Raw genomic sequence first — 49,586 nt, forward strand, 5'->3', positions numbered from 1 at the left:
ACTTTAAAATCATAAATAAAAAATTATTTGGAGGAAATTACAATGAAAAAAATTATTTTATCAAGCTTGTTTAGTGCAGTACTAGTATTCGGTGGCGGAAGTATAACAGCATTCGCTGACGATTTAGGACCAACAGATCCAGCAACTCCACCAATTACTGAACCAACTGATTCTAGTGAACCTACGAATCCTACTGAGCCGGTGGATCCTGCAGAACCGCCAGTAATACCAACTGATCCAACAGAACCTAGCAAGCCAACCGAGCCTACAACACCGAGTGAGCCAGAAAAGCCAACAGAACCAACAACGCCAATTGATCCTGGAACGCCGGTTGAACCGACTGAACCAAGCGAGCCAACAGAACCTAGTCAACCAACCGAGCCTACAACACCAAGCGAACCAGAAAAACCTGTTACTCCAGAACAACCGAAAGAACCAACTCAACCAGTGATTCCAGAAAAACCAGCAGAACCAGAAACACCAAAAACTCCTGAACAGCCCACTAAACCAATAGACGTAGTCGTTACACCTAGTGGAGAAATTGATAAAACGAATCAATCGGCAGGAACACAACCAAGTATTCCTATTGAAACAAGCAACTTAGCGGAGGTAACACATGTACCAAGTGAAACTACTCCAATTACAACAGAAGCTGGGGAAGAAATTGTAGCAGTAGATAAAGGTGTTCCGTTAACCAAAACACCAGAAGGATTAAAACCAATTAGCAGCTCGTATAAGGTTTTACCTAGCGGAAACGTTGAGGTAAAAGCAAGTGATGGAAAAATGAAAGTATTGCCACATACAGGAGAGAAATTCACACTCCTTTTCTCTGTATTGGGAAGCTTTTTTGTATTAATTTCAGGATTCTTTTTCTTTAAAAAGAATAAGAAAAAAGCTTAATCAGAAAGAGTAATTTCGATAAATTTCTGTGAGGAAAGGAGGTGCTTTGCTTGTTTATTTTATTTACTACAAAGCAAAGTCATGTATTATTAAATGAATTAGGGTTTAATAGAAAAATTGACCTGGTACAAGGTATTGAACAGTTAACAAAAATCAATGCGGCTTTAAAAAAATCGACGGATCGAATTCTAATTACGTATGAGATTTATTACAACGTGACAGACGAGAAAGCTTTTGTAAGAGAAACAATGACTTTGCCGGTAGTTGAGGAAACTGTCCTCCAAAACATGGTACAGACTGTAGAAACCAATGAAGAAGTAAGACAAGAAGATTTAGAAGCGTTTCTCCACCTGTTCAAAAGAAATGTGAGTAATAAGCCGAAGAGAATAGGTCGTTCAACAGGTTCTTTAAAAAAGAAAGCAGAAAAGCAACAAAAATCAACAGTGTTTACAACAATTTCTCGCTATAGCTATTTCTCAGTGGCTTTACTTATATTTTTAGCAGTAGGTGTTTTTACAGGTGCGTCATTTGGTTCTCAAAGTAAACCAACGAGCCAAAATGATTCTAAGTTAGAGGAACGATTAACACATTTACAAGAACAAGTGCATGAGCAACCACAAGTTGATGTTGTTGCTCGGTTTTTCTTATCCAGTCTGTACTCTGGTGAAGAGAGTGACAAAGCCACGCAAAAGCAAGTTAAAAAGTATGTTTCTGAAGGAGTACTCAAAGAGATTAAGGGGTCTAAAGAACAAATAAGAACGCTATTTCTTTGGGAATCAAAAAAAGAAGGAAACCAATGGCTCCTTACGTACGTCGTTACCTTGAAAGTGGCTAAAGAAGAAACTGAAATTCGTCAAATGAAAGTAGCTATGGAAAAGAAAAACAATAATTATCAAGTAACAGAACTTCCAGAAGAAAAAGAATTTACTATTAATGAATAATAATTGAGGAGGCAATTCTATGAAATATGAACGTCCATTAAAAAGAGAGTCACAAATCAAGGAGTTTGAGTTAGGCACGCACGCGGCAGTAATTGAAAAAGTTCAAAAGAAACGGTCTCAAAAAGGGAATGATATGTTTTTACTCTCTCTTTTGGGAAAAAGTAACGAAAAAGGGGTTTATTTTCTTACCTTCGGGAATGATTATACTGAAGATAATTTACGCTATATTTTAGCCAGTATCCAAGACAACGGTGTAGAGATTCCAGATGTTGACTTTGGCTATAATCGAGAAACTTTTGAATTTCTGAAAGGTAAAGATGTCTATATTCAGGTTGAAGAACAAGAGTATAAAGGGAAAGTTAAACATGCGGTAACAAATTTTTTAACTCAGGATGAATTTGAAGAAAGCGAAGAAATGGAGTTTTCAGAAAGCAATACTGAAGAAGATTGGTAAAATAAGCCATTTCTTAGAATATAAAAACTGAAGGAGAGATAAAACTATGGATGTAGTCACAAAGATAGTTACATTAATTGGAACAGTCATTAGTGTAACGTCTGCAATAGGCATTTTATATGGTGTAAAAGAAATTCGTTCAGGTATGTCGAATGATGATCCACGAACACTTGATAAAGGAATAGAAAAAGTAGTTATTGGTGGGGCTGTTATTTTGGCAGTCGGCGGCGTGGTAGCTTATATCCTTGTTCAAATAGGTGCTATACGTTTTTAAGAGGAGGAAAAAAATGAAGCTATTAGTAGAAATGATAGTCAACGGTCAAACTGAATGGGAAGTTGTAGAAGAAGAAAATGCGCCACAGGCAATTATTCAGAGTCGAGGAGACTTTTCATTTGATGAGAATGGAGAGCTCATTGTCAATGATGATGAAATAAGTTATACAGGCGTGTTTGAGGTTTGCGAGACTAACTTATTGGATTTCACTGTTAAGGAAGCAGAAATCCATAGATTTTATCACAAAAAATTAGAAAAGCTAGGGATAAATCCTCTAACGTTTGAAAACTCGCAAGAAATACCTAACTGAGCGGAGGGGAAGCAATGAGAAATCCAAAAGGAACGACCGATCAGCTATTCAAAAGTCTAGCTGAATACAATCCAACAACGAATGAAGCCATGTCTAAAATAGCGAAAGTCCTAGTCCCTTTAGGAATCGCTATTTTAGGCATTCTTTTTATGATTGAATTGGCGAATACCCAAAAGAAATTTCAATCAGAAGACGGTGGTTTGACAATCGAGCTATTAACTAACATTGCATTGAAGTATGTGATCGCGTATGTCTGTATTATGGGCTCTGGCTACATTATTGATGGCATTGTCTGGTTTACAATTCAAGCAGCCAAATGGATTAATTCCATTGTAACAGCGACAGGAACAAGTGAAGCGATCCCACAAATGGAAAAAGTTTCTTGGTGGGCAAAACCAATTGTATTTTTCTTTCAAATATTTGCATATATTGCGTTAGTATTATCTAGTATTATTGCAAATATTCTTATTTTCTTACGAGGGGTACAATTGTATATGATTAAAGCTCTTGCACCGTTGTTTGTCGCGTTTTTTGTTCATGATGAATTACGTTCGATTGCCATGGGATACATGAAACAAATCATGGCCTATGCGCTTCAAGGCGTTCTGTTGGTTCTATTACTTGGGTTAATTCCGATATTAACAGCAAACGATTATCTATCCTTTGAATCTCTTGAAGGTGGCATTTTGGCAGGTGCTGGAGCGATCATCATTAATGTTATGACGTACTTTAATTTAATTTTAAAATATGTGGCAGTGATTATTCTTCTGGTTGGTTCACAAGGATTTGCCAAACGATTAGTAGGAGCGATGTAAAATGGCGATTAGTTCAGAATTTTATAAAGATCTATCAAAAGTAGAGAAAAAAATCTGGGGAATTACAGTCAGAGAATTTAAAGCGTATGTTTGCTTTGTTTTTATAGGGATACTTCTTCTGTTAGAAGTATTTTTTTTGCCTGATCTTTTATTTATGGTTTGTGCGCTAGTCACCTCGTTTGCGTTAGGGTGGTACCCTGTTTTATTAATGATGAATAAGTGGAAAGAAGTAAAAAGAGCTTTTTACTTACGCTTTTATTATGAGGAGCGAACCTTTCAGGCTGGGAAAATAAGGAGGTATCAAAAGGATGAATTTGTTCAAAAAGAAACAATCAAAGAAACAGACGTTATCTAGTAACGTTGAAAAAGTAGATAAAAAAGTAAAAAAACGTGTACAGCAACAAGCAAATCCTACCGTACAAGAGAGTATCTTTTATACGAGTCAGTTTGAAGAAGGGCTCATGCACATTGTAGAGGATGAGTTTTCTAAGTGCTATAAACTTGGAGAAGTGGACTACGAAATTGCTGTAGAAGAAGATCAATTAAACACGGTAATGGGGTATGCAGAAGGGTTAAATACACTAGACAAAAACTCTCGGTATCAGCTGTTGGTTGTTAATAAAAGAGAAGAAGAGTCGTTGATGGAAGACGTTTTATTGGCGTATCAGGGAGATCACTTAGATAACTACCGTCAAGAAATCAATGAAATTATAACGAAGCAGTATGAACAAGACGAGCGAAACTTTAAGATTGAAAAATATGCTATTTTCACTACAAAAAGTTCGTCCATGAAACAAGCCAACAAAGAGTTAGAAGGAATCATGCAGAACTTTGCCAATCGTTTTGAAGCCAACCAAATTAAATTAGAGGTAACCCCAATGACTGGCTTAGAGCGATTGTCTTTGTTCAGCTATTTTTTGCGCCACGGACAATATTTTGGCACAAGCTATCAAGATATTGCCGTATCAGGGTTAACGTCTAAAGCGTTTATTGTTCCAAGTAAAATCAAGTTTCCAAACAATAAAGCTTATTTTCGGTTAGGAGAAAACTACGCAGCTGTTTTAACCATTCAACAATACCCAAAATACCTAGAAGATAAGTTAATCAAAGAATTATGCGCTACAGGAAGAGAGCTAGCGATTAGCATTCATGCCAGACCTTATGACATGATGGAAGCCAGAAAGGCAATACAGGGAACCAAGACATTAAATGATGTTGCCATTCAAAAGCAACAGAAGCAAAACTTCAGAAGTGGTGTTTCAGAGGATGCGATTTCAGGAGAAGCAAAGGAAATCCAAGAAACAACGAATGCGTTAATGGATGAAATAAAAAATAATGGCCAAAAGTTATTTAATGGCCTATTTTCAGTTTTCTTAATTGCAGAAACAGAAAAGGAACTTTTAGAAGCTGTTGAATCGGTGAAAAACGTAGGAGCAACCTGGCAAGTTGTGTTTGATACGGTAGACAATTACAAAGAAGAAGCACTCAATACAATCTTACCGATTGGAAAACCTTACTTAGACGTTGAAATGAGTTATATGCGTGATCTAACAACAACAAATATTGCTACACAAGTCCCTTTTACCAATGTGGAATTACAAAGCCCAACAGGTCAGTTTTATGGCCGGAATCAGTTGACGAAGAACATGATTACTATTGACCGAAAAAAAGATTTAATTACACCAAGTGGGCTTATTTTCGGAACCTCTGGTTCTGGTAAAGGAATGGCGACCAAATGGGAAATTCTTTCAACGCGTTTAAAATTTCCGAAGGACCGCTTTTTAATTGTTGATCCAGAAAGTGAATACTTACCGATTGGGAAAGAATTGGATGCAGAAATACTCGATATCTCAATTGGTACAAAAAACCACTTGAATATTTTAGGAATGGTAGACAAGCAGTTATTGGATGAAGAGGACCAGGAACTTGATTTAGTTAAAGAAAAATCTAATTTGTTATCCACTATGTTTGAATCGCTACTAAAAAGCTATACGGACGTGGATGCGGGACTTGTTGACCGTGTGACGTTGTTGACGTATGAACGCTTTGAAAACAAAGAGACAGAGCCAACATTAGTCGATTGGTTTAGAATCTTAAAAGAACAAACGGATGAAGGTGCCAAAGAATTAGCGAATAAAGTGGAAACCTATTGTGTGGGTTCACAAGATATCTTTGCGCACCAAACGAATATCGACTTAACGGCACCCTTTATTGTCTTTAATACAAAAAAATTAGATGATCGCTTGAAAAAGTTTGCCATGAAAGTGATTTTAGATCAGTTGTGGAAACAAGTAGTATCCGGACAAGGAAAAGTAACGTTACATTTGTATTTTGATGAATTACAAGTCAATTTCACAACGGAAGAAGAAGCAGAATGGTTCTTAAATTTATGGGCGCGTATTCGTAAGTATGGCGCCGTGACAACAGGTATCACGCAAAACCCTACGACGTTATTAGACAGTAAAGCGGGGCAAAAAATGATTGCCAATAGTGAATTTTTGATTTTATTACGGCAAAAACCAATTGATTCACAACGATTAGTAGAAATTTTAAGTCTGACACCTGCATTGAAGAAGTATATCAATGATCGAGCCCCACAAGGAACGGGGCTAATTTCTGCAGGTGGGGTAGTTGTTCCGTTTGAAAATCCTATTCCAAAAGAAACACATCTATTTGAAATTATGAATACCGACGCTTAGGATGTGAGGACATGGTAGAAAATAAGCGTACTTGGAAAGAAAAAGTACATGTTGAAACTCAAGTAGAAGAGCGTCTTAGAAAAAATTTGACCTTAAAATCAAGAGAAGCGACGAAGTTGCAAAAAAAAGCATTAAAGACGACTAAAAAGGAGTTTAAACTTTCTAAGAAAAATTACAAGCAATCACTAAAAAAACATAAACTCACCTTGAAAACAGGGAAGGAACCATTAAGTATTAACCATTTACTGGATAAAAAGAAATTTGTAGAGCAAAAGAAACGCAAAAAAGCACAGAAAATTGCTTACAAACGAACGAAAAAAGTAGATGAAACGCGTGTCGTTAACCAAGTAAAAAGGGAAATCAAGGAAGGGTTGAAAAGAGAAGCGACGCAAAAAGTACGAACCACGTTAACGCAGGAAGATACACTGAATGAAGCAATGACCCTTTATGAAAAAACACAACAAGCTAAATTTAACATGCGTACAGCTTTGAAAACAGGAAAAACGGTTAAGAATCTTTCGGTGAAAACTGCAAAAGATACGTACGGATTGGGGAATCGCTTATTTAACTTTTCAAGAGGACGTGGGTTTCAGCGTACACCAAAAGACTTTACGTTAAAAAAACAACTTATGAAACAACTACGGAATCGCGCTATGCGCTTTAAAGCAGCAAAAGAAGCGAAGAAAGCCGAACAAGGTATTGGCTTGATTCGTTCTTTTTTTAATGGTCAGAAGACATTAGGGAAAGTCGCTGCATTGATTCTAAAAAATCCAATTTCTTGGGTTGTTTTATTGGTTCTTTTTCTTGTTTTTTTATTGAGTGGCGTTGCAAGTAGTACACAAAAACCAGCGATTGTTCAAGAAGAGGAAGATTTAACCGCTTCATGGACGTATTTTACTAAATTAGATGCGCAACATACAGACGATAACAACCAGTTTTATAGCAATATCGATGATGTTCTTTTCTACATGAATTATCGGTACGATGATTTTAAATTATTAGATATGGATTCCACTGGTACAAAGAATTTTGAAACGATTCTATCTGACTTATGGACGGCATTAAACGGAAAGAAACCTGATTATCAGTTGAAAACAATGCAAAGTTTAGAAACAGATAAGAAATCAAGTTATTTTATCGAAGAGGAACAAGCAAAGCATTATCAAGAGATAAAAAAAGAGTTAGGCTACCAAACATTGGATGATCTCCTTTCTTTTCCAGTAAAAACTGACGCTTTAATTGTCAATAAGCGCTATGGCTATGACAAATCAAAAGAGAAGCTCACCTTGTATCAAGGCATTGATGTATTGATTGAAGCTAATCAGCCGTTTCATTCACCAATGAACGGCCAAATCGTTTCGGTGCCTGATACAGAAACACTGGTTATCGAAAAAGAGAAAGTAGCTAGGTTAACGATTCGTGGTGTGAATACCCTTCGACTAACAAAAGGTATGGATGTTGAAGAAGGAACATTTCTTGGGAATACAAAGAATTCAACAGTTACATTCCAGTATGAAAAATATAAAAAAGAAACGAAAGACTGGTTTTTTGTAAATCCAGCCTTTTATTTTCCACGTGTAACCTACACGCAAACGACTCTTTTAGGAAGTGCAGATTTTTCTCCTGGAGCAAGTGTCGAAAAAAGAGCGCAAGCTGTTTATGATTATTTATCAAAAAAGGGATACACCAAAGAGGGAATTAGCGCGATTTTAGGCAATTTTTCGGTAGAAAGTGGCATTAATCCAAAACGAGCAGAAGGGGATTATTTGAACCCGCCTGTAGGTGCGCATGGGAATTCGTGGGACGAACCGAGTTGGCTTTCTATGGGAGGTCCGCAAATTTATGGGGGACGTTTTCCAAATATTCTCCATCGAGGACTAGGTTTAGGCCAGTGGACGGATACAGCTGATGGTGGTCGTAGGCATACGTTGTTATTAGACTATGCCAAAGGTAAAAATAAAAAATGGTACGATCTGCAATTGCAGCTGGACTTTATTTTTGACGGCGATGCACCAGGTTCACGAACAGCAGCAGACAATGTAGCAAGAAGTAAGGTGGCTGCAACTATTCCAGAACTTACTACTTATTTTCTAACTGTTTGGGAAGGAAATCCCGGAGACAAGTTAGGAGAACGAATTCAAGCTGCACAAAATTGGTTTACATTCTTTTCTCGATCGGGTACACCAATCGGTGGTTCTGGGAGTGAGGTCTTTGCGCAGTATAAAGAAAAAATGCAACCATTACCCACAGACAGAGAAACAAAAGCAGGACAAGGCTGGCTAGGCAATGCGTATGCGCCAGGGAATTGTACTTGGTATGTGTTTAATCGTTTTGCACAGTTAGGAAAAAGCATTCACCCTACTATGGGAAACGCCAATCAATGGGTGCATAACTACAGACAAACACCAGGAGCGACACTTGAATCAACTCCTAAAAAAGGGGATGCTGTTATTTTTACAAATGGTGTAGCTGGTTCTAGTACGCAATATGGACACGTGGCTTATGTGGAGCATGTAAACTCTGATGGTAGTTTTGTCATTTCTGAAATGAATGTCAGTGGTGAGTATTCTATGAATTGGCGTGTCTTAAAAAAAGAATCAGGCGAATACTTTATGCGCCTAAACTAAAAAGAAAGGAACCAATAAGAACAATGTATAATATGGAAAAATTAAGTAGATACAAGAAAATTGCCTTTATTGGTGGCAGCTTACTGCTTATTGTGCTTATTTTTTTGATTGGGCTTAGTGTTGGGCAAAGAAAACAAGTAAACACCAATGAAAAACAAGTAAAAGTTGAGAAAAAAGAGGAATTAACAACAAGTACGGTAAAAAAATTTTTGATTGCGTATTATACAAAAAAAGATCTTGGTGAAAATAGAAATCGCTATGAACCTTTGGTGACAAGCGCCATGTATAACGAATTAGTGAATGTAGAAAAACAGCCTGTTAATCAAGCGTATAAAGGCTATGTAGTCAATCAAGTACTTGATACGTATAAAATCTATATTGATACTGAAAACAACGAAGTCATTGTGGACGTCACGTATAAGAATACACAACGAACCAAACGAAATAATGATGAAGGAGCGTTGAAAAATCAGAGCAATCAAGAAGCGCTGAAATTAACCTTTGTAAAACAAGGCGCTAATTTTTTAGTGGATAAAATGGCACCAGTAACACTTACCAATGAATTACAAGAGGAGCCAAATTCATATAATACACATGTAGTAACGACAGAAGAATCAACAAAGGAGAGTGCAAACAGTGGGGAAAAGTAAAGTGAGTGAATTAGAAAAAAAGAAGGATCGAGTGGAGAAAGAGCTTAATAAAGCCAATGAACGTCTCGATACATTGAAACAGTCGATTGCTAAAAAAGAGAATGAATTGAAACAAATAGAAGCGGAAATTGTCAGTGCTCTATTAACAGAAAATAATTTATCTTTTAGTGAATTGACTGCGTTGTTGAGTGAAAAAGAATCAGGTGGTGAAGCAAGTGTTTATAGGGAATAAAACAACCTATCGCTATGAACTTCTTCATTCAAAAAATATTAAAGGCGAGGTGATCGACTCTACCGCTACACTTGTTCGTTATGTGATTGGCGTAAACAACGATCTTATTAAGAAGGAAGAAGAAGGGTGGCTTTATGTCGAAAAAATAAAAGAAGGAAAACAAGAGGACCAAATCCTTTATGGCAAGCGTATAGATTTACCAATTTTAGAAGATAATCCTTATTTTCATGATCTTTTAGATCCGTTTGATACAAAAAAAGTGATTCCTTTTGTAGAACTATTGCCTTCAGCTGTAGAAAATCAGGTAAAGCCAGAAGAAAAAAATAAAGAAACACAGGATATTGTAGAGTTAGAGAAAAACAACAAAACCACTATTACTACTGAAGAAAAGGAAACAACTGAATTAAAAGAGCAACCAGATGAAATGGCCGATAAAGAAACACAGAAGAAAATTCTGGAACAAAAGATTCAGTTTAAAAAAGACGAGTTAGCCACATTGACCGAGGAGATTGCGACTAAGCAGGAAGAAATCAATGACTTAGAACAAAAATTAAGTACATTTTCAAAGAAGCCAGAGGGACTTTATTTATAAAAAAGAGCTTTTTCTTAGCTAGTAAAAAGCCTCTTTTAGCTAAGAAATAAGGATTATCACTTTCCCTTACAATTGTTTACGGCCTATCAAAAAAGTAAAGAAACAAAAAAAGACTAGCAAAAATTGCTGGTCTTTTTTTGTAAAGGAGGAGATTTTTGGTGGAACAAAGAGAAATTGTACACCGCTATTATGTTTTAGGTACTAGTACTTTAGATAAAGTATTAAAAGTGCTGCTTAATTTATCCAGTGATGGTGTATTGGCGTTAAAAGACAAGTTTCTTCCTTTAAAAGGGGAAAATAATTTGTATAAGCTAATGAATCGTGAGGATCCACTGACTTCGGCGCAACTTCATGAAAAAGTGAATTTAAATAAGTTAAAAGAACAGTTGGAAGCCCAAGGGCTTCCTTTTGCGTTTAAAGAAACCAAAGAAGGGACTAACTTCTATTTTCGAGTAAAAGATACGGAACTTGCAAAGAAAGCCTTAGAACGCGTATTAACGGATATTAAGAAGAACCCACAAATGATTTTGCGTAAGCCAAATACCATGACTTTTGATGAACGGTTAGCCTACACTGCAGCCAATAAAAAATACGTGGGTAAAATCGATCAAACAAAAACAATCACAAAAGGAAGGAAACTGTAATGCAGACGTACAAAAAAGAACTGAAGCCGTATCTCTACCTTGGTGTTTTTCTATTTGTGATTGGCTTTGGAATAGGAAATTTCTTTTGGCTGTTACCAGGGACAGACTATTTTTCAAAAACGAATTATCTCTTTACAAAAGACATTCTGACGTATATCGAACAAACTTTTTATCGTTTTTTTATAACACCAAGTCTATTAGGATTTAGTGTAGGAGTACTTGGTTTTCTTTTAGGGCTATTAATGTATGTGCGAGATAATGATCGTGGAATCTACCGTCATGGAGAAGAATACGGTTCGGCTCGTTTTGCTACACCTGCTGAAATGAAAAAATATGAAGATCCAATTCCTGAAAACAATATTATTGTTAGTAAGCATGTAAAAATTTCTCTTTTTAATAAACGTTTACCAATCAAGCTACAAAAAAATAAGAATATCGCCATTCTAGGTGACTCTGGAGCGGCCAAAACGTTAGCTTTTATCAAAACCAATCTTATGCAACGACATGCCAGCTTTATCACAACAGACCCAGACGGTGGGATATTGCCAGAGATTGGACTTTTATTGAAAAAAGGAAAGTACAAGATTAAGGTCTTAGACTTAAACACGTTGTCAAATAGTGATACGTTCAATGTTTTTGAGTATATGCACTCCGAATTAGACGTGGACCGAGTTTTAGAAGCTGTCACCGAAGCAACAAAAGAAGGGGAAAAAACGACCGGGGAAGATTTTTGGATAAAAGCCGAAGGCTTATTGGTTCGCTCTCTTATTGCGTATTTATGGTTTGACGGTCGCAGAAATGATTATACGCCACATTTAGGAATGATTGCGGACATGTTACGCCACCTAAAACGAAAAGATAAAAATGTACCTAGCCCAGTGGAAGAATGGTTTGAGGAGTTAAACGAGGCCATTCCTGACAACTACGCTTACCGACAATGGACCTTGTTTAACAATTTGTATGAGAGTGAAACGAGAGCCAGCGTTCTAGGGATAGCTGCTGCACGTTACTCTGTTTTTGACCATGAAGAAGTGGTCAATATGATTCGTACAGACACGATGGATATTGACTCCTGGAATGAAGAAAAAACAGCGGTGTTTATTGCGATACCTGAAACTAATACGTCGTTTAATTTTATTGCAGCGTTGATGTTTGCGACAGTCGGAGAAGTGTTGCGAAATAAATCAGACCAAGTACGTTTAGGAAAACGAGTACTAGAAGAAGGAAAAGAACTCCTACATGTCCGCTTCTTAATTGACGAATTTGCCAATATTGGCCGAATTCCTCACTTTGAGAAAATGTTGACCACGTTTCGTAAGCGAGAAATGTCATTTACCATTGTTTTACAATCCTTAAATCAACTCCAAACCTTGTATCCAAAAGGGTGGCAAAACATTTTAAATGGCTGTGCGTGTTTACTATACCTTGGTGGAGACGAAGAAGAAACCACCAAGTATCTGTCTGCGCGTGCAGGGAAACAAACGTTATCTATTCGGAAACATAGCATGAACAAAGGAAATCAAGGTGGAGGATCTGAAAATCGCGATAAATACGGGCGCGATTTGATTGACAGGAGTGAAGTTGCGCTTATCGGAGGAGACGAGTGTCTGGTTTTTATATCAAAAGAGCATGTTTTTAAAGATAAAAAATTCTATGCTTTTCAGCATGACCGAGCAGATGAACTAGCAACAGGACCGACTGATGATAAGTGGTATACGTGGCGCCGATATATGACTGATGAAGAAGCTATTTTGGATAAAATCTCGGCAACAGATATTATTGACCATGGAGAAATTACAAGTGAACTGAAAGAAGAAACACACGTTTAAAAAGACGTGCGTTTTTTCTTTCAGAAAATAGAAAAAGGAGGAACAGAAAATGCCAATGACACATGCACAACGACAAAAAGTGTTAGAAGAAATTGAACGAAAAAGTATTGTGGATGTCGCAGAAAGTTTAGGAATAACACTTGTACGACAGGGACAAAGTTATACCTGGTCAGAGCACGATAGTTTTGTTTTAACCCCTAAGAAGAATGCTTTTTATTGGAACTCTCGCCAAGTTGGTGGTGGGAGTATTAAGCTTGTTCAAGTGATAAAAGAGTGTACACACGCTGAAGCATTGCAGTATTTACAGACCGTAGAAGCAGGGGCTGTTGAAACGTTGAAAGAACCTACTCCGACGAACTTTCATTATTATATGAAAGAACATACACAACAAAATGCCACCATTGATTACTTGCTTCAGGAACGTAAGTTATCAAGAGAAACGATTGATTTCTTTTTTGAACAAAACCTCATGGCACAATCCACGTATACAGATAAAGAGACCGGACAAAGTGAACCAGTAATAGTCTTCAAGCACGTTGGTCTTGAAGAAAAAATTAAAGGCGTTGCCTTACAAGGTATTTGGGAAAATAAGAAGCTACATGGCGAACGAGGACGGTTAAAGCGTGTCTGGGGAAATGGCTATTATGGGTTGACTGTTCGTGTAGGGTATCCACCAAAAATTGCAGAAGCTACGTCAGAAAAGCCAATCAAAATCATTGTTTTTGAAGCGCCTATAGATCTCATGAGTTATTACGAATTAAAAAAAGAAACGATTGGAGATGCGGTATTATTTTGTGCGAATGGACTTAAAAAGGGCGCAGTATCTACGCTTATTGCCAATGAAATTGGCTCTTATGTCAAAGAAGAAGAAAAGCCAACCGTCCTTGAACAATTAGAAAAGTCGAAACTAACAACGGAAAAAGTCCAACTCGTTTTGGCTGTAGATAATGACGAAGCAGGGAAGAAATTTATTCAACAATTTTCAAATAGCTGGTGTCCAATTACTCTTGACCAACCTAAACTAATTGAAGGAAAAAGTAAAACGGATTGGAACGATATTTTAAAGCAAACAAAGAATGAAATAAAGAAAAAAGAAGCAAAATTAAAGCGTCAAGAAGCAAAAAAACGATCCAGAGAAAGGAATAAAGAAATGTCTGAAAAAACACAAATGAAGCAAAAAAGCCAACCAGAACTAACATTGGAAGAGATAATTAAAAAGAAAGATTATCAAAAATTATCGCAACATTTGAACGACGGAATCAAAGAGTATTTAACAAGTGATACGTTTAAAAACTATTTAGATTTTGCTTCAAAATTTCATAAATATTCGTCAAAAAATATTCGTTTGTTGTTGGCACAAAATCCAAACATACGTCGTGTAGCTGGTTACAATGCGTGGAAAAAGTTAGATCGTCAAGTAAAAAAAGGCAGCAAAGCACTGTATGTGTATGCCCCTTATTTTAAAGATAAAGTCGATAAGAATGGGAAAAAAGTTACGGATGAAAATGGAGAAATTGTCAAAGAAACGCGCTATTTTTTAACGCCTGTCTTTGATGTAGAACAAACGACAGGCGCAGAGTTGCCACAGCTTGTTTATAATCTGGAAGAGAATCTTAGCGACGGTAAAACATTCACCAGAACTTACAATGCGTTAGTTGAAATTTGTCCAGTTCCAGTAACCGTCACGTCTATTGCAAGTGGTGCAAATGGGTATTATGATCCAACGAAAAAAGAAATTGTCCTCCAACAACATTTAGGAGAAGTGATGACTTTAAAAGTCTTACTTCATGAAATGACGCATGCCATGCTTCACCCAGATTCGCAAGCGATATTTGGAGATGACGTTTATTCTCGACAAGAATTTGAAGCGGAATCAGTTGCCTATATTGTCTCCCGTCACTTAGGGCTGGATACGTCCTCGTATTCTTTTGGTTATCTTTCTTCTTGGACGAAGCAAGGAGAAAAGTTAGAAGAATTTACGCAATCGTTAGAAACAATCACGAAAGAGGCGCGCACTTTAATTGAAAAAGCTGACCATGCTTTATCAATAGAAAAAGGCATTCAACTTCCCCAAAATAAATTTGAAGAACGTTTATTGAACGCGAAGAAAAAAGAAACTGAAGTGGGAAAGTCCCAAGCTAACGAGCAAAAAAGGCAACAAAATGAACCAAAAATTTCTGCTCAAATAGCAAATTCTACTCGATTTTAAAAACAAATAATAAGAGAAAAGGAGAAAACAAAATGGACCAATTAACGGACGAAAGTAAATTTATTCTGACACAATTTTTCTTGGCAGACCCGCTTAGTGACCAACCAAGAGTCCACCAGAAAAAGAAAGAAAAATCAAAAGGAACGGTGCTAAAAGAACTGGATACGTTGATTCATGATTTTAAAGAAAAAGAATTAGAAATTGATTTATTTCCTTACGAAGAAGCAGCCACTTATTTACGAAAGTTGAAAGGAAATGACTCGTATTTGGTCTTTCTGGATGAGTTATTAGCCCCTTATCAATAGGAAAGAAAAAATAAAGGTCAAAAATGGTAAGTCTAAACGTCAATAAATGTCAAAGTGTAGCGATGGGGATTGGGGGAACCCCAAAAATTTGAACGACTCCTACCAGTATTTTTGGTAGGGGTCATTCAAAATATCGCAACATGGTACCATGTTGCTCCGCTTGCAAAAAGAAAGCCTACCCTTGGGTACAGCTAATTGTCAAACTAAGGAGACTACTTATTATGTAAAAGAAAGAAGAAACAATTATGGAGAATAAACAAAAGCTAAAACGACCTATTCAAAGAAAAATACGTTTTTCAAAAGAAGAAAATGAATTAATCAATCGAAAAATTGAAGAAAGTTTCTTTCCAAACTTTCAAAATTTTGCCTTGCACCTTTTGATTCAAGGAGAGATTCGCCATGTTGACTATTCCGAACTCAACAGACTAACTACCGAAATTCATAAAATTGGCATTAATATTAATCAAATGGCCCGTCTGGCCAACCAGTTTCATGAAATTTCGTCTGAAGATATTAAAGATTTGACCGATAAAGTACAGAGTTTAAATGCGCTGGTTCAGAGCGAATTAAACAAATTAATAAAGAGAAAGGAACAATCGTAAATGGTGTATACAAAACATTTTGTTATTCATACATTTGATAAATTAAACAATGCTTGCTCATATATTGAGAATGCAGAAAAAACTGAAGTTACGAATGATAATCCGTCTGAACACTTGGAACATTTATTTCAATATATTGTGAATGACGATAAGACGTACATGAAAAAATTAGTTTCTGGGCATGGCATTGTAGATCCAACAAATCCTTATGAAGAATTTAAATTAACAAAATTACAAGCAGCAATTCAACGAAAAATCGGGTACACATTCGATCCAAAATCAGAACGATTGCTTCCGCCAACGTTAACAGAATTAGAAAAAGGCAACGCCGTTTTAGCACACCATTTAATCCAATCCTTTTCTCCAGAAGATGATTTAACGCCAGAAAAAATACATGAAATAGGGTACAACACGGTGATGGAATTGACGGGTGGAGAGTATGAATTTGTGATCGCCACACATGTCGATAAAGAACATTTACACAATCATATTATTTTTAGTTCAACCAATTTAAAAACAGGTAAAGCCTTTCGCTGGCAAAAAGGAACCAAAAAAGTCTTTGAACAAATTTCGGATAAAATTGCAGCGAAGGAAGGCGCAAAAATTATTGAAAAATCACCGAAGCAAACTCATACAAAATATACAAAATGGCAAACAGAGTCCATTTATAAACAAAAAATAAAAAGTCGGTTAGACTTTTTATTAGAACAAAGTTCTTCAATTAATGACTTCCTAGAAAAAGCAGAAGCTTTGAATTTATCGGCAGACTTTTCTAATAAGTGGACGACCTATCGATTGCTTGACGAACCACAAATAAAAAATACTCGTAGTCGAAGCTTGTCAAAAAGTGACCCCACTAGATATAATTATGAAAAGATTATTGAACGATTGAAAGAAAATAAAAACGTTCTAACAGTGGAAGAATGTGTCAAAAGATACGAAGAAAAAAATGAACAAGAAAAAAATAATTTTGACTATCAATTTACAATAGAACCATGGCAACTGTCTCACAAAACAGAAAGAGGATATTATATAAATATCGATTATGGCTATGGTAATTCTGGAAAGCTCTTTGTAGGAGGGTATAAGGTTGATCCATTAGACAACGGTAATTACAATATCTATATTAAAAGAAATGAGTATTTTTATTTTATGAGCGACAAGGATGCTACTAAAAGTAAATACTTAACAGGGGCTTCGTTGATTAAACAATTACGACTGTATAATGGACAAACACCACTGAAAAGAGAACCTGTGATGCAAACCATTGATGAATTAGTTAGTGCCATTAACTTTTTAGCGGCGAATGAAATCGAGGACACAAGACAACTAAAATTATTAGAAGAAAAATTAGAAGTTGCTTTTCTTGAAGCAGAAAAAACTTTAGAGACTCTTGACGAGAAGATGTTAGAGCTGCACCAATTAAGTAACCTCTTATTAGAAAATGAACTGCAGGGAGATCCAGAGTTAATTCAGAAAAAATTGAAAACATTGTTACCAGACGCAACGCTTGCGGAATTTTCTTATGAAGATGTTCGAGGAGAAATAGAAGCAATTAAAACCAGTCAAACTTTGTTAGAGAGTAAACTGGAACGAACTCGAAATGAAATTAATCAGCTTCATGAAATACAAGCCGTACAGGAAAAAGAGCCAGAGAAGCAAACCGACATTAAGCCCAAACTATAAACTATCTATTGGTGAACGGAGAGGAGAATTTTATGTTAGTTTTTAAACGTATTTTGTCTGTAATGCTATTTTTACCTTTTTTTATTCTGCATTTACTTTTCCGATATATTGGAATTTTAACATTGCTTACTAGTGGATTTACCACCACTTTATTATTGATTATTGCTCGAGTTTTGGCTTTTCTTTTTTTAATAATACCAATTGTGATCTTAGCAACAGAAGAACTTAGAATCGAATGGGCAAGTTGGGTTGGTTGGCTTTTATTTGGATTACTTGTTCTGCTTTTTCATTATCTAGCTGCCTTGAATGAAGAATTAGGAGGCTGGTTTTTAGATTTTTCTGATTGGTTAAGAAAGGTTCCTAGCAAACTGTGGGCTGAATAATTGATCCTATGCTAAAACGCCTTAACTTAAAAAAGCCAAGGCGTTTTATGGTATAATATACGAGATAGTAAAGGTTTATGACGGTGGCTAATCTCTGAAAAAGGGGTGATTGCCTATGTTGATTTTTGGCTATACTCCTAGAAAGGACTAGCTTTGACTATTTTTGAAGCGTTAATGTTTGCGATTACTTTTGCGACATTAATTCTAAAAATTAGTGATAAAAACAACAAAAAATAACCGTCAACTTTAGCCGAGTTTGGTTATTTTTTGTAAAAATATTTAACTATCGGTCACCGTCTTAAACGGTGCTATCATGAGGGCGTATGACTAGTACGTCCTCTTTACATGTTTATTATAACACATTCTCTACAAGAAGAAAGGCGGAAGCCTTTCTTTTTTTTCAGCGCGCCTTAACGGCGGTGGCGGTGGGAGTTTGGCGCGCTGAAAAAAACGCTCTTTTCTTGATTTCTAATCAAGAAGATACTCGCTAAAAGCGAGTATCAGGTTTGTCTTGTATTATGATGGTAAGGCGTGCTGTAAATTCTCTTGCCATTGTCTGACTGCTTGTTTTATCTTTTCTGGTACTTCCTGACGGTTACGTTTTCCTTGTATTTGTGTAACCTGTTGATTTCGGTACTCTAATGTGAAGTAAGGCAAATTTGGCTCTTCTTTTTTCCGGATAAATACAATCGTTGTTGCCCCCTGTTTATGTTGCTCTAGATAACGTTGACTTCCCACACAGTGGTGTAAAATACTTCCCTCTTGTACAATCTCTTGCAATGAGTGAGGTGTGAGAAAAAGCAAGTCGTCAATCTCTGCTTCAAACACTTTGATTTGCTTTTTCCTTTCTTCGTACTCTTTTTCCTCAATCTCGCTTTTCAGAAGATTCAACGTATTCACAGCATTATCATGGGCTACTTGTAAATTCTCTGGGTAAAGAACCGTGTCATCATTGAGTGGAGTGTCTAATTCCTCCAACATGTGTAAGTAGTCCATATAATAGTCAAAACGTTCGCCCTTTCGTATAAACCACTTTTGAAACTTTGTTAAGTTCACTTCTTTCGGTAGTTGCTTAATTTGCGAATAATGCACGTACTTTTCTATTTCGTTTATCATAGGCGCATTTCGCTCTTTTAACGTTTTTTCTAACATGAATTCATGAAAGGTTGGATTTCTTGTTTTTAATTTTTGTTTATTCGCTTTTAGCCATTTCTTAGTAATTACTCTCATATCTACTTTATGAAAATACAGTCCAAAAACGTTGCGATAGTCGTCAAAAATGATTTCATTCGCTAAGGTTGTGGCACCTATCTTTTGTAAAAACTCAATTTCGTTTCGGTATTTATAAATATGTGCCAGTTCATGGCGCTCTATTTCAGGTAACTGTAAGTACTTTAATTCCGATACAGTGGTTAGTTTTTCTTGCCAGTTATTTGGATAGAATACTGTATTTGTATAAGCACTGCTCATAAAACCATAATTTGACAACAAGCCCTCATACCAGTCGCCATAGTTGTAATGGGCTTTGAGGTGGGTATCGTTTGAAAAACGCTCAAAGTTTGACTGTTCATAAATAAGCGTTTCTTTACCGTCCTTTATCGTGTGCCAATAGCTATACGTTTGAATTTCTATTCGTTTTTTACTGATAAGGATAATACCGAATGAATAAAATTTTGTAGGATAAGAGAGCCTTGAGGCCTTTGTTAATCGCTTTTTGATAATCGGACAATTCTTGCGAGAACTCGCAAGAATTGTCTCCTTTTTGTTTTTCCATTCATAGGTGGGTATTTGTGACGTACACCAATCAAAAAATGCTTTGGGTGGGGCTAGTGGTTTTTGTATTTCCCGATTCATATTCATTACAACTCGAACAATTTAATTTGTTCGTCCACCTCTTTTCTTTGAGGTTTAGGCTCTTCTTTTTTTGCCGGTTGCTTTTTGGTAGTCGTCATTACTTTTCCGATGACTTTCATTTCGGGTAGTTTTTCAAGCATGAAATATTCCTTTATCCAACGAAATGCTACCTCGTCTGGCACCATAGCACTTGTTTGGTTTTCTGCTTGTTCTTTGGCTTTTCCCATGCAATAAGTGACAGCGCCTTTTATGGTTCTATCTTCCTTTAGAATACCTTGAAAAAGGAATTCATCATTTTGTTTGCATAGCCAATTATGGATATATTCGACTGTATTGTCATGCTCGGTTTCTAGTTCTTTTAGCATTTTTTCGAGTGCTTGTTCTTGTGCAGTCAATGTACTTGTTAGGAAAAAGCGTTCATAAGAAAGTTTGTCACTAATTACTAGCCACTTGTATTTATTCCCTTGGTCTATTGTTTCGTCAATTGTTAGATAAAGGGAAGAATAGTTGCCGTCTGGGTTTTTAATCGCAATAGTGGCTTGTTCTGGTAGCTTTTCAAGATAAGAAAGCAACGTCACGACTGGATAAAGAGCTACTTCATAATTAGGATAGAAACATAAAAACTGGAAGGTTTTTCCGTTTCTTTCAATACTTTCTTTTCTGAAAGCTACACTGATGTAGCCTTGTGTGTCGTCAAAAATAGTGGTTGCTAGATTTTGATTGTATTGTTTAAGTGCGTGTATCAATTCTTTTACGGTTTGTATATTTTGAAAGTCCATAACGTTCCCTCGTTTCTTTTAAGCTTCCCCTCTTACATATGTAAGAGGGGAGCAAATTTTCGCTTGTCAAAGGTCAGTCGGTACGTTATACTTGAACTACGGTTAGTAATTCAAGTAAAGTCCTATTAGAAATCTTTTGTCGTTAGCAAAAGGTTTCTTTTTTTGTCTTTTTTTCGTGGAAATACTTTGATAATGGTTCAAAATCTTTCATATCTCCATTGCAATTCATAGTACTTACTAGCCACTCTCCAGACTGACGTTGTGCATATAAATAGCCGTTGTTATCAGAGCCACGATAAGGTGTAAAGGTTACTTTCCCTTCAACGAGTTCCGTCCAACCGTCAATTCGGTCAAGGTCAGTTAGCGTGAGGTATTGTTGTTCTCTTATTTCTTCTAATGATTGTGCAAGATACATTTCTGTTTCTGGTCGAACATATAGACAAAACTCGTGCCAACCACAACAAGTTAGTTCCCGACAGCCGACATTGTCGTATTCGTAAAGTACGTTTTCTTTCACACCTAAACAGGACAGGCCTTTTTTCTGATTGATAACTTTTTGAATTTTTTCAAGGTCTTGGTAATGTTCATATAAAACAGCACCTACTCCCTCTATATAACCGTCCCAGTGACAATATATGCCTTGATACGTTCCGTCTGCTTGTTCTTTAAAAATTGCTGTTCGTGTTCCCATAAAAGCTCTCCTCTTTCGTTGTTTTAAATGATAAACTCTGTTGCTTCGTGATTATCTTCTGTCAAGATAATTTCTTGGTCGTAATACATGTTAGAAACCAATTCATGTGCCTGTTCTTCGCTTTCAGCAAATACAGAAACAGCTACCTCTAAGGTTTCAACAATTGTTACACAGTATTTTTTCTTTTTTTCTGCCATATTTATACGTCCTTCCATTCAATGTGATTTAAAAAGAATGCTAACTGATTCAAACGATTATTGGCATTTTTCAGACAACCATAGTTTAGTAACAATGTAGGCGTATCATTTTCAAGAATGGCTTTATTTAACTTCTGATATTCTTTACGTGCTTGCTCTAGCTGATTTTTTAGCTGTGGGTCGTTCATTTTTACTACTTCCTTTCTGGTATTCTATTATTTTTGGTAATCTCTATCAGTGTTTTTTGCGCCTCTAACGCAGTTAAAATTGGTAAGCAATCTCCTAAAGTCATACCGTTACCGACAATTACAAAAGGTTGAAGTAACTGCCCTACCGTCATTTTTTCGTCTGAATGAAAAAGAGTAAATTCTTTTTCTAAAATATTTTCGCCTTGTAACAAACATTCAATATACACTTTGCTAAAGTCGTAAAAACTTTCTATTGAAAATAATTTTTGAAGATAATATTCTACAGTTTCAAAATCAATGCAATCAAAATACAAATTATTTTCATCAATCAAAAAACATTGAGAGCGTAATGTGTTAAATAAATCTAAACATTCTTCTAAATCTAGCGATTTTAAATCGTTATTTAAATAACGATTAATGGATAAGCTATTAATGAAATTTTCTTTTTTGTTCATTGGTTCTCTCCTTTATTTTTTTGTTTTTGAGCAACCATTTTTGTCTGGCGTGAGGGAGGGAAGCTGTTCGCTTCTTTGGCTCATGCTAGGACGTGGGACACTATCCTCCTTTCGTTTTTAGATTTGATTGTTCATTTTCGCCAGTATGTTTCGGTCGGTTGCTGTGCCGAGAAAGAATCATAGACACCAAGAAAAGACAAGGGCGAACGGAGTGAGTTCATATACCCTTGTCTTTTCGACTGGCTATGATACTGTAACAAACAGCGACTGACCGGGGCATACGACAATGAGCGGTCATAAAACGATTGAGAGGACACACGTCCGTAAAAGCATGAGCCAAAGAGGCGAAATTTTAATGCACTTAAAAGAACTAGACGCAAAGCGGCTAGTTCTTTCTTTTGTTTTGCCTTGCTTTAGCAAGGCATTTCTTTCGAGCGGCGGTGGCGGTTGGAGCGAGATAGAAATAAACACTAAACAAAGTAATTAGGTATGAAAAAATGGAAAGACGATTTTTCAGTGAATAGTCATAAAATAAACTAAGAATTTTATATAAAAAAATAAACGAGAATAAAAGAAGGGAGTTCTCTTTTATCTTCGTTTATTTTTTGCGTATTCCTTTAAATCGTCTACGTGATACAAGCGTACAGTAGGTCGTTCACCGTTTACATGTTTAATTTCAAAGTAAGGCTTAATTGCATTCAATTTTACGGATTGTGTGAAGGCATTTAATGATTGGCCTGTAATTTTTGCAGCACCTTGTTTATCTACCACATTGTTTTTTAAATAAGTTAAAACTTCTTCACGAGAAAGATCTTTCATTGAATTACCCTCCTATATATACTATACAAAATATAGTATATAAAAAACCAAAATTTGTCAATATTCCTCATTATTATACTATGCATTGTATACAATGTATGGTATAATAATTATAAAGATAAACAGAAACGAGGGATTCAATTGAATTTAGAAAAAATGAAAATGGAAGCAAGAAAAAGAATGAAGATTTTAGGTATTCATGAACCAACAATTGCACAATTTATTGAGGAAGGAAAAATTAGTTTTTCGGGAAAATCATATCTAGGCGCCAACTATTGGATCAACGAAGAACGAAAAAAAGCAATCGAAATTATCGAGAAAGAAAACAATATACTTGTATACTATGCGATTGAACAAAAGTATATGGGGGATATAACAATGTTGTACTTGTTTTATATATCTCCGTATGAAGAGGACTGGGAAATGGACCATCAAAGTATTGTAGAGAATTACCAATACACTTATGGATTAAACGAAACGGATCCGTTCCTTTCAGAGTTTGGTGAAATCAAGTTTAAAAATATGTTTGGTGGTTTAGTAAAACAGTAAATATTTAGAAGTGATAGTACCAGTTGCTATCACTTCTAAAAAAATAATAGAAAGAGGTTTTTTAAATGATTAATAATGTGACTTTAGTAGGAAGACTTACAAAAGATTGTGATTTACGTTATACGTCAAGTGGTGTAGCTGTTGCGGCTTTTACACTAGCAGTTAACCGGAATTTTACGAATCAAAATGGCGAACGTGAAGCAGACTATATTCAGTGTGTGATTTGGCGTAAACCTGCAGAAACTTTAGCAAACTATACACGAAAAGGAACATTGGTTGGTCTTGTGGGTAGACTTCAAACACGTAACTATGAGAATCAACAAGGACAACGTATTTATGTGACAGAAGTGGTTGTAGAAAGCTTCCAATTGTTAGAGTCAAAAGAAGTTAGTCAACAACGTGGTGTTAACGCTTCTAATCCTACACCAGTTGGGCAGCAGGAAAGCAATACGCAACAACCCTTTCCAGATTTAGAAGGTAGTTCTATTGAGATTTCAGATCATGACTTACCGTTTTAAGGAGGAGTGACTCATGGTTAATGGAGATTTACAAAAAATATATGCAGACAGTACAAAGAAACGTACAGAACAACAAACAAAATGGGAACGAGCTGTTGAAGGATTAACGTTTGATAGGTTAGAAAAAAAGAAAATTGAGTATTCTTTAAAACGGAAAAAAAGTTAGGGAGTTAGGAAATGAAACTATTTATTGGAAAAAAGTGGCTACTGCTAACAGCAGCCACTTTGCTATTATCAGGATGCGCAAGTCTTGAACAAAAAGCACAAGATATTTCGAATGATGGTACTGGTAATTTTACTCAAACTATTTCGAACGATAATCGTATACCAGCTGAATTTGTCCGTCATGTTGATGGAGATACCACCGTGCTAAGAATAGACGGAAAAGAACAAAAGGTTCGCTTTTTATTAGTAGATACACCGGAAACTGTAAAGCCGAAAACAAAAGTACAGCCATTTGGTTTGGAAGCTAGTAAACGTACAAAAGAACTTTTGTCTACTGCTTCAGAAATTACTTTTGAATACGATAAGGGCGATAGAACTGATCGTTATGGCCGTACATTGGGCTATATATTTGTGGATGGGGTGCTACTTCAGGAAACACTCGTGAGACAGGGATTAGCACGTGTGGCATATGTCAAAGAGCCTAACACAAAGTATCTACTCGAATTAGAGGAAGCACAAGAAAAGGCTAAAAATGAGTCACTCGGAATTTGGAGCATACCAGGATACGTAACTGAAAGAGGGTTTAAATAAAGAACTGGAAAAGCTGTAAGAACAAAATTTTAACTATAAAAAAGAGCATGTATCGGAGTTTGCGAAGAATAAAGAAAGTGAGTGGAAAAGATGAACGAGCAAATAAATTTGTTTGATTCAGACATTGATAAACGGTATCAATTTTATGGACATTATTGTAATGACGATTGGTCTACTAAAACAGCAATGGTGAATGGTGTTTCTGATATAGTGATGAGTTTTAGCATTGAACTTACCAAAGTTGAACTGAAAAAAATATGCAGAGATGCAATCAAAATAGTCAGGTTTAAGTATGGATATTCCATTAAGTTTTTAAAAAATAATGTAAAGAAAGAGTTGTTTATCAGGTTTGATAACTACACAACGAGCAAAAAACGAGATGTCTTTGAACATATAAATTTATATTTTTAAATCGAAAGTGAGTGAAGAAGACTTATGCAGTAAATGTGTATAAAAAGAGAAAAAAGCAGATAAAAAATTATTTGCTTTTTTTTCCTTATATATTTTATACGATAAAAAACGTGGTTTTTAGTTTGAAAACCCTGTAAGATTATTATATGGACCCGTTTAGTGTAAATATAAAAGGTGTTCGTTTTCTTAGGGGGTATTTTAATAAAAATTGAGGAGTGAAAAAATGAATAAGTTTCAAAGTTGGCTTATGGCCAATAAAAATCTGTTAATTACAAGTGTAGTAATGTGTCAAGTGTTAGTTTTAAGCATAGGGATAATCAATTTTCCTTATATTGATGACACAGGCAGGCAAATTGATGGCAATACGGACTTTGCTAGAAGTTATTCTCGTTGGGGTAGCGAAATTGGTTCTTGGTTAGTTCAAGGGAGTAGACACCTTACGGATATGGGGTTATGGACGCATATTCTTTCTGGATTCATTGTATCAGTAACAGGGATTATCATTGTTTACTCTTTTCATAAGAAGCTATCTCTTTTAGCTTTAACAGCAGCCATGTTGGTTGGCTTTAATCCTTGGTTTTTACAAAATTTAAGTTTCAGGTTCGACAGTCCTTACATGTCTTTGAGCCTTTTATTTTCTGTTCTTCCATTTCTATTTTGGAATAAAAATAAAGTCTTATTTTTAGTTGTTTCTATTTTAAGCATTTTTTTGATGTGTAATACTTATCAGGCGTCTTCGGGGATCTATGTCGTGATGGTGTTAGCATTATCACTGAAGCAGCTGTTAGACAATCAATCGTTTATTGCTGTGCTAAAAAAAGCGATTGTAGCTATGATTAGCTATATAAGCGCCATGTTTCTTTATCTTATTGAAACAAAATTTAATCCTGAAATAGCAACGCGAGGCGGTATGACAACAATCGCGAGTGTTAAGGATATACCCAAAACAATCCTGGTAAATAGTCAAATGTATCTGTCAAAAATAACGGAACAGAGTACAAAACTATGGATACTTTTGTTTTTTATTCTAGTAATTTTGTTTGTTTTAAGTACGGTTCTTAATGCGAAAGTATCGCCTGTTAAAAGCTTTTTATACGCAGTATTATTTCTATTTTTAGGCTCTATTTTGAGTTACGGCGTCTTTTTAATCTTTCCGGAAAAGCTTTTGTTAATTTCACCTAGGTACGGCTATGGATTTAGTTTTTTTGTAGTTTCAATTATCATGCTTACTTTGGCAAATACTTCTAAAAACGCGGTAGGTTATGTGTCAAAAACAGCGGTTTGCCTTTTCTGTGTTTACCTTTTATCTTTTACATTTGTTTATGCTAGTGCGTTAAGCCACCAAAAGGAATCTTTTGAACGACAAAGTATGATATTAGCCGATGATTTAAAAGACCTAGTGAACCGTGACACGGTGACTGTGCATAGTACGTCTTTATTTAAGGATTCGCCAGTATTTGTCAATAGTTCGAAGAATTATCCTATATTAAAAGAACTGGTTCCACCAAATGAAGCCCTTTATTGGCCAAATCAGTTTTTATTTAGAACGTACACTGGTTTAAACGTGAACATGGAGATCTTTGATATTAACGCGTTGAATAAAGAAGAAAGTGAGTTAATGAAATCTAATTATTACCATGACATTTATGTAAAAGATTCAGAAGTATTTGTTCATGTTAAATAATCCTGAAATAAAAGTAATATCAAGGCAATTGAAAGGCCGGGGTAGATACTGTAAAATAAAAAAAGCTATTTCAGATTTAATTATTTTCTTACAAACTGAATAAATTGATCGTTCAGTTCTATGAATGATTACTTGTTAGAAATGAAAGGCTAAAATAAGTTATAACCTTAGAGACTGTCTCCCCCCAAGAGACAGTCTTATATATTGTTTAATAGATAATTACTTTACTAAAATAGGATAAATTAAATCAGAAATGTATACTTTGTAAGGAAAAAATCATAGCTGTTTTAGGATATTATTTGCTATTTTATGTATTTGCCAATTACAATGGTATTGTAAATAAATACATAAAGTAGCATTAGTAGGTTTGGGGGGATATAGATTTGGAAAATATTTTTGATTTAAACAAGGGATTATCAAGAAGAAAATATTGGTATTATCAGTGTATACTGTTTGTGTTTGGATTAGGGATAGAAACTTTTTCAATGTTTGTATACAAAAAGTCTCTGATTGAAAACAATTATTTAAAATATTTCGTGATAAATGGTCCATTTGATTTTTATAATTTTCTTAGGATCGTGTTCTTTATAATGATTATTATAGGTTTTCTGTTCCAAGCAAGAAGGTTTGTTGATATTGGGTGGTCGAAATTTGTAGCTTTACTAAGTCTGTTACCGTTAGTTGGTATTATCACAACAGGGATTTGTTTATTTAAAAAGGGAAAAGACAATAAAACAGATAGCAGTCAAGTTTCTTGATTGCTATCTGTTTTATTTATTAAGAGTATTGTCTATTAAATGAATGACAAGAACTTGCATTGTAAGCAGCTTGAATCGCAGCTGACCATGAAAGTTTATGGAATGCTACTGCAGACCAAATTCCTTTCATAATACAAGCACCTTGTTTTGCTTTAGCTTGTTGATATTTATTCCATAAATGTTTAGGGACCTTACTTTTTGCAAAGTTGTCCCAATAACCATCGTCACTTTGGGCATATGCAGTAGTAGAGTTTACTCCTACGACACTAGAAAAAGGGATATTGACACCAGATACAACAACTGTACTTAGAAGCAGAGCACTAATAGCTTTGAAAATATTTCTTTTTAAAACTTTCAAACGGACTCCTCCTTTTGTGTTTAATATCACATAAAAAGTACCATGGTATGAAAACGTTGTCAACAGATAACATAAATTTGGATTAAAAAGTAAGAGACACAACTTAGTATTAAAATGACTTAGTGAGTATGAGGAAAGCTGGTAGATATATTTTGTTAGTTGCCTAACGAAATATTTTTTTTAAGAACCAACAGAGTATACCTTGTTGGTTCTTTTTCTTATTTCAATTGTTACCAGGTAAACAGTAGGACATTCAAGTTGGGCATACGTCATTTTTGTAAATTTTGAGTATACTCAAAGTTTAAACTGACTAATACTTATCCTAGGGTATTTTATAGTATAAAATTTACATGTTAAATAATGAGATAAAAACAGGTTCATAAACTTAAAAGTTTTTGACCTCTTTATTTTTTCGTGCTATACTTGGAATTTTCTAGTGTCAAAAACTTATGTTCAGAAAAGGTGAGGAAATTTTGCCCATTTATGGTTATTCACGAGTGAGTACTAGTAATCAAGATTACAAAACCCAGATTCAAAAACTAGAAAAAGCCGGAGCAGAAAAAATATTCAGTGAAAAATATACGGGAACAAAAAAAGAAGGAAGAAAAGAATTAGAAGAACTACTATCTATTGTAAAACCTGGCGATAAAGTTTTAGTGACGAAAATTGATCGGCTAGCTAGAAGTATCGTTGATTTAAATTCGATTATCTCTTCTTTAAACAATTCAGGAGTGACTATCACCTTCTTAGATAATGCCCTAACCTTTGAGCCAAATAAAAGTGATTCTATGCAAACGTTAATGATGAATATGCTGGGTAGCTTTGCGCAATTTGAAAGAGATTTAATCGTGACGAGAACGCAAGAAGGGAAACAGTGGCATCGAGCGAACAATAAAAATTATCGAGAAGGACGTCCGAAAAGAGTTCTAAATGATAAATACAAACATGCACTCGAGTTAATGGGAACAAACAGTATGCGAGAAGTAGAAAAGAAAATAGGAATTTCTTTATCTACACTCAAACGAATCAAGAAACAAGCAAAGGAAGAACAGTTACTTAGTGAGAAATAATTCAGGAGTAGTTATTATGGAAAATAGAGAGAAAATTATTCAGTTGTTGAAGAATCCTTTAGTAACAGGTTATGGGATAGAGATAATGTCAAATGGGCGACTCTATTCAGCAAACTTCCAAAGATATAAGAATCGAGTAAAGAAAGAAAAAAACCCATTGATTATTTTTGAGAGCATGACAGCAAAGGTTGAGCAGGTATTTTTAGAATTAGCTGAAGAAGTCATACGAACGAACCCTAAAACAAAACAAGAATTCAAAGATATGATTAAAGAATATAGTTATAAGGAGGGTAACAAATGGTAGTTCGAAAAACATATGATCATTGGGGGATCGAAATCAGCACATGGAACAAAAGTAATATAGTTACTTTTATTGATTGTGACTGCGGGCAATTAGCTAAAAGAGAACTGGGAAAGTATAATCAGTTTAAATGTGATAGCTGCAATAAAGAATACAAATTGTACCACGGCAACTATATCGCAATTGATGAAAAAACAAATGAAGTAGCTCAAAACGATTGAAAAAATAAAAAAGATTTTTGATTGTGTACTTTCAATAATTTAAAAAAGGTGGAGAGTTTAATGAATTTTGGGTATTTAAATTTTGGAACAAAAGACGCCGTTTTAGTGATCGCAATATTTATTATCTTAATTTTGACGGTACTGTTTCGTTGGTCAGCTTTAGAATTTGTCTTTTCTTCAGGTGCAGTAGGAATTGCTTTTTTTGCTGGAAATATGAAACAAGACAAAAGGATAGCAGATAGGCAAAACAAAAAAAGTTAGAAACAGTAAGAAGAATATTTATGCCAGTTAATAAAAATGGTTTACCTTTTTATCTCGATAGAAAATTAGATGTAATACGCTTTGGAGTTGATCCAGATAATCATGTGAAAGAACAACAACCTTTTAAATCTCTGGTTAAAACGGAGAATCCAAATAAAAAAGAACGTTTCATTGAAAAAGAAAGTGAATTTTTAACTCAATTAGGATATAAAATTGTAGTTGATACAGTTACTGGTGTTAATTATTTAGAGAGCTCTAGAGGAGGAATTACACCATTGCTTGATGAAACTGGGAAAGTTTGCATCGATAAAATTAGTAAGTAAATAAAACCCCACCCCTGAAAATCTCTTTTTGGGGGTTATTCTATATTCAATTATTAATGATAATTATAGTGATGAGAGAGCAATTCTAAGCCATTTTCACAATTATTTATCGGTAAGTTATGCAATGAAGAGATTTTAACGCTCGCTTTTACAGGATTAAATATGATATGTAGATGAAAATAAAAAAATCTCTATTTAAATACGAATAATTTTTCATACCAGGCATGTGGCCAATCCTCAAAAGACGAATGACTGGTTTCGCTTTGCTCAACTGGCCTTCAACGTTTTGTATAGTTTCCCTCTCTGTGTTCAGTCCAACTATACCAAAAGTTTACAGGTATATAAAAAAATACGGAAAACTGAATTTTACTAGTTGCCAAAGAGAACGTTAGTTCGTATAATGAGTTAGTAGAAAGAAGGGATTTTGGATGAATTTGACGTTCGATTATACGAAAGAACCCAGTCGTGATGTGCTTTGTATCGACGTAAAAAGTTTTTATGCCAGCGTGGAATGCGTAGAACGTGGACTTGATCCATTGAAGACAATACTTGTGGTCATGAGCAATTCTGAAAATTCGGGTGGCTTGGTACTCGCTGCTTCCCCTATGGCAAAAAAAGTATTAGGCATTTCCAATGTTACAAGGAAAAATGAAGTTCCGGACCACCCGAACTTAATTATTGTATCTCCACGCATGAAATTATACATGAAGAAAAATCAAGAAATTAACAATTTATATAAACGCTTTGTTTCTGATGAAGATCATTCTGTATTCAGTGTCGATGAATCGTTTCTTGATGTGACTGCTTCGCTGACCTATTTTAAGTGTGACACCGCCTATAAACTGGCCAAGATTATTCAACGTGTGATTTATAACCATATGGGATTGTATGTGACAATCGGAATTGGGGAAAATCCGTTGCTGGCCAAGTTAGCATTGGATAATGAAGCAAAGAATGCACCAGGCTTTGTGGCTGAATGGCGCTATGAAGATGTGCCAGAAAAAGTTTGGCCAATCTCCCCTCTTACAGAATTTTGTGGGATAGGAAATCGCATGGCTGCTCGCTTAAAAAAGCTAGGTATTCGGTCCATTTATGACCTAGCGCACATTGAACCTTACATGTTAAAAGAGCGTTTTGGTATCATGGGGCTACAGCTGTACGCGCACTCATGGGGCATAGATCGTAGTTTTTTAGGGCAAAAAGCGGGACGGCCAACAGAAAAATCATTTGGCAATAGTCAGGTTTTACCCAAAGATTATGCAAATAAAGAACAAATAAAATTGGTTTTGAAGGAATTGTCGGACCAGGTTGCTAGTCGCTTACGCATGGCATCGTGTCAGACAACCTGTGTCTCTTTGTTTGTTGGCTACTCAAAAGGTCAGACAGACAAATACGGCCAAACCGGCTGGCGTAGACAAATGAAAGTAGAACCAAGTAATAATACAAAAGTCTTGACTGAACATGTACTGCGTCTTTTTGAAGAGAATTACTCACCAGGGGTCGACGTACGAAATTTAGGGGTATCCTATGGCCGTCTTGTATGGAACAAAAATTTACAGCTGGATTTATTTTCTGTTCCGGAGGAGCAAATTCATGAAACGGATATGTATTTTCTTATTGATAAAATTCGTCAGAAATTTGGGTTTAAAGCGCTGATACATGCTTCTTCACTGATGGAAGGCGCCACAGCAATTTCACGAGCAAGCCTTGTTGGTGGCCATGCAGGTGGAACTGTTGGCTTAGGTACAACCAAGTGAAGCAAAATAGAAAAGAATTTTCTTCTTATTTTTCTCGCTCAATCAAACAAAATAAGCCATTATATTTATTACTTATGTCTTCAGAAACCAATCCTTTTCCTAGACCAGTTATAGGAACTTTTCGAGGATATGCGGAAGAAAACAAAATAATAATTGGTGAAGATTCCTATAGTATAGAAGAAATTGACTTCGTGTGTATGTATCGTCATTCTAGTAGAATAAAACAAGAAGAAAGAGTAAATTCAAACCCTTTTCAAGGTTTGGTCTCCCCTACTTTGTCAAAAAAAGAGCAGAAAAAGTTAGATGAGTATTTTAGCGATTGGGGGTTTCGTAATGAAGGCATATGATTATAATGGTACCATTATTCCTCTAGGAGACAGCGTCCGCCAAGCGGCTTATGTAGAATGCAGCTGTGGCTGCCTAGCAAGCAGAGTTACGAGTGACTCAAACAAGTATAAATGTTCCTGGTGCAAACGAGTTTACACGCTTAGAAAAGATCTTAGAACAGCTAGATAAATTGTTGAATGTTTTATTATTGAATTGGCAGAATTTCAATCTATGATATAATTAATACGGCAGCTCGCCTCGATTGGAGGTGTGTTATTTGTGAAAGATTTAATGTCGTTGGTTATCGCACCGATCTTTGTAGGATTGGTTCTGGAAATGATTTCTCGTGTGTTGGACGAGGAAGACGATAACCGAAAGTAAGCTGCTATCAACACACACGCTAGGAGTCGCAACTAGTGTAAAAAAAAAGCAATCCTATTCGCCGTAGGATTGCTTTTTGTGTTATTTGTACGATTTAATGTCGTTTCGCACCTTTAGTATAACATATTTTTAAAGGAGGTCAACCAAAAAGAAGCAGATACACCCTCCCCTTATTGCATGTTTTTTAGTACAATATTACTGCAAACGCATTAATAACCTAAGAAAGGAAACTTACCCACCATGCCTAGAAAAACCTTTGTATATCCACACCCTATCAACGCATACATTATCAAGCAACTAGGGATTACTGTAGAAGAATTTTGTGAATTACATGCTTTCTCTCAAGGAACTGTTTCTTCTTGGATTACTCGTAACAAAAAAATTGAAACACTTCCTATCTCATTTATTTATTCTCTTTCTTTGTCGGCCAGCCAGACTATGGATCAGGTATATTCAGACCTTCTAAAACTGCAAGACGATTATTTGCTGCACTTAGAACGCCACAGACGAACTAAAAAAATTATAGACGAAGAATGATATTGTAATATCACACTATTGTAACATCGTATAGTCAAACTATAATAATATTGTATTATTACAATATCACGTTGCTACAATTTCACTATATCGCGAAGTAACAATACTATGCAATTGTAATATCGTAATATTAATAAATCACAATAGTATGACTCCACGATTGAACAATATTGTAATATTAATAAATTATGATATTGAAATATTGCGATATTGTGATATAATAATGACATAACATCACAAGGAGGACATTATTATGGCACGAATAATTTCAGTTGCAAACCAAAAAGGCGGTGTTTCAAAGACAACGACTAGCATTAACCTTGGAGCGGCATTGCATTTTACTTTTAACAAAAGCGTACTTGTAATTGACATGGACCCCCAGGGAAATGCCACTGATAATTTTGGATTCGACATTGATGGCACGAATGTTCCAACAATATATGAAGTATTAAAAGATGAGGCTTCGATTACTGAAGCTATTCTAAATTACAAAGGAATCGATGTAATTCCTGCTGATATTGCTCTTTCTTCAGCAGAACGTGAATTTACACAAGTTGGAAGTGAACATAGACTTAAAAGAGTTCTTCAACCAATTGAAGAAAACTATGATTATATTATTATTGATTGCCCACCAAGTTTAGGTATATTAACAGTAAATGCGTTCACTGTCTCTGATGAAATTATTATTCCTGTAGAAGCCGCATATTTTTCACTAAAAGGATTAGTTAAATTGAACGAAACAATCGAGACTGTTAAAGAATACACAAATGAGAGATTAATCATACGAGGTGTTCTTTTCACAAAATATAATGAAAGATTTAACATTTCAAAAGAAATGAATAAAACAGCAAATCAAATTTCTGATGCCCTCAACGTAAACATATTTGATACTTACATTAGACGAACTATCACTGTTGATGAAGCTCAAGCAGCAGGTTCCGACTTGATTAGCTTTAATAAGACTTCGACCGCTGAAGACGATTATATCCAGTTTACAAAAGAATTTTTAGAGAAGGTAGGAGATTTGAATGAGTAATAATAGAGGAAAATCAGCCGCGGAACGACTTTTGGGTGCAGGAAAAGAAGACACCAATCCAACTAAAACAACTACTTCTAATGAAAAAGAATTAAAAACTACACATGAACACATTGTTATGAATAAAAAAAACATAGAAAAATTGATTAAACAACAAGGTAACAGCAAAAGAAATGCTGATAGTATTCGGATCAATCCAATCCTTGCAAATGCTTTAAAATACTGGACTTCAATTGGTGAACCAGAAAAAAGTAAACCTGATGTTATCGAAGAAACGCTTTTGAAATCTATTCCTGAAGAGTATTTAATTAAAGGATATGAAATGGCAAAAAAACAAAATAAAATTTGATAATATTGTGGAATCACAATATTACAATATAAGACAACAACAATATCATAATATTGTTGTTGTTTTTTTTCTACAAACGCTGTTGTATCAATAATAATCTTTTGAATATTGTAATATCACAATATCACGATATTACAATTGCATTATATCGAAATATCGTGATATAATAAGAAAGTAGGAAAATACTGTTATATCAGTATTTGCAAGGGAAATAAAAGTAGGTTAAACTATAAACTAACAAAAACAGAGAGGTAAAGCTATGAACGATTTTCAATTTATTTCAGCTAATGAAACCTATAGAAATTTGTATTACCAATTACCTAAAGTACTTTTTACATCAGAATTTTATAAGAATATGTCTAATGATAGTAAAATAGCTTACGCAATGCTCCAAGACCGATGTGAATATTCAATTCAAAATAATTGGATTGATCAAGATGGGCATATATATTTTATCTTTACACGAAATGAACTGATGGATATTTTAGGGTGTAAAGAAAATAAAATTGCAAAAATAAAAAAAGAATTAAAAGACAAAAATTTACTTTATGAAAAACGTATTCCTCCGAAAAAACTCCCTACTGGTGAATTCAAAAACTACCCAAACAGATTGTATTTAGGTAAGTTGGAAGTTTCAGCAACAGATGTTTACGCCATCAGTAACGCTAGCCATACAAATGAGTTTTCCGAAAGTGGGAAAAACCAACCTTCGGATAAATATGATAAAATCAACGTTTCTTTCGAAAGTGGGAAAAACCAACGTCCAGAAGAATCCAATAATACCAGTACTTTGTTCGAAAGTGGGAAAAACCAACCCAATCTATATCTAACTAATTCTTTAGATACAATAGATACAATAGATACTGAAAAAGAACGATTGCAACAACAATTATTGCTTGATCAATTTTCAGAAGTTCAAGAGCATACATTTCTTAGCAAAGATAGCTTAAAATTTATTGCTGCCTTTTCTAATACTATTCAAGAAGCTCATGAAATGGTTGGAACAATTATACGTGCTAAAACTAAAGTTGAAAAAGAATACAATGTTGTTTTAATTGGGGAAGATTATCAAGAAGAAATAGACAAATGTTTGCGACGAGTGATGCATAAAATCAAGACAGATTCTACTGTTAAAAGTCCCAAAGGCCTATTCTACAAGTCGTTTTATAATTTATTTGTTGAATGTGCGTTAGAAAAAGAAAATATAAAAAATAGGGATAATTCTAAAGTCTCTGAAATTACTTTGCATAATTGGATTGAAAAATAAGTAATTGATTCATTTATTTGGATAAATTTCATTCTGTATTTTGTATCACTTTTAAAGTTTATTTGATAAAATTGTAAATATAATAGCTATTAATTAGTTATTTTATTTGTATATCGCTAGAATTAGTTAGCAAATCTAAACTACGGAGGTTGATAAAAATGAAGAAGTACAAGAAGTTTTGTTTTTTAGGTATTGGGTTATTACCTTTGGTATTAGCTAGTTGTGCTACAAATACTGACACAAAAGATTCACAAGATGTTAACGAAAAAAAAGTAGAGCAGGTAGCGACTTTGACAGCAGGGACACCTGTCCAAAGTTTAGACCCAGCAACTGCTGTAGATCAAACGAGTATAACTTTATTAGCCAATGTGATGGAAGGGTTGTATCGATTAGATGAAAAAAATCAACCGCAACCGGCAATTGCAGCTGGTCAACCAAAAGTATCGAATAATGGCAAAACATATACCATTGTGATTAGAGATGGCGCTAAGTGGTCTGATGGGACATCAATTACTGCCAATGATTTTGTGACTGCGTGGCAAAGAGTTGTAGATCCCAAAACAGCTTCTCCAAATGTGGAACTGTTTTCTGCTATAAAAAATGCCAAAGAAATTATTTCAGGAAAACAAGCAAAAGAAACGTTGGCAGTGAAAAGTAATGGTGAGAAAACCTTAGAAATTGAATTAGTTGAACCAATACCTTATTTTACTGATCTGTTATCCTTAACCGCTTACTATCCAGTGCAGCAAAAAGCGATTAAAGAGTATGGGAAAGACTATGGGTCTTCTCAAATAGCAATTGTAACAAATGGGGCATTTAACTTAACAAGTTTAGAGGGAGTAGGCACTTCTGATAAGTGGACGATTTCTAAAAATAAGGAGTACTGGGATCAAAAAGAAGTTTCCATGGATAAAATTAACTTTCAGGTGGTTAAGGAAATTAACACAGGAATAAATTTGTATAATGATGGACAACTAGATGATGCGCCTTTAGCTGGAGAATATGCAAAACAATACAGAAAAGATAAAGAATATTCAACAACATTAATGGCCAATACAATGTTTTTAGAAATGAACCAAACTGGGGAAAATAAACTTTTACAAAATAAAAATGTCCGAAAAGCGATTAGCTATGCAATCAATCGGGAAAGTTTAGTTAAAAAATTACTAGATAATGGGTCTGTTGCTTCTGTTGGCGTAGTACCAAAAGAAATGGCCTTTAACCCAGTAAATAAAAAAGATTTTGCTAATGAAAAATTAGTGGAATTTAACAAAAAACAAGCAGAAGAGTATTGGGATAAGGCTAAAAAAGAGGTTGATTTATCTAAAAATACTTCTTTAGATTTACTTGTAAGTGATGGAGAGTTTGAACAAAAGGCAGGAGAATTTCTTCAAGGACAGTTGCAAGATAACTTAGAAGGACTGAAGGTTACTGTGACGCCAATTCCTGCAAATGTCTTTATAGATCGCTTAACAAAAAAGGATTTTAGTTTGAGTTTAAGCGGATGGCAAGCTGATTATGCAGATCCTGTTAGCTTTTTAGCAAATTTTGAAACAAATAGTCCGTTGAATCACGGTGGATATTCGAATAAAAATTATGATGAATTACTTCATGTTACTTCTTCGAAACGCTGGCAAGAATTGAAAAAAGCCGAGAAACTATTAATTGATGATATGGGTGTAGTACCAATTTTTCAAGTAGGAACAGCAAAATTAGAAAAAAGCAACATAAAAAATGTTCTAATGCACTCAATAGGGGCAAAATATGACTACAAAAAAATGAGAATAGGAAAGTAATGGAGGGTATATGGAATTAGTTCGTCATGTTTTTATAAAAGGCAAGGAAATTATTTTAATCGGGACAGCTCATATTTCCAGTGAAAGTGCTGAATTAGTTAAAAATATAATCGAAGCAGAAAAACCAGATATAGTTTGCCTTGAATGGGATCAAAGTCGATATGACAAGTACCTGAAACCTGATGAATGGTCAGATACAGATATTGTTCAAGTAATCAAACAAAAAAGACTAACTGTATTAATTTCTAGCGTTATTTACAAATTAATTCAAAAACATTTGGCTAAAATTAATGAGTCTGTAGCTGGCGCTGAATTTTTTGAGGCTGTTAGTAGTGCAGAAAAGGTTGGCGCAAAAATAGCATTAGTCGATAGAGACTCACAAGTAACTTTTAAACGATTTTGGCGCTTAATTCCACTAAGAAAAAAGGCGTTGCTTCCTTATGCTTTTGGTAGTGTTTTAGAAGGTGCGGAAGAATCTGAAGAAGAAATGCTAAAATTATTGAATTCTGAAAATTTTGAGCCTATATTTGAACAGCTACAAGAAGCGTATCCAGAACTATGGAAAGTTTTGTTAGTAGAACGAGATCAATATTTAGCACAGAAAATTTTAGAACAGGAAGCTGGGAAAATCGTAGTTGTTATTGGACAGGCGCATTTACGAGGAGTAGAGAAAAATTTAAAGAGTGGGCAACAAATAGATATAAAAGAATTAGAAACTTTACCGCCAAAGCTTTGGTCAACCAAAGTTTTAGAGAGTATTATACCTTTGATTATCATAGGCTTGTTAATTTATTCGTTTTTCTTAGGTGTAGATGTAGGTAAAGACCAAATAATGAGATGGGGAATTTGGAATGGTGGTTTATCAGCATTGTTTACTTTATTAGCGCTGGCTCACCCCTTAACAATTGTTACTTCTCTAGTGTTCGCTCCTCTTGCTACTTTGTTACCAATGGTGTCTGTAGGAGTGTTTTCTGCTATTGTAGAGGCTACTTTAAGAAAACCCAAAGTACGTGATTTTCAAACGATGGATGAAGATATAAAATCTATTAAGAAAATATATAAGAATCGTGTTTTGAGAGTATTTTTAGTGTTTGTGTTAGCCAGTTTGGGAGGAATGATTGGTAATTTTGTAGGTGGCTTGGAAATGTTTAGACACCTTTTATAATAAACTAAAAATAAAAGGAACGGTCATGGATATGTGTTCATGACCGTTCTTTTATTTCAGGAATAGGATTATTTTCTATTGCAATGTAATTTTCGTAATACATGGTTACTTCTTTAGGGGGTGTGAATTTTTCTTTTGCAGATATTTTTGTAAGTTCTTCAACTAAAGATCTATGAATATCTTCTTTTCCGATGATTTTAAAGATGTTGATAATATTTACTGCATTTAAATAAGAATCAATATTTTTGTCAATTAAAAATTGATATATTTGTTTTAAATAATTTATTTCTAAGTCGTAATATCCATTTATACTAATATTTTTAATAGTTTTTAAGTGTTCAAATTGCTTAATATAATACTGTGCTTCTTCTAAATTTCTATTCATAATTGATATTGTTAAAGCATTTTTTAGAACAGTCTGAATAGTTAAATCGTAATCTTTACCAAAGGAATCCACGATTGGATACATAGTTTTAATGAGTCCTGAAACTTCTTCAAGTGGTAAGACATTTAAAAGATTTGAGACAATTTCATAATCAATTCCAAAAAATACCGTTCTTTTGTCATATAAATGTTTTAAGTCTGAAGTAATCGTTTCATTAAAAACAGGCACTTCAATATTGTAATGATGTGCAATAGAAATATATCCTAGATAAATACTAAAATACTGAAGGCTAGTTAAACGCTTTGGTTCAATTCTCTGAAAATTTATTTGAAATAAATCAGGATTTTTGAATATCTTTGAAATAAGAAGTTTTTCTTTACCTGCTTCGTTTAAACTTTTTGTGTTCATGCCAGCCCTGTCTAAAATTTCAAAAAAGTTTATTCCTAAGCGTTCTGAAAATTTGACTAACTCTTCTACAGAAATAGGTCGTGAATCAGCTTCTACTTTTATATAAATAGACTTGGACATTATTCCAGAATACAAATCTATTTGATGATAATTCAATTCTTTTCTTATCTGTTTTAAGGTAGCTCCTATAGTAAACATTGTGTTCCTCCTAGCTAATATGTAAAGTTTTAAAAAGTAAACTTAAAAAACAAAAAAATAATAAAATTTGATGAAAATAAGAATATAGGTGTTGAATATAACACTTAAACGTTGGATTTATGATTATTTTCACTTTTTTTATAAAAAGTGAAAATAATGGGTTGCTAATTTAACACCTTAGTGGTATTATGTTATTCATAGGAGGGGTAAAAATGAAAGCCGCTCTAATAAAACTATTAAGATATACAACAATTGCAATTGCAATAACTTTAGTATTTATCTGATAAGAAATATTAAAGGACATCAAAAAGAATAAGAACCGACTGCCATAGGACGGCCATCCTAGAGGACAGTTAAACAATTCATGATATACCCATGAACTATACTCGGTTCTCGTTTGTTGCAACATTAGTTACAACGTATAGTATAACAATTTTTAATGTAAAATTCTAGGCTTTTTTAAACTCCTTTATTGGCTTAGGTAAAGTTTTTTACAGTAAATTGTTTTAGTTAGTTGTATAAATGTTGGAACAGCGGGGAATGTATACAGTTCATGTATATGTTCCCCGCTTTTTTGTTGTCTGTTACTTTATTGAAAAAAGAATAAAGCCAAGTAACAAGTCCTCATTTTTTTCAAGGTGGGAGCTTGTGGAATAACTCAATGTTTCAAGCATTGTTTGTACTGGAACTATTCGTAAGAGCCATGCAAACAACGCATGGCTCTTCTTTTTGTGGAAACTATCAATGAAAGAAAGGATGTTTTGTATGACAATTATGAGTCCAGAAGAAGTACTTCGCTATGGTAAGCGAGTGGTGTTATTTCCAGAATCAGGAAGTAAAGCACGGAAAACGTATTATGTCGATGGAAGTAAGTTAATGAGGCACACTGTTTTGTGGACGGAAGGTAGGCAGGTTGATATTTATCATAGTCCTTGTTCGATTGATGCGTTGTATCCCTATATTGAGCGTGTCTATTCTCAAAAGAAAAAAGGGATTTTGATTGCACGACGTTCTGGCAATGGAACAGGCAATCGAAAAAACGTTGCGCCACTAATAAAAACAGGCAAAGGGATGGGGATCACAATCAATAAGCCAAAAGCAATAGATGTGTACAATCAATTGAATATTATTGAGAAAAAAGTTCGAGAAAATTCTCGAAAAGAGTTTAAAAAAGTAGGAAACAAGTGACGGAAGAAGCTAACCTTTTCTTATTTGCTAATTTGATTAGCAGTACATGTTTTAACTAAATCTGATTCCTTTTAAAGCAAACTTGAAAGCTTGTGAACGCAGGGTGAGAGTGAAAGACAGAACGGGCAATCCTGATGAGATATTACGTTAAACGTTTTGATATTCACTAAGGTAGAGTGGGCAATACAACACTTATTTTTAAAGATAAGGTGGACAATTAGGAGTAATTAGAGACAGGAGAAACCTATAGTCAGTCTTAATAGACTGCCCCAGTTATCAGCGTGGCTACTAAGGGCTGGGGGTTAGAACTTCAATGCGAAGTGAATAGTGCCATATACATAAAGGAGAATCGCCATGACCGTATGCGAGCGATTATCTGGCTCCTTTTAGAGTTTGGGGTAACAGTTGCTAGAAACCCTGCGGAATTTTTTTATTTTTGATTAAATTAGTAAATAAGAGAAGGTTAGTATAAAAAATTATCTAAGCATATGCATTATGAATGTGTAAGCTATTTATTAAAATATACTCGTAAAAATATGAGGAGGAAAATGTAATGAATAAAAGTGTAAAAACAGGATTAGGGATTGTTGCAGTAACAGGGCTAGGTGTAAGTGTTGGGGGACAACAAGTACAGGCGGCAGAAACAACGAATACTTCTACAGCGGTTGCTAAAGAAGCGATGCCACAAAAACAAACAGCTAGTCAAACGATTGCCGAAAAACAACAAGCAGTAAACACACAAACAGAAGTGGTTGCACAAGAACAAACAGTCGCAGATAAAGCGAAACAACAAAGTATGAAGGCAGATCAAGCAGTAAAAGAACAACAAGCTACGGTTTCTAAAGCTGAAACAGCGGTTAAATCACAAGAAACAACCGTAAAAGAGGCACAACAAGCTATAGAAGAAGCTAAAAAAGTAGTGGATGAAGCAACACCAGAAGCGATTGAAAAAGCCAAAGACCAAGTGGGGACTGATACACAGGCTGTTGATGAACAACAAAAAGTAGTGGATCAAGCTCAAACAGATGTTAACCAACAACAAGCGGTTGTTGATGAAAAAGCAAAAGAAACGGCTGCTGCTAAAATTCAAAATGAAAAAGATCAACAAGCGGTAACAGCTGCGAAACAAGAACAAGCCAAGCTTGAAGAATTAGCGAAAAATGCGGAAGCGGAAAAAGCAAAGGCAGAAAAAGAACAAGCAGCAAAAGAAGCTGAACTGGCTAACAAACAGAAAGAAGAAGCCAAAGCCAAAGATCAAAAGACGAAGAATGATCAAGCAGTCGCAGACCAACAAACCGTTGTGACAACTAGTCAAGAGAAAGTAGCAGACGCAAAAGCAGATACAGCTGCGAAACAGGCAGATTTAACTGCAAAAGAAAGTGCTTTGAAAGACAAGCAAGCAGCAACAAAGCAAGCGCAAAATACTTTAGATAACTCAAAAGAAGAGTTGAAAGGGCATAAAGGGATTAACTTGCCACCTAAGTTTAGTGCAGATTACGATACAAAATTAAGTGCTGAAGAAATAGCTACTCTTGAAAAAACGGCACTAGAAATGAACAAGAATTTTCCAACGAGCAAAGAAGATGAAAAAAATAAAGACGTGATGTGGGATATTCAACATTTAAGTGCAGATCAGAAAAAAGAATTAAGTGTATACACAACAGAATTATTAAATGATGTGCGAAAAAAATTGGGTCTTTCTCAAATAAGTGTATCAGACCAATCAATTAAATTTGCTTGGGATGTTGCGAAATATTCTGACACCGGAGAATACATGCATGATGTGACAGCCATTAATAAAGCCGCTAAGGAAAATGGCTTTAAAGAATATCCTGGAATGAATTACTATGAAAACCTAGGTGGCGGGTATTACGAAACTGAAAATGGTAAAGTTTCTAAGTATGCTCTTCAAGAAAGTATCCGTAAAATGCTTGTCAATATGTTGTTTGATGATGGCCGCTTAGGTTATAGCCATTTACATTCTTTATTACAAGACGGAAAAACAGCATTAGGCGTTTCACTATCTGGTGAAAAAAATTCTATTTCTCCTAAGATTCATATTATTTCTTATGGTAAAGAAAAACTGGAGGATAGTAGTCAATACCAAAACGGCGAAGTGGCAAGCATGAAATCTAAAGAAGAATTACAACAAGAGATAGCTAGCAACCAAGAAAAATTAGCTACCGCTCAACAAGCAGAATCAGACGCACAACAAGCAAGAAGTGCAAGTCAGCAAGCCTTAAATACAGCCAAAACAACACAAGCAACAGCAGAAAAAGAACTATCTGTTCATAAAGCGACATTGGCTAATCTTCAAGCAGTTGCGACTAAGAGTACGACAAACTATGAAGAAAAAGTACGACAAACTGCAACGGCAGAAAAAAGCCTTCAACAAACAAAAGATCAATTGGCAACAATCAATGAGTTAATTCAAAATCGAGCTGCTGTTTTAGAAAAAGCGAAAACAAATGTTGCGGAAGCACAAGCAATTGAACAAACGTCTGCTAAAGTGCTGAAAGAAAAACAAGAAGCCCAACAAGTAGAAGAAAATACATTGAACAGCTTGAAGGAAGTATTGAATTTAGCGAAAGAAAACTTAAATCAAAAACAAGTTGCACTTAAAACAAGTACACGTTCCTTGGCTCGGTTAGAAAATGCTCAACCAAACTATGAAAAGGCCGTTCAAGCGTTAAGCGAAGCAGAAATGAAACTAGAAACAACTAGAGCAGCGTATCAAGCTTCTGTCGAACGCTTAGAACAATTAAAAGACGAACAAAGCATCGCTCATGAAACGTATAAACAAGCAAAAGCTTTGTTGGATAAAGAAGTTCACTATCTTGCAATGTTGCTAAGTGATTTACAAGCAGCAAAAGATCAACAAGCGAGAGAAGAATTACAACAACAAGTAGCGAAAGAACAAGAACGTTTGGCAAAAGAAACCAACCAAAAAGAAATGACGCTACAAGTAGCTCCTTCTACGAAGAAAGACAATCAAGTAATGGCAATGTCGCTTCCAACACGTCAGACAGAGAATAAAAAAGTAGTGAAGCCAGCGGGTTCACCAACTAGCTATCAAGCAATGAAAGTAGAGAAAAGTAGTTTGTTACCAAGTACTGGAGAAGAGTCAAACAAAGGACTGATTGTTTCAGGTTTAGCTATTTTTGCAGGATTGTTAGGATTAGCGAGTGTAGATTTGAAACGGAAATATAAAAAAAGATAGTAGATTTTTGAGAGAAACGAAAATTTTTCGTTTCTCTTTTTTGTTCCAGTGATGCTTTTAATTTTTAATAAGTAAAAAGGAAGAAGTAGGTTGCTGTGGCGGAATAGAAGTCGCTTAAAATAAAGCAATACAAGCCCTTTATTGTTTTATTTGATTATGCAAGGTGCGAATCCTTGCCAGCAAGTAGGGTTTACGGTAAACGATCCCGGCTGCCGGTTAGCGAAAACCGTACAGAGGTTGAGCGGTAGCGTGGCAAACAACAGCTCTTATACCATTCATAAGCCTACCGCAAAAAGAATGGCAATCTCAAAAAAACAGGAAACTGAAAGGTCGCTCCTTTTAGGTTGGCGTGTAGCATTGCGGTGATGCAACTGACTTCGTGTGAGATAAGAAGCGGGTTCGACTCCTGCCACGCCAATAAGTAGCTTTGCTACGAGAGAAAAAAACAATAGGAGGAATAGTAATGAAAAAAATTGAGTTAAACGACAATAATTTAGAAACGTTGATGAAGTGGAGTACCCCTCGTAAAAATTATGAAAAATGGACGGAAGACGATGAATTGCTTTACAGAAAGCTATTTGATGAACCGTATATGTATTTACCAGAAGAAATAGATGATGAAGATGAGGGAGAAGTATAAAAGAGGAACGAGAAGATACTCGCTCCTCTATTCCATGGGATATTGTTCAGAAAAAATAGGTTTGATTTAGAAAAAAGAAAACTACCTAATTGGGGTTAGGTAGCTTTTTGAAAAGTAAAATGAAAAATATGTTAAAGTACTTATTTTATATCATAAAGTAAAACCGTTGTCAAAAAGAAAGGGGGAAAAAAGGATGGCTTGTGTGCGTGCACCATGTGGAAGAAATCGTTGTTTGTAAAGAAAAAAATAAAAAATCGAGGAGAATGATACATGAATCAACAGACAGAAGTAAAAAAACGTTTTAAAACGTACAAAGCTAAGAAGCGCTGGGTAACTGCCCCTATTCTTTTTCTAGGCGTGTTAGGAGTTGTAGGATTAGCTACTGATGATGTACAAGCTTCGGAATTAGATACGCAACCAGGAACAACGACGGTGCAACCCGATAACCCCGATTCGCAGGTAGGTAGTACAACGCCTAATACGGCAGTATCTGAAGAAGAAGCAGTACAAAAAGGCACTACTTCTCAACCGACCAAAGCAGAAGAAGTAGCGCCAGAAAATAAAGGTACTGAACAAAGTTCAGCTACCCCAAATGATACCACAAACGTGCAACAACCAACAGCAGAAGCAGAAAAATCAGCACAAGAACAACCAGTAATCAGTCCAGAAACAACCAATGAACCTCTAGGGCAGTCAACAGAAGTTGCACCAGCTGAAAATGAAGCGAATAAATCAACGGCCATTCCTAAAGAATTTGAAACACCAGACGTTGACAAAGCAGTTGATGAAGCGAAAAAAGATCCGAACATTACCGTCGTTGAAAAACCAGCAGAAGACTTAGGCAACGTTTCTTCTAAAGATTTAGCCGCAAAAGAAAAAGAAGTAGACCAACTACAAAAAGAACAAGCGAAAAAGATTGCGCAACAAGCAGCTGAATTAAAAGCCAAAAATGAAAAGATTGCCAAAGAAAATGCAGAAATTGCGGCAAAAAACAAAGCAGAAAAAGAACGTTATGATAAAGAAGTGGCGGAATACAACAAGCATAAGAACGAAAACAGCTATGTCAATGAAGCGATTAGTAAAAACCTAGTGTTCGATCAATCTGTCGTGACGAAAGACACTAAAATTTCGTCGATTAAAGGCGGAAAATTTATCAAAGCAACTGATTTTAATAAAGTAAATGCAGGGGATTCAAAAGATATCTTTACAAAATTACGGAAAGATATGGGCGGGAAAGCTACTGGCAACTTCCAGAATTCCTTTGTAAAAGAGGCAAATCTTGGGTCTAATGGTGGGTATGCGGTTCTTTTAGAAAAAAATAAACCAGTGACAGTGACCTATACAGGACTAAACGCTAGTTATTTAGGACGTAAAATTACAAAAGCAGAATTTGTTTATGAACTACAATCCTCACCAAGCCAAAGTGGAACGTTAAATGCAGTATTTTCAAACGATCCGATTATCACGGCTTTTATTGGTACAAACAGAGTCAATGGTAAGGATGTTAAAACACGCTTAACGATTAAGTTCTTTGATGCGTCAGGGAAAGAAGTACTACCAGATAAAGATAGTCCATTTGCGTATGCGCTGTCTTCTTTAAATTCAAGTTTAACGAATAAAGGTGGCCATGCGGAATTTGTTTCTGATTTTGGGGCGAACAATGCGTTCAAATACATTAATGGCTCATACGTGAAAAAACAAGCGGATGGAAAATTTTACTCACCGGAAGATATTGACTATGGCACAGGACCTTCTGGATTGAAAAATAGTGATTGGGATGCTGTGGGTCACAAGAATGCGTACTTTGGTTCAGGTGTAGGTCTAGCCAATGGGCGTATTTCCTTTTCTTTTGGTATGACAACAAAAGGAAAAAGTAATGTGCCTGTATCAAGTGCGCAATGGTTTGCCTTTAGCACTAACTTAAATGCGCAATCAGTGAAGCCTATTTTCAATTATGGGAATCCAAAAGAACCAGAAAAAGCAACGATTGAATTCAATCGATACAAAGCCAATGTCGTTCCTGTTCTTGTTCCGAACAAAGAAGTCACTGATGGCCAGAAAAATATCAATGATTTAAATGTGAAACGTGGCGATTCTTTACAATACATTGTGACAGGAGATACGACAGAACTTGCTAAAGTAGATCCAAAAACAGTAACAAAACAAGGAATTCGGGATACCTTTGATGCAGAAAAAGTGACAATTGATTTATCCAAAGTGAAAGTTTATCAAGCAGACGCAAGTCTGAACGAAAAAGACTTAAAAGCTGTTGCTGCAGCGATTAATTCAGGAAAAGCGAAAGACGTGACCGCTTCTTATGACCTTCATTTAGACCAAAACACCGTCACAGCAATGATGAAAACCAACGCAGACGGTTCCGTTGTTTTAGCAATGGGGTATAAATATTTACTTGTCTTGCCGTTTGTAGTGAAAAATGTAGAAGGCGATTTTGAAAATACAGCTGTTCAGCTGACAAACGATGGTGAAACGGTAACAAATACAGTGATTAACCATGTGCCAGGTAGTAATCCTTCCAAAGATGTAAAAGCAGATAAAAACGGTACAGTCGGCAGTGTTTCTCTACATGATAAAGATATTCCGTTACAAACAAAAATTTATTATGAAGTGAAGTCTTCCGAACGTCCAGCCAACTATGGCGGAATCACAGAAGAATGGGGCATGAATGATGTCTTGGACACGACCCATGATCGTTTCACAGGGAAATGGCACGCTATTACAAACTATGACCTTAAAGTAGGGGACAAAACGTTAAAAGCAGGAACAGATATTTCTGCCTACATTCTTTTAGAAAACAAAGACAATAAAGACTTGACGTTTACAATGAATCAAGCATTATTGGCAGCGTTAAATGAAGGAAGCAATAAAGTAGGTAAACAAGCTTGGTCTGTTTATCTGGAAGTCGAACGGATTAAAACAGGTGATGTAGAAAACACACAAACAGAAAACTACAACAAAGAGCTTGTTCGTTCTAATACGGTGGTGACACATACGCCTGATGATCCAAAACCAACCAAAACCGTTCATAACAAGAAAGGGGAAGATATTAACCATGGAAAAGTTGCTCGTGGTGATGTTCTTTCTTATGAAATGACCTGGGACTTAAAAGGATACGATAAAGACTTTGCTTTTGACACAGTCAATCTTGCGACAGGCGTTTCTTTCTTCGATGATTACGACGAAACGAAAGTGACACCAATCAAAGACTTACTTCGTGTCAAAGATTCTAAAGGGGTAGACATTACGAACCAGTTCACGATCTCTTGGGACGATGCCAAAGGCACAGTAACAATTTTTGCCAAAGACCCACAAGCCTTTATTCTAGCGTATGGTGGGCAAGAATTGCGTGTAACGCTCCCTACAAAAGTCAAAGCCAATGTTTCTGGGGATGTTTATAACTCAGCGGAACAAAATACATTTGGCCAACGAATTAAAACCAATACTGTTGTCAACCATATTCCAAAAGTGAATCCTAAAAAGGATGTGGTCATTAAAGTTGGTGACAAACAAAGTCAAAATGGCGCTACAATCAAATTAGGGGAGAAATTCTTCTATGAATTTACAAGTAGTGACATTCCTGCAGAATACGCTGGTGTTGTGGAAGAATGGTCGCTTAGTGACAAACTAGACGTCAAACATGACAAATTTAGTGGCCAATGGTCTGTGTTTGCCAATTCTGCGTTTGTCTTAGCAGACGGAACCAAAGTGAATAAAGGGGACGACATTTCGAAACTATTCACGATGACCTTTGACAAAGGGGTAGTGAAAATCACGGCCAGTCAAGCCTTTTTGGATGCGATGAATCTAAAAGAAAACAAAAACGTTGCACACTCATGGAAAGCGTTCATTGGTGTAGAACGAATTGCGGCAGGAGACGTTTACAACACAATCGAAGAATCTTTCAACAATGAGAAGATTAAAACGAATACGGTAGTGACACATACACCAGAAAAACCACAAACGCCACCAGAAAAAACAGTGATTGTACCACCAACACCAAAAACACCGCAAGCACCAGTAGAGCCATTAGTGGTAGAAAAGGCAAGTGTAGTGCCAGAATTGCCGCAAACAGGCGAAAAACAAAATGTCTTATTAACAGTAGCTGGTAGCTTAGCTGCAATGCTTGGCTTAGCAGGCTTAGGCTTTAAACGTAGAAAAGAAACAAAATAATTGAAGACGAAAAGAAGGACGAATTACTTGTCCTTCTTTTTTAGTTATGGAGGGGAAAAATTGGAAGCAGTAGCAGAAAGAGAGGCAAAGGGGATGAAAGAAATTGCCATCCAAGAAAAAGATTTGACCTTACAGTGGAGAGGAAACACAGGTAAGTTAGTTAAAGTTCGATTGAAAAATACACGTGCAATGGAAATGTGGTACAACAAACAAATTACCGAAGAAAACATTCAAGAGATCACCACGTTGAATATTATTAAAAATGGAAAATCTTTGGCATTAGAAGTATATCCAGAAAAAAGTATCTATGTGAAACCAAATTTAGGCAGAATTAATGTGCCTGTCTTTTTTATCAAAACACCTATTAATAGAGGGATTTTTGAAGAGATCTTCGGCGAA

General features: G+C 35.3%; 55 protein-coding genes, 1 tRNA gene, 1 pseudogene and 1 CRISPR repeat array. Of the genes and pseudogenes, 48 read left to right on the forward strand and 9 right to left on the reverse strand.

Annotated elements, in window-relative coordinates; genetic code table 11:
• The first annotated feature begins 42 nt into the window (after positions 1-42).
• From prgC to AB1I62_RS00325, 19 genes are all read left to right on the forward strand, one after another.
• Complete coding sequence (gene prgC / locus AB1I62_RS00235; protein WP_002367673.1) at positions 43-900, forward strand: pheromone response LPXTG-anchored adhesin PrgC; 858 nt, start codon at positions 43-45, stop codon at positions 898-900.
• 41 nt (positions 901-941) lie between these two features.
• The gene (locus AB1I62_RS00240; RefSeq protein WP_367018752.1) at positions 942-1,841 is read left to right on the forward strand and encodes a type III secretion system protein PrgD; all 900 of its coding nucleotides are present in this window, start codon (positions 942-944) and stop codon (positions 1,839-1,841) included.
• A 19-nt stretch (positions 1,842-1,860) separates the two neighbouring features.
• Entirely contained in the window at positions 1,861-2,295 is a 435-nt protein-coding gene (locus tag AB1I62_RS00245) for a hypothetical protein (RefSeq protein WP_002365857.1), read from the forward strand.
• A gap of 46 nt (positions 2,296-2,341) precedes the next feature.
• On the forward strand, positions 2,342-2,569 hold the full coding sequence (locus AB1I62_RS00250; RefSeq protein WP_002399307.1) for a hypothetical protein: 228 nt from the start codon (positions 2,342-2,344) through the stop codon (positions 2,567-2,569).
• 13 nt (positions 2,570-2,582) lie between these two features.
• Positions 2,583-2,879: a hypothetical protein gene (locus AB1I62_RS00255; protein ID WP_010711832.1), complete on the forward strand. Its 297-nt coding sequence runs from the start codon at positions 2,583-2,585 to the stop codon at positions 2,877-2,879.
• A 14-nt stretch (positions 2,880-2,893) separates the two neighbouring features.
• Positions 2,894-3,694: a hypothetical protein gene (locus AB1I62_RS00260; protein WP_002399309.1), complete on the forward strand. Its 801-nt coding sequence runs from the start codon at positions 2,894-2,896 to the stop codon at positions 3,692-3,694.
• Between the two features lies 1 nt (position 3,695).
• Positions 3,696-4,049 carry a PrgI family mobile element protein gene (locus AB1I62_RS00265; RefSeq protein ID WP_002367919.1) on the forward strand — a complete coding sequence of 118 codons (354 nt, stop codon included), beginning with the start codon at positions 3,696-3,698 and terminating at the stop codon, positions 4,047-4,049.
• A complete protein-coding gene (locus tag AB1I62_RS00270; protein ID WP_002393745.1) occupies positions 4,003-6,393 on the forward strand; it encodes a VirB4-like conjugal transfer ATPase, CD1110 family in 2,391 nt (796 codons plus the stop codon). The genes AB1I62_RS00265 and AB1I62_RS00270 overlap by 47 nt, the downstream gene beginning before the upstream one ends.
• A gap of 11 nt (positions 6,394-6,404) precedes the next feature.
• Positions 6,405-9,020: a phage tail tip lysozyme gene (locus AB1I62_RS00275; protein WP_367018756.1), complete on the forward strand. Its 2,616-nt coding sequence runs from the start codon at positions 6,405-6,407 to the stop codon at positions 9,018-9,020.
• A gap of 23 nt (positions 9,021-9,043) precedes the next feature.
• On the forward strand, positions 9,044-9,670 hold the full coding sequence (locus tag AB1I62_RS00280) for a hypothetical protein (protein WP_002398961.1): 627 nt from the start codon (positions 9,044-9,046) through the stop codon (positions 9,668-9,670).
• Entirely contained in the window at positions 9,657-9,902 is a 246-nt protein-coding gene (locus tag AB1I62_RS00285) for a hypothetical protein (RefSeq protein WP_002365866.1), read from the forward strand. The genes AB1I62_RS00280 and AB1I62_RS00285 overlap by 14 nt, the downstream gene beginning before the upstream one ends.
• Positions 9,886-10,494 carry a PcfA protein gene (locus AB1I62_RS00290; protein WP_173958629.1) on the forward strand — a complete coding sequence of 203 codons (609 nt, stop codon included), beginning with the start codon at positions 9,886-9,888 and terminating at the stop codon, positions 10,492-10,494. The genes AB1I62_RS00285 and AB1I62_RS00290 overlap by 17 nt, the downstream gene beginning before the upstream one ends.
• Positions 10,495-10,652: 158 nt before the next feature.
• Positions 10,653-11,138 (forward strand): PcfB family protein, encoded by a 486-nt coding sequence (locus AB1I62_RS00295; RefSeq protein ID WP_002386493.1) that lies wholly within the window; start codon positions 10,653-10,655, stop codon positions 11,136-11,138.
• On the forward strand, positions 11,138-12,967 hold the full coding sequence (locus AB1I62_RS00300; RefSeq protein WP_367018759.1) for a VirD4-like conjugal transfer protein, CD1115 family: 1,830 nt from the start codon (positions 11,138-11,140) through the stop codon (positions 12,965-12,967). The genes AB1I62_RS00295 and AB1I62_RS00300 overlap by 1 nt, the downstream gene beginning before the upstream one ends.
• A gap of 49 nt (positions 12,968-13,016) precedes the next feature.
• Positions 13,017-15,176 (forward strand): ArdC-like ssDNA-binding domain-containing protein, encoded by a 2,160-nt coding sequence (locus AB1I62_RS00305; protein ID WP_167591427.1) that lies wholly within the window; start codon positions 13,017-13,019, stop codon positions 15,174-15,176.
• 32 nt (positions 15,177-15,208) lie between these two features.
• The gene (locus AB1I62_RS00310) at positions 15,209-15,481 is read left to right on the forward strand and encodes an LtrD (protein ID WP_002395044.1); all 273 of its coding nucleotides are present in this window, start codon (positions 15,209-15,211) and stop codon (positions 15,479-15,481) included.
• 245 nt (positions 15,482-15,726) lie between these two features.
• On the forward strand, positions 15,727-16,083 hold the full coding sequence (mobC, locus tag AB1I62_RS00315) for a plasmid mobilization relaxosome protein MobC (RefSeq protein WP_002367696.1): 357 nt from the start codon (positions 15,727-15,729) through the stop codon (positions 16,081-16,083).
• Entirely contained in the window at positions 16,084-17,769 is a 1,686-nt protein-coding gene (locus tag AB1I62_RS00320) for a relaxase/mobilization nuclease domain-containing protein (protein ID WP_010784826.1), read from the forward strand.
• A gap of 32 nt (positions 17,770-17,801) precedes the next feature.
• Entirely contained in the window at positions 17,802-18,152 is a 351-nt protein-coding gene (locus AB1I62_RS00325) for a hypothetical protein (protein ID WP_002414684.1), read from the forward strand.
• 516 nt (positions 18,153-18,668) lie between these two features.
• Here AB1I62_RS00325 and AB1I62_RS00330 read toward each other — a convergent pair.
• From AB1I62_RS00330 to AB1I62_RS00360, 7 genes are all read right to left on the reverse strand, one after another.
• Positions 18,669-20,012 carry a PcfJ domain-containing protein gene (locus tag AB1I62_RS00330; protein WP_367018763.1) on the reverse strand — a complete coding sequence of 448 codons (1,344 nt, stop codon included), beginning with the start codon at positions 20,010-20,012 and terminating at the stop codon, positions 18,669-18,671.
• A complete protein-coding gene (locus AB1I62_RS00335) occupies positions 20,012-20,785 on the reverse strand; it encodes a Cas9 inhibitor AcrIIA9 family protein (protein ID WP_002393733.1) in 774 nt (257 codons plus the stop codon). The genes AB1I62_RS00330 and AB1I62_RS00335 overlap by 1 nt, the downstream gene beginning before the upstream one ends.
• A 142-nt stretch (positions 20,786-20,927) precedes the next feature.
• Positions 20,928-21,476 (reverse strand): hypothetical protein, encoded by a 549-nt coding sequence (locus tag AB1I62_RS00340; protein WP_367018765.1) that lies wholly within the window; start codon positions 21,474-21,476, stop codon positions 20,928-20,930.
• Positions 21,477-21,499: 23 nt separating this feature from the next.
• Positions 21,500-21,691 (reverse strand): DpnD/PcfM family protein, encoded by a 192-nt coding sequence (locus tag AB1I62_RS00345; RefSeq protein ID WP_002393732.1) that lies wholly within the window; start codon positions 21,689-21,691, stop codon positions 21,500-21,502.
• Positions 21,676-21,861, reverse strand: a complete 186-nt coding sequence (locus AB1I62_RS00350) for a hypothetical protein (RefSeq protein ID WP_002360847.1) — start codon at positions 21,859-21,861, stop codon at positions 21,676-21,678. Before AB1I62_RS00350 ends, AB1I62_RS00345 begins: the two co-directional genes overlap by 16 nt.
• Before the next feature lie 5 nt (positions 21,862-21,866).
• Positions 21,867-22,316 (reverse strand): hypothetical protein, encoded by a 450-nt coding sequence (locus AB1I62_RS00355; protein ID WP_002367705.1) that lies wholly within the window; start codon positions 22,314-22,316, stop codon positions 21,867-21,869.
• A gap of 588 nt (positions 22,317-22,904) precedes the next feature.
• Entirely contained in the window at positions 22,905-23,135 is a 231-nt protein-coding gene (locus AB1I62_RS00360) for a hypothetical protein (protein ID WP_367018767.1), read from the reverse strand.
• Between the two features lie 54 nt (positions 23,136-23,189).
• Here AB1I62_RS00360 and AB1I62_RS00365 point away from each other — a divergent pair, with 54 nt between their 5' ends.
• The 7 genes from AB1I62_RS00365 (at position 23,190) to AB1I62_RS00395 (ending at position 27,811) form a co-directional block, all read left to right on the forward strand.
• Positions 23,190-23,684 (forward strand): hypothetical protein, encoded by a 495-nt coding sequence (locus AB1I62_RS00365; RefSeq protein ID WP_002398975.1) that lies wholly within the window; start codon positions 23,190-23,192, stop codon positions 23,682-23,684.
• Positions 23,685-23,749: 65 nt separating this feature from the next.
• Complete coding sequence (gene ssb, locus AB1I62_RS00370) at positions 23,750-24,202, forward strand: single-stranded DNA-binding protein (protein WP_002393727.1); 453 nt, start codon at positions 23,750-23,752, stop codon at positions 24,200-24,202.
• A 13-nt stretch (positions 24,203-24,215) separates the two neighbouring features.
• Positions 24,216-24,368, forward strand: a complete 153-nt coding sequence (locus tag AB1I62_RS00375) for a hypothetical protein (protein WP_002395035.1) — start codon at positions 24,216-24,218, stop codon at positions 24,366-24,368.
• 11 nt (positions 24,369-24,379) lie between these two features.
• Positions 24,380-24,958: a thermonuclease family protein gene (locus AB1I62_RS00380; protein ID WP_367018770.1), complete on the forward strand. Its 579-nt coding sequence runs from the start codon at positions 24,380-24,382 to the stop codon at positions 24,956-24,958.
• A 90-nt stretch (positions 24,959-25,048) separates the two neighbouring features.
• On the forward strand, positions 25,049-25,369 hold the full coding sequence (locus AB1I62_RS00385) for a hypothetical protein (protein ID WP_002395033.1): 321 nt from the start codon (positions 25,049-25,051) through the stop codon (positions 25,367-25,369).
• A gap of 223 nt (positions 25,370-25,592) precedes the next feature.
• The gene (locus tag AB1I62_RS00390; protein ID WP_367018772.1) at positions 25,593-27,053 is read left to right on the forward strand and encodes a glucosyltransferase domain-containing protein; all 1,461 of its coding nucleotides are present in this window, start codon (positions 25,593-25,595) and stop codon (positions 27,051-27,053) included.
• Between the two features lie 383 nt (positions 27,054-27,436).
• Positions 27,437-27,811 (forward strand): DUF805 domain-containing protein, encoded by a 375-nt coding sequence (locus AB1I62_RS00395; protein WP_010816301.1) that lies wholly within the window; start codon positions 27,437-27,439, stop codon positions 27,809-27,811.
• 19 nt (positions 27,812-27,830) lie between these two features.
• Here the strand turns inward: AB1I62_RS00395 and AB1I62_RS00400 are convergent, their stop codons facing one another.
• Entirely contained in the window at positions 27,831-28,169 is a 339-nt protein-coding gene (locus tag AB1I62_RS00400) for a hypothetical protein (protein ID WP_010711850.1), read from the reverse strand.
• Between the two features lie 449 nt (positions 28,170-28,618).
• On the opposite strand from AB1I62_RS00400, the gene AB1I62_RS00405 reads away from it, so the two are divergent.
• The 16 genes and pseudogenes from AB1I62_RS00405 to AB1I62_RS00480 all read left to right on the forward strand — a co-directional run bounded on the left by AB1I62_RS00405 (position 28,619) and on the right by AB1I62_RS00480 (position 38,960).
• The gene (locus tag AB1I62_RS00405; RefSeq protein WP_367018775.1) at positions 28,619-29,239 is read left to right on the forward strand and encodes a recombinase family protein; all 621 of its coding nucleotides are present in this window, start codon (positions 28,619-28,621) and stop codon (positions 29,237-29,239) included.
• 16 nt (positions 29,240-29,255) lie between these two features.
• A complete protein-coding gene (locus AB1I62_RS00410; protein WP_002414745.1) occupies positions 29,256-29,543 on the forward strand; it encodes a hypothetical protein in 288 nt (95 codons plus the stop codon).
• A complete protein-coding gene (gene uvrC, locus AB1I62_RS00415; protein WP_367018777.1) occupies positions 29,537-29,761 on the forward strand; it encodes an ultraviolet resistance protein UvrA repressor UvrC in 225 nt (74 codons plus the stop codon). Before AB1I62_RS00410 ends, uvrC begins: the two co-directional genes overlap by 7 nt.
• A 60-nt stretch (positions 29,762-29,821) precedes the next feature.
• Positions 29,822-30,022 (forward strand): hypothetical protein, encoded by a 201-nt coding sequence (locus AB1I62_RS00420; RefSeq protein ID WP_002390466.1) that lies wholly within the window; start codon positions 29,822-29,824, stop codon positions 30,020-30,022.
• A gap of 20 nt (positions 30,023-30,042) precedes the next feature.
• A complete protein-coding gene (locus AB1I62_RS00425; protein ID WP_367018779.1) occupies positions 30,043-30,345 on the forward strand; it encodes a DUF6440 family protein in 303 nt (100 codons plus the stop codon).
• 428 nt (positions 30,346-30,773) lie between these two features.
• Positions 30,774-32,102, forward strand: a complete 1,329-nt coding sequence (gene uvrA / locus AB1I62_RS00430) for an ultraviolet resistance protein UvrA (protein WP_367018781.1) — start codon at positions 30,774-30,776, stop codon at positions 32,100-32,102.
• The gene (locus AB1I62_RS00435) at positions 32,099-32,449 is read left to right on the forward strand and encodes a hypothetical protein (RefSeq protein WP_002360672.1); all 351 of its coding nucleotides are present in this window, start codon (positions 32,099-32,101) and stop codon (positions 32,447-32,449) included. Before uvrA ends, AB1I62_RS00435 begins: the two co-directional genes overlap by 4 nt.
• Positions 32,406-32,618 carry an excinuclease ABC subunit C gene (locus tag AB1I62_RS00440; RefSeq protein ID WP_367018783.1) on the forward strand — a complete coding sequence of 71 codons (213 nt, stop codon included), beginning with the start codon at positions 32,406-32,408 and terminating at the stop codon, positions 32,616-32,618. The genes AB1I62_RS00435 and AB1I62_RS00440 overlap by 44 nt, the downstream gene beginning before the upstream one ends.
• 81 nt (positions 32,619-32,699) lie before the next feature.
• A complete protein-coding gene (locus AB1I62_RS00445; protein ID WP_002360667.1) occupies positions 32,700-32,810 on the forward strand; it encodes a type I toxin-antitoxin system Fst family toxin in 111 nt (36 codons plus the stop codon).
• Between the two features lie 240 nt (positions 32,811-33,050).
• A complete protein-coding gene (locus AB1I62_RS00450; RefSeq protein WP_002360665.1) occupies positions 33,051-33,347 on the forward strand; it encodes a replication control protein PrgN in 297 nt (98 codons plus the stop codon).
• A 253-nt stretch (positions 33,348-33,600) separates the two neighbouring features.
• Entirely contained in the window at positions 33,601-34,383 is a 783-nt protein-coding gene (locus AB1I62_RS00455; protein WP_002360664.1) for a ParA family protein, read from the forward strand.
• A complete protein-coding gene (locus AB1I62_RS00460) occupies positions 34,376-34,732 on the forward strand; it encodes a hypothetical protein (protein ID WP_367018786.1) in 357 nt (118 codons plus the stop codon). Before AB1I62_RS00455 ends, AB1I62_RS00460 begins: the two co-directional genes overlap by 8 nt.
• 259 nt (positions 34,733-34,991) lie before the next feature.
• Positions 34,992-35,249, forward strand: a pseudogene (locus AB1I62_RS00465) (replication initiator protein A); the annotation flags it as partial.
• Between the two features lie 164 nt (positions 35,250-35,413).
• Positions 35,414-35,548: a CRISPR direct-repeat array (repeat unit 20 nt; unit sequence CGAAAGTGGGAAAAACCAAC).
• A gap of 61 nt (positions 35,549-35,609) precedes the next feature.
• Entirely contained in the window at positions 35,610-35,999 is a 390-nt protein-coding gene (locus tag AB1I62_RS00470; protein ID WP_367018800.1) for a hypothetical protein, read from the forward strand.
• 158 nt (positions 36,000-36,157) lie between these two features.
• Positions 36,158-37,795 carry a peptide pheromone-binding protein TraC gene (traC, locus tag AB1I62_RS00475; RefSeq protein WP_367018788.1) on the forward strand — a complete coding sequence of 546 codons (1,638 nt, stop codon included), beginning with the start codon at positions 36,158-36,160 and terminating at the stop codon, positions 37,793-37,795.
• 10 nt (positions 37,796-37,805) lie between these two features.
• On the forward strand, positions 37,806-38,960 hold the full coding sequence (locus AB1I62_RS00480) for a TraB/GumN family protein (RefSeq protein ID WP_367018790.1): 1,155 nt from the start codon (positions 37,806-37,808) through the stop codon (positions 38,958-38,960).
• Between the two features lie 37 nt (positions 38,961-38,997).
• Here AB1I62_RS00480 and AB1I62_RS00485 read toward each other — a convergent pair whose 3' ends face one another.
• A complete protein-coding gene (locus tag AB1I62_RS00485) occupies positions 38,998-39,951 on the reverse strand; it encodes a helix-turn-helix transcriptional regulator (RefSeq protein WP_367018792.1) in 954 nt (317 codons plus the stop codon).
• Between the two features lie 765 nt (positions 39,952-40,716).
• On the opposite strand from AB1I62_RS00485, the gene AB1I62_RS00490 reads away from it, so the two are divergent.
• The 6 genes from AB1I62_RS00490 to prgU all read left to right on the forward strand — a co-directional run.
• Positions 40,717-41,139: a hypothetical protein gene (locus AB1I62_RS00490; protein ID WP_367018794.1), complete on the forward strand. Its 423-nt coding sequence runs from the start codon at positions 40,717-40,719 to the stop codon at positions 41,137-41,139.
• A gap of 553 nt (positions 41,140-41,692) precedes the next feature.
• Positions 41,693-44,359, forward strand: a complete 2,667-nt coding sequence (locus AB1I62_RS00495; protein WP_367018795.1) for an SEC10/PgrA surface exclusion domain-containing protein — start codon at positions 41,693-41,695, stop codon at positions 44,357-44,359.
• A 345-nt stretch (positions 44,360-44,704) separates the two neighbouring features.
• Positions 44,705-44,777 (forward strand) — tRNA-OTHER (locus tag AB1I62_RS00500).
• A 45-nt stretch (positions 44,778-44,822) separates the two neighbouring features.
• Positions 44,823-44,999, forward strand: a complete 177-nt coding sequence (locus tag AB1I62_RS00505) for a hypothetical protein (protein WP_164548981.1) — start codon at positions 44,823-44,825, stop codon at positions 44,997-44,999.
• 270 nt (positions 45,000-45,269) lie between these two features.
• Positions 45,270-49,187 carry an LPXTG-anchored aggregation substance PrgB/Asc10 gene (gene prgB, locus AB1I62_RS00510; RefSeq protein WP_367018796.1) on the forward strand — a complete coding sequence of 1,306 codons (3,918 nt, stop codon included), beginning with the start codon at positions 45,270-45,272 and terminating at the stop codon, positions 49,185-49,187.
• A 60-nt stretch (positions 49,188-49,247) separates the two neighbouring features.
• The coding region (prgU, locus tag AB1I62_RS00515; protein WP_367018798.1) for a pheromone response system RNA-binding regulator PrgU at positions 49,248-49,586 on the forward strand (339 nt) is incomplete at its 3' end.

The sequence above is a fragment of the Enterococcus sp. AN402 genome (assembly GCF_040719405.1).
Classification (GTDB): domain Bacteria; phylum Bacillota; class Bacilli; order Lactobacillales; family Enterococcaceae; genus Enterococcus; species Enterococcus faecalis.

Bases quoted from the DNA above. Each gene is read 5' to 3' on its own strand.
- prgC (WP_002367673.1), top strand. From the start codon at position 43: ATGAAAAAAATTATTTTATCAAGCTTGTTTAGTGCAGTACTAGTATTC.
- AB1I62_RS00245 (WP_002365857.1), top strand. From the start codon at position 1,861: ATGAAATATGAACGTCCATTAAAAAGAGAGTCACAAATCAAGGAGTTT.
- AB1I62_RS00250 (WP_002399307.1), top strand. From the start codon at position 2,342: ATGGATGTAGTCACAAAGATAGTTACATTAATTGGAACAGTCATTAGT.
- AB1I62_RS00255 (WP_010711832.1), top strand. From the start codon at position 2,583: ATGAAGCTATTAGTAGAAATGATAGTCAACGGTCAAACTGAATGGGAA.
- AB1I62_RS00260 (WP_002399309.1), top strand. From the start codon at position 2,894: ATGAGAAATCCAAAAGGAACGACCGATCAGCTATTCAAAAGTCTAGCT.
- AB1I62_RS00265 (WP_002367919.1), top strand. From the start codon at position 3,696: ATGGCGATTAGTTCAGAATTTTATAAAGATCTATCAAAAGTAGAGAAA.
- AB1I62_RS00270 (WP_002393745.1), top strand. From the start codon at position 4,003: ATGAATTTGTTCAAAAAGAAACAATCAAAGAAACAGACGTTATCTAGT.
- AB1I62_RS00275 (WP_367018756.1), top strand. From the start codon at position 6,405: ATGGTAGAAAATAAGCGTACTTGGAAAGAAAAAGTACATGTTGAAACT.
- AB1I62_RS00280 (WP_002398961.1), top strand. From the start codon at position 9,044: ATGTATAATATGGAAAAATTAAGTAGATACAAGAAAATTGCCTTTATT.
- AB1I62_RS00300 (WP_367018759.1), top strand. From the start codon at position 11,138: ATGCAGACGTACAAAAAAGAACTGAAGCCGTATCTCTACCTTGGTGTT.
- AB1I62_RS00305 (WP_167591427.1), top strand. From the start codon at position 13,017: ATGCCAATGACACATGCACAACGACAAAAAGTGTTAGAAGAAATTGAA.
- AB1I62_RS00310 (WP_002395044.1), top strand. From the start codon at position 15,209: ATGGACCAATTAACGGACGAAAGTAAATTTATTCTGACACAATTTTTC.
- mobC (WP_002367696.1), top strand. From the start codon at position 15,727: ATGGAGAATAAACAAAAGCTAAAACGACCTATTCAAAGAAAAATACGT.
- AB1I62_RS00320 (WP_010784826.1), top strand. From the start codon at position 16,084: ATGGTGTATACAAAACATTTTGTTATTCATACATTTGATAAATTAAAC.
- AB1I62_RS00325 (WP_002414684.1), top strand. From the start codon at position 17,802: ATGTTAGTTTTTAAACGTATTTTGTCTGTAATGCTATTTTTACCTTTT.
- AB1I62_RS00330 (WP_367018763.1), bottom strand. From the start codon at position 20,012: ATGAATATGAATCGGGAAATACAAAAACCACTAGCCCCACCCAAAGCA.
- AB1I62_RS00335 (WP_002393733.1), bottom strand. From the start codon at position 20,785: ATGGACTTTCAAAATATACAAACCGTAAAAGAATTGATACACGCACTT.
- AB1I62_RS00340 (WP_367018765.1), bottom strand. From the start codon at position 21,476: ATGGGAACACGAACAGCAATTTTTAAAGAACAAGCAGACGGAACGTAT.
- AB1I62_RS00345 (WP_002393732.1), bottom strand. From the start codon at position 21,691: ATGGAAGGACGTATAAATATGGCAGAAAAAAAGAAAAAATACTGTGTA.
- AB1I62_RS00350 (WP_002360847.1), bottom strand. From the start codon at position 21,861: ATGAACGACCCACAGCTAAAAAATCAGCTAGAGCAAGCACGTAAAGAA.
- AB1I62_RS00355 (WP_002367705.1), bottom strand. From the start codon at position 22,316: ATGAACAAAAAAGAAAATTTCATTAATAGCTTATCCATTAATCGTTAT.
- AB1I62_RS00360 (WP_367018767.1), bottom strand. From the start codon at position 23,135: ATGAAAGATCTTTCTCGTGAAGAAGTTTTAACTTATTTAAAAAACAAT.
- ssb (WP_002393727.1), top strand. From the start codon at position 23,750: ATGATTAATAATGTGACTTTAGTAGGAAGACTTACAAAAGATTGTGAT.
- AB1I62_RS00375 (WP_002395035.1), top strand. From the start codon at position 24,216: ATGGTTAATGGAGATTTACAAAAAATATATGCAGACAGTACAAAGAAA.
- AB1I62_RS00380 (WP_367018770.1), top strand. From the start codon at position 24,380: ATGAAACTATTTATTGGAAAAAAGTGGCTACTGCTAACAGCAGCCACT.
- AB1I62_RS00385 (WP_002395033.1), top strand. From the start codon at position 25,049: ATGAACGAGCAAATAAATTTGTTTGATTCAGACATTGATAAACGGTAT.
- AB1I62_RS00390 (WP_367018772.1), top strand. From the start codon at position 25,593: ATGAATAAGTTTCAAAGTTGGCTTATGGCCAATAAAAATCTGTTAATT.
- AB1I62_RS00405 (WP_367018775.1), top strand. From the start codon at position 28,619: ATGTTCAGAAAAGGTGAGGAAATTTTGCCCATTTATGGTTATTCACGA.
- AB1I62_RS00410 (WP_002414745.1), top strand. From the start codon at position 29,256: ATGGAAAATAGAGAGAAAATTATTCAGTTGTTGAAGAATCCTTTAGTA.
- uvrC (WP_367018777.1), top strand. From the start codon at position 29,537: ATGGTAGTTCGAAAAACATATGATCATTGGGGGATCGAAATCAGCACA.
- AB1I62_RS00420 (WP_002390466.1), top strand. From the start codon at position 29,822: ATGAATTTTGGGTATTTAAATTTTGGAACAAAAGACGCCGTTTTAGTG.
- AB1I62_RS00425 (WP_367018779.1), top strand. From the start codon at position 30,043: ATGCCAGTTAATAAAAATGGTTTACCTTTTTATCTCGATAGAAAATTA.
- uvrA (WP_367018781.1), top strand. From the start codon at position 30,774: ATGAATTTGACGTTCGATTATACGAAAGAACCCAGTCGTGATGTGCTT.
- AB1I62_RS00440 (WP_367018783.1), top strand. From the start codon at position 32,406: ATGAGTATTTTAGCGATTGGGGGTTTCGTAATGAAGGCATATGATTAT.
- AB1I62_RS00450 (WP_002360665.1), top strand. From the start codon at position 33,051: ATGCCTAGAAAAACCTTTGTATATCCACACCCTATCAACGCATACATT.
- AB1I62_RS00455 (WP_002360664.1), top strand. From the start codon at position 33,601: ATGGCACGAATAATTTCAGTTGCAAACCAAAAAGGCGGTGTTTCAAAG.
- AB1I62_RS00460 (WP_367018786.1), top strand. From the start codon at position 34,376: ATGAGTAATAATAGAGGAAAATCAGCCGCGGAACGACTTTTGGGTGCA.
- traC (WP_367018788.1), top strand. From the start codon at position 36,158: ATGAAGAAGTACAAGAAGTTTTGTTTTTTAGGTATTGGGTTATTACCT.
- AB1I62_RS00480 (WP_367018790.1), top strand. From the start codon at position 37,806: ATGGAATTAGTTCGTCATGTTTTTATAAAAGGCAAGGAAATTATTTTA.
- AB1I62_RS00485 (WP_367018792.1), bottom strand. From the start codon at position 39,951: ATGTTTACTATAGGAGCTACCTTAAAACAGATAAGAAAAGAATTGAAT.
- AB1I62_RS00490 (WP_367018794.1), top strand. From the start codon at position 40,717: ATGACAATTATGAGTCCAGAAGAAGTACTTCGCTATGGTAAGCGAGTG.
- AB1I62_RS00495 (WP_367018795.1), top strand. From the start codon at position 41,693: ATGAATAAAAGTGTAAAAACAGGATTAGGGATTGTTGCAGTAACAGGG.
- AB1I62_RS00505 (WP_164548981.1), top strand. From the start codon at position 44,823: ATGAAAAAAATTGAGTTAAACGACAATAATTTAGAAACGTTGATGAAG.
- prgB (WP_367018796.1), top strand. From the start codon at position 45,270: ATGAATCAACAGACAGAAGTAAAAAAACGTTTTAAAACGTACAAAGCT.